The following is a 55489-nucleotide window of genomic DNA, read 5'->3' on the forward strand; positions in this document are numbered from 1 at the left end:
ACCGGCAGGCAGCTGATCGTGAAGCCGGTCGCCGGCAGCGCTTCGAGATTGTGCAGCTTCTCGATCTGGCAGTAGCCGGCCTCGCGCCCGGCCTTATGGCCCTCCCAGATCAGCGAGGCGTCGCCGGTCTCAGCGAAACGGCGGGCAGTGTGGCTGAACGGCGCATCCCAGCTCCAGCCATCGGTGCCAACCACCTTGATGCCCTGCCGCACCAGATGCAGCGTCGCCTCGCGGCCGAAGCCGCAGCCGGAATCGACATAATCGGCTTGGCCATAGCGGGCGCCGGCCCGCGTATTGGCGATGACGATCTCCAGCGGGCTCAAGGTATGGCCGATGCGTGCGAGTTCGGCGTCGATCTCGGCGGACGTGACGACATGGCCATCAGGCAGATGGCGGAAATCCAGCTTCACGCCCGGTTGCAGGAACCAGTCGAGCGGACATTCGTCGATCCGGAGCGCCGGCGCGCCGCCATCCTGCGTCGGGTGGTAATGCCAGGGCGCGTCGACATGGGTGCCGTTATGGGTCGAGATCGTCGCGAGCTCGACCGCCCAGCCCATGCCGTCCGGGAGCTGCTCGGGCTTGAGGCCTGGAAAGGCCGCAGCGATGTCCGTCGCCGTCGCCCGATGCGTGCGATAGTCGATTTTGACCTTCTGGAAGGGCGGATCGGCAGGAACGTCGTTCTCGAGCGGAATCGACAGATCGACGAGGCGGCCTGGCAGCATGCCGGTATGTCCTCCCTGGAGGCTGCGTTCTCTGCGGTTCGAATTTGGACGAACGTCCGACCTATAGCAGGACGCCGTGTTTCTGATAAGAGGGGAATCGCTGGATTCTGGAGGGGCCTGATGTCCGCGATGCCGACGCGCGACCGCATTCTCGACGCTGCCGAGCGGCTCTTCGCCGAGCGCGGCGGCGCCGACGGTGCCTCGATGCGCGATCTCGCAGCCGCGGCCGGGGTGCGGCTCTCGCAGCTCAGCTATCATTTCGGCTCGAAGGAGGCGCTCTACCGCGCCGTCTTCGCCCGCCGGGCCCACGCCTTGGCGCTGGCGCGGGCGCAGGCGCTCGGCGAGGCCATGGCCCGGCCGGCGCTCGATGTCGGCGAGGTCGTCGCCGCTTTGATCGGCCCGTCCGTACGCCAGCGCTTCAGCGAAGGCGTGCAGGGCGCGGCCTTCGCCGTGATGACCGCCCGCGAAGCGGTCGACCCGCGCGAGGCGGCGCGCGGCGTCGTCGCCGAGCATTTCGATCCGACCGCACGGCAGTTCGTCACGGCGCTGGGCAAGGCCTATCCGCAGGCGCCTGAGGGCGCCCTGGTCGACGCCTACCTCTTCATGGTCGGCGCGCTCGTGATGACCATGGCCGCCGGCGACCGCGCCGCCCGGCTCGACCAGCCACGCGAGGCGGTGCCGGTCGTGGAGAATGCCGAGCAATTGCTGCAGCGCCTGACCAGCTTCTGCGCCGCCGGCATCGACGGCCTGCTGCGGGGCCGCTGAGCCGGCTTATCCAAGGGAAAGTGGATCACATCATGCGCCGCGAGATCATCGAAGTCCCCGTCATCTCCGAGGCGATCCGCCGGCTCGGTGCGCCGACCTCGGCGCTGGCGCGCGCCGGCGACCTGCTCTTCACCTGCGGCATGCCGCCAATCGACGTCACCACCGGCGAGATCGTCAGCGGCGATATCGAGACGCAGACCCGTGCCGCGATGGAGGCGCTCGCCGTGACCCTGCGCCACGGCGGCTCCTCGCTCGACGCCGTGATCAAGGCGACGATCTTCGTCACCGATCCCGCGCTGATGGGCGGGGTCAATGCAGTCTACCGGAGCTATTTCACTGACGGCTTCCCGGCCCGGACCAGCGCCGCGATCCGGCCCTGGCCATTGCCCTTCGACATCGAGATCGAATGCGTCGCCGCGATCGGCTGATCCGTCAGTGCCGTGGAGGGGCCACCATCTTCGCCAGGGCCGCATCGAGCAGCTCGGCTGATGGCTCCAGCGGCTTCAGGCTCGCCGTGTAGATCGCGACCGCCCGGACGCGCCGCCCCGGATAGATCTCGCCGACCAGCCGGCGATAGACCGCGAGCTGCGCCAGCGTCGAGACCGGCAGAGCGGCGGCATCCTGCGGCGCCCGGGCAGCCGTCTTGAAATCCGCGATCAGCACCTCGTCGTCGCCGACCGCGAGCCTATCGATCCGGCCCTGTACCGGCCGCCTGCTGCCATCGCCCATGGCGATCTCGCCGGCGAGCGGCACTTCTGCCAAGCTGCCCGGGCCGAACAGCCCACCGAATTCCGGCGCGGCGATCAGCGCGAGCGCATCCTCGACGATCTTGCTGCGACGTTCCTCGGCGAGCGAACCGCCACGCGCCTCGGCGAGCGCGCGGGCCGTGCTGGCACGGCGTTCGGGCAGTACCTCCGGCAGGACCTGCAGCAGGAGATGCGCCAGCCGGCCGGCCGCGGCGGCATTGGCGAGGAAGGGCCCGTCATGCGGGCGCTCCTGCGCATCGGCGGCAGACAGCGCACTCGACGGCCGCAAGGGCGGCGCCGGCTCGGCCTCGGCAGGGGCTGCGCGCGTCAGCCAATCCGGCGGCGGCGCCGCAACCCGTGCTGCAACGCCTTCTTCGACTGCCCCCTCTCCCGGCTGCGAGACCGTGAAGCGGCGGACCTCGCCGTCGCCATCCGGCGCCGGGACATCGCGCAGCCGGGGCTCGGAGCTGGCAAGACCGAGTTCGGTCATGGCGTACCAGGAGCCTTCGGGCGCCTCGCCCTTGGCCTGCACGCCGCATAGGATCAAGCGCTCCTCGGCTCGCGTCAGGGCGACATAGAGCAGACGGCGATGCTCCTCGACCATCTGCGCGACGATCGCGTCCTTGGCGCGCCGCATCGCCGCGGGATCGTCGGCGCGCTTGCTCGGCCAGACCGGCACCTGCGCGCCGCGCGGCGGCTCGACCGCCATCAGCTTCGGCAGGCGGCGCTCGCCAGGCGCGATTCCGAGGTCGGCGAGGACGACGACCGGCGCCTCCAGCCCCTTCGAGCCGTGGACGGTCATCACCCGGACCTCGCCGGCACTGGCCGAGAGGTCACGCTTCACCTGCGTCGCCACCGCGCCGATATGGTGCAGGAAGCCGGCGAGCGAGGGGCCATAGCGCCGCTCATGGTCGAGCGCGGCGGACAAGAAGGCATCGAGCGCATCGCCCGCTTCCGGGCCGAGCCGGGCGAGCGCCAGATTGCGGCCGCCGCCCGGACCGAGCAGGCCGGCGAAGAAGCGGAACGGGCCATGGCGCCCGGCCTCCTCGGCGAGCTCGGTCAAACGCACCTCGATCGCGGCATAGCGCGGCTCTGTCTGCGCAGCCTGGCGGAAGGCGTCGCGCAGCGAGCCCTTCCGCTCCGGCGCGAGGCGCATCAGATCGTCATCGTCGAGGCCGAAGAGCGGCGTCTTCAGCGTGATCGCCAGCGAGAGGTCGTCCTGCGGCAGCAGGATGGCGCGGCCGAGCGCGACGAGATCCTCGACCGCCGGATGGTCGGCGAGCGTGAGGCGGTCGCGGCCGGCGACCGGCACGCCGCGATCCTTCAGCGCCTTGACGATCGCCTCGAACAGCGCGCCGCGCTGGCGCAGCAGGATCATCACGTCGCCCGGCTTGAACGGCCGGCCGATATCGTCGCGGCCGGCCTCGCTCCAGCGCTTCAGCACATCGGCGATGCGGGCGGCGAGCTTGACCAGGCCCGAGCGCCGCTCGGGCGCATCGACCGGCGTGGTCCAGGCGTCGGGCTTCTCGCTGGAGTCATCGGCCGAGACCGGCCAGAGATCGACCGCGCCGATCGAAGCGCGCCTGACCGTATCGTGCCGCTCAGGGCCAGCGCCGCCGTCGAAGACGAGGCCGCGCCAGTGCTCCGGCGGCGCGAACACCGCATCGACCGCACGCATGATGTCGGGCGCCGAGCGGAAGGAGGTGGTGAGGCTGATCGGCTCGAAGCGCTGCCCGGCCTCCTGCAGGCGCCGGCCGAGCAACCGCCGCTCCTCGCTGAAATGGGCGGGCGCGGCGCCCTGGAAGCCGTAGATCGACTGCTTCTCGTCGCCAACGACGAAGACGGTGCGCGGCCGCACAAGTTCGCGCGCGCCCTCGCCGGCCGAAAACTCCTCGGCGAGGCGGCGCAGGATCGCCCATTGGGCCTCGCTGGTGTCCTGGGCTTCGTCGAGCAGGATGTGGTCGATGCCGGCATCGAGCTTGTAGAGCGCCCAGGCCGGATCGACCCGGTCGAGCAGCGAGCGCGTCTTCGCGATCAGGTCGTCATAGTCGAGCAGCGAGCGCTGCGCCTTCAAACGGCGGTAGGCGGCAAGGATATGCGTCACCAGCACGGCGAGCGCGGCGCTGCGCTCGCGCACGATGATGGCGTTGAGCTGGTCGATCGCTCCGGTCAGGCAGGCGGCGAGGGCATCGAGCGCCGCGTCGAGATCGGCCGGCAAAGCGCTGTTGCCCTTGCCACGGACATGCTGGGCGACATTGCCTTCGGCCGTGAGCAGGCCGGCGCGGCAGGCGGCGACCGGATCGATGCCTGGCGCATCCGAGAGCGCGAGCCGGATCGCAGCCGCCGCCTTGGCGCGCGTCGCGCTGCCGGCCTCGAAGGCGGCGACGAGCCGCTCGAGATCGGGCACGCCTGCCAGCTCGCGCTGGAAGCGCTCGCGCACCGTCTCCGCCATCAGTTCCGGCGCGATGCCGAGGAAGGCGCTGAGCCCCGCGACGATCTCCTCCGGCTTGCGCGCCCGGCCTTCCGCATCGCTGAACACGGCGCGCTGATGCAGCGCCTCGCGCATGATCTGGTCGAAGGTGTCCTGCGCCGCATGCTCGGCCATGAAGCGCAGCGCCCGCGCCTGCGGCCCATCCGGATCGGCCTCGGCAGCGGCGAGCAGGTCGCGCCGCGCATCGCGCATCAATTCGTCCTGGGCGAGATCGTCGGCGACCTCGAAGCGCGGCGGGACATTGGCCTCGAAGGGGGCGCTCTGCAGCACGCGGGTGCAGAAGGCGTGGATCGTCTCGATCTTGAGGCCGCCCGGCGTTTCCAGCGCCTGCGCGAACAGGCGACGTGCCCGGCTGATGTCGCTCGCAGCCGGCAGCTGGCCCGTCAGCGCGGACAAGGCTGCCCACAGCACCGAATCGGAAGCCACTGCCCAGACCGAGAGCGCCCGAAACACCCGGTTCGACATGTTGGCGGCGGCGGCCTTGGTATAGGTGATGCAGAGCATCCGGCCGGGCGCGACGCCGTCGAGCAGCAGGCGCAGCACGCGGTTGACCAGCACATGGGTCTTGCCCGAGCCGGCATTGGCGGAGACCCAGGCGCTGAGATCGGGCTCGGCCGCCAGCGCCTGATTGCGCCGCGTCTGCTCGGGAATGGTCCAACCGGCGGGCGTCATGCCTCGTCTCCGGCATCGCCAACGAGATCAGGCGCGGCCGACCACTCCTTGACCCGCGCGAGCTGGTCATAGGGGCTGGCATATTTGATGTAGGCCGGGGCGCGGCGCGACAGCCAAGGCTCGCGGCCGGCGCGCAAAACAGCGAGATGGTCGAGCAATTGCGCAAGGTGGCGGGCGGTGACGTCGGCCTGCGCCTCGTCCTTGAACGACAGCTTCTTGTCCTTCTCCCAGCTCTTGGGATCGTGGTTGAGGCGCAGATAAAGCAGCGCCTCAACCGGGCCGGGCAGGATGTCCGGCGAGAAGCCGTGGCGCTGGGCAAGCTCGGCCTCCAGCGTCAATTGCGGGGCGAAGCCGAGCCGGACCTGCTCCTCGCTCGGCGGCGCGCCGGTCTTGAAGTCGATGATGCGCAGCGTGCCCTCGCGCGTGACCTCGACGCGGTCGGCCCGGCCGGTCAGCAGGATCGAGGAACCGTCGACCAACGGGAACTCGGCCTGCGTGTCGCGCTCGACTGCGACGCGGGCAAGCCCCGGCCGCCGCCTGTCCTCCCATCCGAGGAAGTTCTGCGCGATCAGCAGGAAGCGCGGCCACCAGAAGGCGCGGACCTCCGGCGTCTCGTCATAGGCGCGGAAGAGCCGCTCGCCGATCTCGATCAAGCTGCCATAGGCGCCGGCCGGAACCTGCTCCGGGTAGGTTTCGGCGAAGGTTCCGACGATGTCGTGCAGCAGCGAGCCGCGATCGGTCGCGCCGGGATCCTCGACCAGCTCCGGCAAAGCGTCGAGCCTGAGGATCTTGCGGGCATAGACGGCATAGGGATCGCGATAGAGCGTCTCGACCTCGGTGACGCTGAGCCGCTTCGGCTGCAGATGTGGCGCCGGATAGGGCTTTGGCCGCGGCACCGGCAGGAGGTCGGCTGGTTTGCCGAGCAGCCCGGCCCAGGCGGTCAGCTCGCGCCCGCGCGCCTCGGCCGCCGCCCAAGCCTCGGGCGGCGCCACCGCCTTGAGGCGTTGCCAGAAGCGAGACGGGATCGTCTCGGCCTCGCCGGCCTTGCGGGCGCGGGTCAGCGTCACCTTGCCGGCGAGCGCCGCCGCGACGAAGTCATGCGCGGTCTGGCCGATGCGCCGTTCCGGCGGCGAGAGACCGAGCTCGGCCCGCATCGGCCGGTTGATGAAGGAATCGGTCTCGGTCGCCGGCGGCCAGACGCTCTCGATCAGCCCGCCGAGCACGATATGCTCGGCTTCGAGCAGGCGGGCTTCGAGCAGGCCCCAGATCTTGACGCGGGGATGGCCGGGATCGCGGCGCTGCACGACACGTTCGCCGATCAGGCCTTCAAGGATCGCGATCCAGTCGCGGGCACGGCCCTCACCGGGGGCCTCCGGCAAAGCAGCGTCGAGATCGTCGAAGAGCGCGGCGAGCGCCTCGCCATCCGGGCCGCGCCAGGCGAGGACCGCGCCGGCCTCGTCGCCGCTCAGCTTTTCGACGGCGCGGCGAGCCTGCGCCGCGATCTCGCGCAGTTCGGGGGCAGGACCGGCCAAGGCCGCGACGAGCGGAGCGAGCGCGTCTTCCAGCGCCGCCAGCACCTCTTCGGCCGCGCCGACATCCTCGTCGGTGAGCTTGCGGCGCGGGCGCGGCGCATAGGTCGCCTTGCGCAGCTCCGGCATCGCCTCGAAGGCGCGGCGCAGGCCGGGGAAACCCGGTCCGACAGGCTCGCCGCGCCAGCAGCCGATCTCCAACGCCGCTGCGCCCTGCCGCAGGCGCGGCTCGGGCAGGCCGAGCCGGCAGTGCGGATGCGCCAGCAGCGCCACGAGGCTCGCCGGGGAAAGCTCCGCCTCGACCGCATCGAGCGCCAGGCGAAGCAGGGCACCGGCCGGCCAGCGCCCGAGCGGCATTCCGGCCGAATCGTCGGCCTGGATGCCCCAGCGCCGGAGCTCGACCGCGACGCGCTCGGCGAGGCCGCGATCGGGCGTGATCAGCGCGGCACGGGCGCCGGGCTCTTCCAGGGCCTCACGCAGAGCGAGGGCCGCGACCAGCGCCTCCTCGCGTTCATCCGCCGCCTCGACGATGCGCAGGCCGTCGAGCGTCCCGGCAGCAAGCGGCGCGGCACCGGCCCAGTCATCGGTAATCGAGGCCGGCAGCAAGGCGCGGCGCAGCAGGTCGCGGCGCGCTTCCAGCCTCGGCGACGGGTCGGCGAGCGTGACGACCTCGTCCCGGCTCGCGCCGATCTCGTCGAGCAGGCGATGCAATGCCGCCTGCGGATGCGAGGGCGCCGGCTCCTGGACGATGGCGCGCCAGCCCTGCTCGGAGAGTGCCTCGTCGAGATCGGGCAGCACGACGGCGCCATTCGGGGCGCGGGCGAGCGCGGCGAGCAAGCGCGCCGTCGCCGGTACCGTGCCGGTCGAGCCCGCCGCGATCACCGGCCCGTGGAAATCGCCAGCGAGCAGTCGCTCGCGCTCGGCCGCCAGCATGCGGTTGCGGAACTCGGCCGGGTCGCACTCGCTGCGTTGTTCCAGGATCGCCGGCCAGGCCTCGGCGATGATGTCGAGGAAGCGGGCGTTGAACTGCCAGATCTCGTCGAAGCGGGCGGCGTCGAGTCCCTTCAATCGCGCCGGCGAGACGCCTTCGGTCTGGAGCTGGTCAAGCAGATGGGCGAGGTCGCCGCCGAGCCCCCAGGCCTCGGCCAGGGTTGCCGGCATCAGCGAGGGCTCGGCCGGATCGAGCTTGAGATGCTGGCGATTGGCGGTGCGGCCCCAGGCCGAGATCAGCGTCGTCAGGATGAAGCGACGGCGCAGCGCATCGATCGGCGCGACGCGCTGCAGGCTCAGGGCATCGCCCGCGCCGGCGATCAGCGCCGTCTCGGCCTCGTCGACATCGCCGAGCGGGACGATGCGCGGCAAGAGCAATGGCCGGCCGCCGAGTTTTTCCGAGAGGATCGTGCCGAAGGCCCGCGCTGCGCGCTGCGTCGGCAGGTAGAGCGTCGTGCGCGAGAGCGCGGCGGGATCCCCGGGGTCGAAGGCCCGGCCGAAGCGGCCTGCGATCAGCCGTTCTGCCAGCACGGAGAGGAAGGGCGCGCCGGCCGGGATGCTGAACAGATTGAGCCCGGCCATCGCCGCTCACCCGCTCTGATGGGCGGCGTAGGCCTGCTCCGCCAGCGCAATCGCCTCGGGCGTGCCGACATGCAGCCAGCGGCCATCAAGCAGGTGGCCGAACAGAGTCCCCTTGGCGATGCAACGGTCGAACAGGAGGTTCAGCGAGAACGGCCCGTCAGGCGTATTCGCAAACAGCTCCGGCTTGATGATCGCGACGCCGGCATAGACATAAGGTGCGCTCGCAGCCTGCCCGCGCCGCGCCAGTCGGTCGGCCTCGTCGCGAAAGAAGTCGCCGGCGCCATCGAAGCCGACGCTGCTCTCGCGCTCGGCGAGCAGGAGCAGCATGTCCATGCGCCCGGCATCCCAGGCCGCGGCCATGGCGGAAATGTTTGACGCTCCCCGTTCGCTCCAGAGCGAATCGGAGTTGATGTGGAAGAAGGGCTCGGCGCCGAGCAGCGGCAGCGCCCTCTTCACGCCACCGCCGGTTTCGAGCAGGACATCGCGCTCGTCGGAGATCGTGATCCGCGGAGCGTTGCGGCCGGCGACGCGCGCCTCGATCTGCTCGGCGAGGTAATGGACATTGACCACGGCGTCCGCGACCCCGGCCTCGGCCAGCCGATCGAGCGCATGGTCGAGCATGGTCTTGCCGGCGATCGCGACCAGCGGCTTCGGCATGGTGTCGGTGATCGGGCGCATGCGCTTGCCGAGCCCGGCGGCGAGCACCATGGCCCGACGGATCGGCGGCGAACTGGTCTGCATGACGTGAACGAATCTCCCGCCGGCCAAGACTGTTACATCAGCCATGGCCGGCGCGATTGCTCAAGTGCGGCCGCAGGGCGACAGGCTGATCGCCTACGCTCTCTCTCCCTTCCCCCTTGTGGGGAAGGGCCGGGGATGGGGGTGGTGCCGCATGGTGACCGGCGGCAGAACATAGGCTCTGGCAGCAGCGATGGCGCAATCAGGGCTCGCCGATCGCTTCGACTTTGCGACCCCCACCCCTGCCCCTCCCCACAAGGGGGAGGGGTTCGCGTCGCGCCCTTCGCCAAAGGCTCAGAGGAAGCTGGCGATCTCCTCCAGCGGCTTCTTGCCGATCGCCGGCACGACGCAGCCCTCGGCGGGATAGCCGACGACCAGCAGGATAAGCGCCTTCTCGTTGTCCGGCCGGCCGCAGAGCTCGTTGAGGAAGTTCATCGGCGCCGGCGTGTGCGTCAGCGTGGCGAGGCCCGCCTGATGCAGCGAGGCGATCAGGAAGCCGGCGGCGATGCCAACGGATTCCGGCACGTAATAGTGCTTCACCTTGCGGCCTTCGGCGTCATGGCCCCAGCGCTGGGCGAAGATCGCGATCAGCCAGGGCGCGGTATCGAGGAAAGGCTTATGCTCGTCGGTGCCGAGATGCTCGAGCGCATCGAGCCATTCCTCGCCGGCGCGGCCGGCATAGAAGGCGCGCTCCTCTTCCTCGGCGCCTTCGCGGATCTTCTTTTTGATCTCCGGATCGGAAATGCAGACGAAGGTCCAGGGCTGCTGATTGGCGCCCGACGGCGCAGTGCCGGCGGTCGCGACCGCGGCCTCGATGATCTCGCGCGGCACCTTCCTGTCGGAATAGTCGCGCACCGTGCGGCGCCTGCGCATCGTCTCCATGAACTTGAGCGCCTGCGCCTTCATCTCCTCCTCGGGCAGCCCCTGGAAGGCGAGCGGCATGGTGACATAGGCGTTCATCGATTTCCTCCTGACAGCTTCTTGCGGGCACTGCTGCTTGCACAATAGACCATCCCGGTCCTCCGCCCTATGGTCCCGCCCATGACGAACCCGGCCTCACAGCTCAAGCCCGGCGACCACCTCTTCCTGGTCGATGGCTCGAACTTCATCTTCCGTGCCTATTTCCAGTCGATCAACCAGGACCGGAAATACAATGCCCGCTCCGATGGGCTGCCTTCCGGCGCGGTCCGCCTGTTCGCGACCAAGCTGTTCCAGTTCGTGCGCGAGGGCGTGCTCGGGGTGAAGCCGACCCATCTCGCCATCGTCTTCGACAAGAGCGAGAACTCCTTCCGCAAGGAGATCTACCCGGCCTACAAGGGCAATCGCTCCGACCCGCCGCCGGATTTGATCCCGCAATTCCCGCTGATGCGCGATGCGGTGCGCGCCTTCGGGCTGATCCCGGTCGAGCAGGACGTCTACGAGGCCGACGACCTGATCGCGACCTATGCCAAGCAGGCGCGCGAGGCCGGCGCCGACGTGCTGATCGTCTCGGCCGACAAGGACCTGATGCAGCTCGTGCGGCCGGGCGTCGCCATGTACGACCCGGCCTCCGGCGACGCCAAGAAGGGCGCCGGCTTCCGGCCGGAACGGCGCATCGGCGAGCCCGAGGTCGTCGAATATTTCGGCGTCACCCCGGACAAGGTCACCGATGTCCAGGCGCTTGCCGGCGATGCGACCGATAATGTCCCCGGCGCGCCCGGCATCGGCATCAAGACGGCAGCGCAGCTGATCAGCGAATACGGCGACCTAGAAACGCTGCTGGCCCGCGCCGGCGAGATCAAGCAGCCCAAGCGCCGGGAGACGCTGACCAATCCCGAGGTGATCGAGAAGGTCCGAATCTCGCACAAGCTCGTCACCCTGGTCGACGACGTGAAGGTCGAGACACCGCTCGGCGAACTCACCCTGAACCAGCCCGATCCGGCAAAACTCATCGCCTTCCTCAAGGCGATGGAGTTCACCACCATCACCAAGCGCGCCGCCGAGGCCTATGAGGCCGATGTCGGCGCGATCGACGCGGATCCCGATCTCGCGCCGGGCGGCGCCCGCGCCGCCGAACTCAAGGCGCTCTACGCCGAGACGGATCTGCCTGCCGTAGGAGTAGCCGCCGCTACGGATGGCGCATCGACTACCGTTGCTGCACCGGCCGAAGGCAAGCCCGCCCCCGCCGCCGATGGCTGGCTGCGGCCAGCCGATCTCGCCGCGGCGCGCAAGGACGCGGCGATCGCGGTCAAGATCGACCACGCCGCCTACGAATGCGTGCGCACCATCGCCGATCTCTCGCGCTGGATCGGCTGGGCCTATGAGGCGGGCTTCGTCGCGCTCGACACCGAGACCAACTCGCTCGACGTGATGCAGGCCGACCTGATCGGCATCTCGCTCGCTGTCGCGCCGGGCAAGGCCTGCTACATCCCGCTGCAGCACCGCGCCGGCGACGGCCTGTTCGATTCAGGCCTGCTCGAGGGCCAGATCCCGCTCGACCAGGCGCTGGCCGAACTGAAGCCGCTGCTCGCCGATCCCGGCGTGCTCAAGATCGGCCAGAACCTCAAATACGACATCGCCGTGTTCAACCGGCATGGCGTCGAGGTCGGCCCGATCGACGACACCATGCTGATCTCCTACGCCCTCGATGCCGGCAATGGCGGGCAGGGCATGGACCGGCTTTCGGAGGTTCATCTCGGCCACAAGCCGATCGCCTATTCGGAGGTCGCCGGCACCGGCAAGAGCCAGGTCACCTTCGACAAGGTGCCGCTCGACAAGGCGACGGCCTATGCCGCCGAGGATGCCGACGTCACGCTTCGGCTCTGGCTGGCGCTGAAGCCGCGGCTGCTGCCCGAGCGCAAGACCACGGTCTACGAGACGATGGAACGCCCGCTCGTGCCGGTGCTGGTCAGGATGGAGCGGCGCGGCATCGCGATCGACCGGCAGATCCTGTCACGTCTCTCGGGCGAGTTCGCCCAGTCGCTGGCGCGTCTGGAGGACGAGATCCACACGCTCGCTGGCGAGAAGTTCACGATCGGCAGCCCCAAGCAGCTCGGCGACATCCTGTTCGGCAAGATGGGCCTGCCCGGCGCCAAGAAGACCGCGACCGGGCAATGGGCGACCGGCGCCGGCGTGCTCGAGGACCTCGCCGAGCAGGGCAACGAATTGCCCGCCCGCATCCTCGACTGGCGCCAACTCGCCAAGCTGAAATCGACCTATACCGACTCGCTGCCCACTTACGTGAACCCGCAGACCCACCGGGTCCATACCTCCTACGCCTTGGCTGCGACCACCACCGGCCGGCTCTCCTCCTCCGAGCCCAATCTGCAGAACATCCCGATCCGCACCGAGGCCGGTCGCAAGATCCGCACCGCCTTCGTCGCCGAGAAGGGCCACAAGCTGGTCTCGGCCGACTACAGCCAGATCGAGCTGCGCATCCTCGCCCATATCGCCGATATCCCGCAGCTCAGGCAGGCTTTCGCCGATGGCGTCGACATCCATGCGATGACGGCGTCGGAGATGTTCGGCGTGCCGGTCGAAGGCATGCCGAGTGAGGTGCGCCGGCGCGCCAAGGCGATCAATTTCGGCATCATCTACGGCATCTCGGCCTTCGGCCTTGCCAACCAGCTCGGCATCTCCCGCGAGGAGGCCAGCGCCTATATCCGCAAGTACTTCGAGCGCTTCCCCGGCATCCGCGACTATATGGACCAGGCCCGCACCACGGTGCGCGCCAAGGGCGCGGTCGAGACCATCTTCGGCCGCGTCTGCCATTTCCCGGCCGTCGCCTCGAAGAATCCGTCCGAACGGGCCTTCGTCGAGCGTCAGGCGATCAACGCGCCGATCCAGGGCTCGGCTTCCGACATCATCCGCCGCGCGATGATCCGCATGGAGGACGCGCTCGCCGCTGCCAAGCTCGATGCGCGCATGCTGCTGCAGGTGCATGACGAGCTCGTCTTCGAAGTGCCCGAAGCGCAGGTCGAGGCGGCGTTGCCGGTGATCCGCAAGGTCATGGTCGAGGCGCCGCAGCCGGCAGTCGCGCTCAAGGTGCCGCTGGTCGTCGATGCGCGCGCCGCCGACAACTGGGACGAGGCGCACTAACCTTACGGCCGGGAACCGTCCGATTGCTGAGGCGTTGAGCTTTGCGCCATGCGATCCGCATGGCATCGTTCACTGCCGGCACATAAGGAGGCGTTTGATGGCCGCAACCAGTTCCACCGCAAAGCGACAGGCCGCGGCCTCGGTCAAACGCGCCAAGGACGAAGTCGCTGACGCCGCCGCGGACACGGCCGAGCGCGCCCGCCGCGCCGGACGACGTGTCCAGGACGAGGCCGACGAGATCGAGGCCAGCCTGGCGCGCGGTGCCGAGGACCTTGCCGCGACCGTCAGCGAGAAGCTGAAATCAGTCGGCGTCGACACCGACCGGATGGCCGCGGTCGCGCGCGAACAGGCCAGCGACCTGGAAGAGCTGATCATCCGCGAGATCCGCGAGCGGCCCTTGCGGGCGCTCGGCCTCGCGGCCGCGGTCGGGCTGTTCGTCGGCTTCCTGTCGGCGCGCTGACCATGCTGGGGGGGCTGACCGGTCTGGTCACGCGCGAGGTCGGCGGCGTCGTGCGCCGCAACGTCACGGTCATCGTGCTCTATCTGCTGGCGGGCGTGCTGGCGGCCGGCGCCGTGGGCTATGCGCTCAATGCGCTGCATACGGTGCTGACGCTGCATTACGGGGCGATCACTGCCAGCCTGTCGATCGCCGGAGGATTGCTCCTCGCGTCACTGCTGATGCTCGGCATCGCGCTCTATGTGAAGAGCCGGCCGCGGCCGGATCGGCGCCTAGCCGCTGCTGTCGCCGCCGCGCCGATCGCGGCCTCGCTGGTCGGCAACCGCAAGCTGGGCTGGCGTGCCGGATTGGTCGGCGGCGTCGTGCTGCTCGGGCTCATCCTCGGACGGCAATTCGCGCAAGGCGACGACGACGCTGAAAGCTAGGGCGAATTCACCCTGAACCGGCAGTCTTTCCGCAGCCGGCTCGTGGCGATGTGTCTTTTTACCTTGGGCGATCGGATTTCAGCGTCTATTCAAGGCAGCGATGAATGCCCAGCTGAAGCTCCGTCCACGCTGGCTCTCGCCGGGACTGCCCTTGCTCGGTACGCGCCGCTACACCGCATCCTCGGCTGCGATCGCGATCCTTGTGGTCGCTGCTGCCGTCCTGATCGCCGGCTGGATCAACGTCCAGGCCGACGAGGCCTCGAAGCTGGTCTCGCGTTCGATCGACATTCGCGAACGCAGCGAACGCTTCCTCAGCAACGTCCTCGATACCGAGACGGGGCAGCGCGGATTCCTGCTCACCGGCGACGAGCAATACCTCGAGCCCTATAACGACAGCCATACCAAGCTGCTGCCGAGCCTGGATGAGATCGAAGGCCTCGTCGCCTACAGCTCGACCCAGACCGAACGGGTGAAGCGTGCCCGCGCCGTCACCACCCGCAAGCTCGCCGAGATGACCGAGACCGTCGGGCTGATGCGCACCGGCAAGCGCAGCGAAGCCACCGCCCTGGTGAGCCGCGGCACCGGCAATCGCCTCACCCAGGAGCTGCGCGACATCGTCGGCGAGATCCAGCTTGAGGAGAATCACCGCCTTACCGCCAGCACGCGCCGCGAGGCCCGTCGCCGTGTCCTGGCCAGCGCCGGCATCCTGGTCGCGCTCGCGGGCCTGTGCTTCGCCGCCTGGCTGCAATTGCGGGTGCGGCATCGACGCGCCGTCACGCTGTCGAGTTCGAATGCCGAGCTGGAACGCAAGGTCGGCGAGCGCACGCGCCAGCTCGAGAACGAGCGGCTGCGCATCGAGGCGCTGCTGCGCGACGTCAACCATCGCGTCGGCAACAATCTGGCGATGGTCTCGGCGCTGCTCAACGTCCAGAGCCGGCAGACGCGCGAGCCGGCCGTCAAGCAGGCGCTGGCCCAGGCGCAATCGCGCATCCAGGCGATCGCCGCCGGCCAGCGCCGCCTGCGGCTCGACATCGAGGCCGACGAGATCGAGGCCCGGCCCTATCTGGAGGACCTGCTGGCCGAGATCGGCAAGGCGGCGGAAGGCAAGCCGATCGAGATCGGGCTGGCGATGGACGCGATCCGCCTGCCCGGCCGCGACGCCGTCTCCTTCGTCGTCGTGATCAACGAGCTGGTGACCAACGCGATCAAGCACGCCTTTCCTGACGGCGCGGCCGGCAAGATCACGATCCGGCTGGCGCGCACGCCCGAGGAAGACCTGGTGCTCTGCGTGGAGGATGACGGCGTCGGGATGCCGGAGGATCAGCAGACTGCCGGGCTCGGCAAGTCGGTGATCAACGCCCTGCTGCGCAGCATGCGGGCCGAGATGGAAATCGCGCCGCTGTCGCCCGGCGCCGCGCGCCCCGGCACCCGCGTCGCCGTCACCTTCCCGAAGCGGGAGCAGCCGGCCGAGGACAACACTGGCGAATAGCGACCCTCAGCCCTTGTTCACGGCCTTGGAGACGAAGCGGCCGAGCTCGTCGGCCGAGAAGGGCTTGCGCACGAAGCGCACGTCGCGCAACTCGGGCGGAACCTCGCTCGGGGCGGAGCCGGAGACGAACGCCAGCGGCGTGCCCCTGGCGCGCAGGCTGGCGGCTATGGCGAAGGTCTTGCCACCGACGACGTCGATATCGAGCAAAGCGCAATCGAGCGGCTGATCCGCAGCGCGGCGCGCCTGCGATACCGATTCGACCACGATCAACTCGGCATCGCCACCGAGCTCTTCGCTCACGGCGCTCTCGATATCCATCGCGATAAAGGGATCGTCCTCGACGATGAGGACCCGAATACCGGCCATGAGACCCAGATCACCTTCCAACTTCACGACTAAACCCCAAGCTGCTTCCTGCTTGTGAGCTTCATGAACGCCTGCTTGGTCGGCCTTGTTCCGTTCTGAGCCGGATTGTCCGCCTCGAACCCTTCAAATTCAACTCAAATTGGCTGGATATGGTTAGGAAAGCGTAAGTATCGCCTCTCAGCGCCGGCGCGGCGAGCGGACGAGGCTGAGCTCGAATGCGGTGACGCCGAGGGCGACATTGGCGCCGCGCTGGATGGGCAGGGCCCGCGGCACCAGCCGGACATCGCCGTCATGGCTGCCGGTCAGCGCGACCTCGCCCGGCTTGCGGGCATAGGGGCCGTAGAGGACGCCGAGGGGCGCGCGTGCGTAAGGGCCGTAGACCCGCCAGGCGAGCAGGCTGCGCCCGACCGTCTTGGCGTCGAGCGCGAAGCCGCGAATCACCCCGGTATAGGTCTGCAGCGGCCCACGCCGCGGCCGGAAACGGCATTCGAGCGGCTTCTGCGTGGCGACGGCCTGGGCGAGGCCGGCGCCGATCGTGCAGGTCAGCCGCCCGGCCGGCGCGCCGCTCTGCGCCAGGGCTGGGGCGGCGGACAGGCTGGCGCCGGCGGCCAAAGCGAGCATTGCGATCAGACGTCTCATTCACCTTCTCCTGCGCCCTACTCCGAATGCACCGCGCCGACTTGCAGCCGGCTCCGCCGAATCGCCCACCGCGCCTCGAAACCGCACCAAAGCGCCGCAATCACTCCATAGTTCCCAAATAATCCGGAACCTCAATCCGGTGCTTGCGTTGACGGGAACTGACCAGTGGACGCGCAAATGGAAAAGCAAGGACGGACCGACCCGGTGCAGATCTTCCCCACTCCCAAGCTGGCGCGCGATCTTCCGCCATTCTGGGAGCTCGAACAACTTCTGCGCGAGGGTTTCGACCATGATTCGGCGCTGGCCGAGCTGGCCCGCCGGCGCGAGAGCTGGTCGAGCGGGAGACGCCCGCCACCGGCCACGGCACAGTCCGACACGCCGGACGGCGTCTTCACGATCGCGTCATAGGACTTCGCCGGGCTCATTGGCAGAAGCGGCTCGACGCCGCCCTGCGTTGCTGAATATCGACATGGAGATGGTTGGCGTGGGCCGCATCCGAGCCCGGGCCGAGGACGGTCATGAAGGCGCCGCAGGCCGATTGGCGCACGCCATCCAGGAAGCGGGTCTGCTCCAGGCCCTTCGGCCGTTCGACCAATACAGCCACCCCGCCCTGCTTCTCCTCACCGAGCTGAAAAGCGAAGATGTCGAGGGCTTTTCCCGTGGCATGCTCGCTGAGCTGCCCTTGCGTCTGACGATTGCGCCGCCGGCACTCATGCCCGCCGCCGACACGTAGCGCCGTCAATTCCCGTCCGAACGCTCCCCGCGCCAGAGGCTGCAGGCTGGTGTCGAGCCAGAGCGAGACCGCGCGCGCCAACTCGCAGCTCACTGTCGGAGGCGGCAGCAGACTCACCTGGCCGGGGCCATCGGCCGTCCGGACTGCCAGCGCCTCGACCACGACCGGATCGTCCACGCGGCAGCCCTCCGTTTCCGGCTTCGCGGCCGATGCGGCCGGGCGAATCCTGTTCCCCACCACACCTGCGAGCATCCGCATGCAGGCGCTGTCCTGCGTCGCGACGATGGGCTTGTCCGCCGGCGCCATGGCCGGGGGAGCCGAAACGGGCTTCGGCAAGGACGTGGGGCGCGGCGGAGGCTGCGGCGTGCTCATCGGCTGCGTTTCACGGCTGCGAGCGTGCTCGGTCCCAGCCACTCCGGCGGCGGCGATGACGACCACCCAGCAACCCCACCCTATGAGCCGGCGTCGACGCATGCGCTCAGCCGACAGCCGTGAACAGGACCGTGAGCGAGGCCGCGACGATCAGCGCCGCCAACAGAGCCATGGACATGACCGATCTCCTTCGCATCGCCCGGGTCGGGGCAACGCGAGGGATCGCCGATTTGTTCCCGGTCACCTCGATCCGTGCGTCAGGCAGCCTTGCGGCCGGCGCGACGGTCGAAGAACAGCGCCTGACTGATCGCGGCCTTCACCGCTTCCGGCTGGAACGGCTTGGTGATCAGGAAGGCCGGCTCCGGACGGTCGCCGGTGAGCAGACGCTCCGGATAGGCGGTGATGAAGATCACCGGCACCTCGATCGCACTGAGGATCTCGTTGACCGCCTCGAGGCCGGAGCTGCCGTCGGCCAGCTGGATGTCGGCCAGCACCAGGCCGGGGCGCTTCTTGGCGGCGAGCGCGATCGCCTCGCGATGCGTCCTGGCAACGCCGGTCACTCTATGGCCGAGTTCCTCGACCATGGTCTCGATGTCGAGGGCGATGATCGGCTCGTCCTCGATGATCAGCACGTCGGTGGCGACCTGCTCGGCGATCTCCTGGCCGGCCGTCTGGACGAGAGCGGCTGCGTCGCTGCTGGAGATGTTCATGACCTGCGCGACCTCCTCGATCGGAAAACCTTCGACCGTCCGCAGCAGAAAGGCCTGGCGCGTACGCGGCGTCAGCGCATCGAGATTGCGCTCGGCGGCAGAGCGCTCGGCCTCCGGTGCCGAGGCCTGGGTGTTGAGGCCAACGGACGACCACATCTGCAGGAACAGGCGGTAGAGGCCGACCCGCGAGCCGAGCTCGCGCGGGAAGGTGCCGGGGTCGGCGATGAGCGCCTCCAGCGTCGCAACGACATAGGCGTCGCCGCTCGCCTGGGTTCCGCTCAACGCCCGGGCGAAGCGGCGCAGATACGGCAAATGCGGTGCGATTTCAGTGGCGATCGACATCTTGCTATCCCCCACGAGTCCGGCCCGATCGGCTTTCGATGCAAGCTGATCAGGTCGGGCTCATCCAGAATTGAGAGGCGGGCTCACCGACCGGGCTTCCGATCCAGCGAGATCCGGCTCCAACCAAAGTTGCTGGAGAAGAGCACTCAAGTCCCTGTTATGACAAGAAAATTATTTTTCGTTCGGAATGGAACCTTTTGCTTTCGGCCTCGTTATTGGGCCGAATGAAGGTGCGTTTCGGGGCAGTCGCGCGCAAGCGTGTCAACGAGCGTGCGTGGCGTGGTTGGGTGTGATCGGCGGCACTGTCGGCATGCCAATGGAGCGAGGGATCATGAATCTGATGAATGCCGATCCGCCCGAAGCGGCCCGAGCCGAGCCGGACGACGAGATGATCCTCGATCCGCGGGTGCAGGAATCGATCGGCCGGTCCCTCAAGGCGCATTATGACGACCTGATCAATGCGCCGGTTCCGGACCGGTTTCTGGTGCTGCTGGCCCAGCTCGAGGACACCGAACGGCGCCTGAAGGCCGAGGGTGGCTCAGATGAGCGCAGCTGACTTCAAGGACGGGCTGATCGCCGAGATTCCGAACCTGCGCGCCTTCGCGGCGTCGCTGTCGGGCTCGATGCAGCTCGCCGACGACCTGGTCCAGGACACGCTGCTCAAGGCCTGGGGCAATGCCGAGAAGTTCCAGCCCGGCACCAGCCTGCGGGCCTGGCTCTTCACCATCCTGCGCAACACCTATTACTCGCTCTACCGCAAGCGTGGGCGCGAGGTGCAGGACAGCGAAGGCACCTATGCCGACCGGCTCGCCACCCATGGCAACCAGGAAAGCCATCTCGATCTCGCCGATTTCCGCAAGGCGCTGGCAAAGCTGCCCGAGGAGCAGCGCGAGGTGCTGATCATGGTCGGCGCCACCGGGCTGTCCTATGAGGAGACCGCCGAGATCTGCGGCGTCGCGATCGGCACGATCAAGAGCCGCGTCAACCGGGCTCGTGCCAAACTGGCGGAGCTCCTGTCCATTGGCGGCGTCGACGATCTCGGCCCCGATCGCCGGATCACTGCGGCCGTCCAGCGCGCCGGGCCTGAAACCGTCAGCAGCTGATGGCGCTCTCGCTGTTCAGGACGGTCCGCGGCCGCCTGCTGGCACTGATGGTCGCGATCGTCCTGCCGATCGCCTGCCTGACGGCAGCGGCGGCTGTCGCGACCTATCGGACCGTGTTCGAGGCGATCGAGACCTCGCAACTGCGCGCGGCGGACGACTTCGCCGTGCGCGCCCGCGTCTGGTATCGCGGCGCGCTGCGCTCGCTCGTCGCCAGCGCCGCGACGATCCGGGCGGTCTCGCCACCCGCCGACACCTGCGACCGCATCGCCGAGAAGGCGCTCGCCGCGGTCTCGGGCTATGAGGCCTTGCTGCTGCGGGTGTCCGGCCGGCCGGACTGCATCGGCGGGCTCGACGGCAGCATCCCGCCCAGCGAACTCACAGCCGTGGCCAACCAGCTCGCGGTACGCACGCCCATCAAGCTGTGGGGCGGCACCGAGTTCACCAAGGCCCGCTACGATCAGGTGACGATCGCGGGCCGCTCGTTCCTCGCCATCTACAGCGAGTTCGACGGGGGCGACGCGCTCCTGCTCACCAAGCCCGACCCGCTCGACGACACCTTCGACCTCGGCAGCAGCGACAAGGGCATGATGGCGGCGCTGCTGCGCCGCGGCGGCGACGTCGTGGTCGCGCGCGGCGGCGCTCAGGCAGACGCCTCATGGCTTCCCAGGGCCGAGGCCGTGCCCGATCCGACCGCGCACTGGTCCGCGCCAAGCCGGGCCGGACCGAGCCGGACCTATGCCGCGCGCATGGTGGCGGAGCCGGACCTCTATGTGATCGTGAGTTTCGACGGCACGGCCGAACAGGCCGCGAAGACGCAATTCTATACCTTGCTGCTGGCGCCGCTGCTGACGCTGTTCCTGCTCGGCCTAGTCTACATGAAGGCGATCGACCAGCACTGCGTGCGCTGGCTGCGCGGCATCGAGGCGACGGCCCGGGCCCGCTCCAGCTCGGCCAGCGCCCGCGTACCGCTCTCGGACGAGATGCCGCGCGATATCCGCAGCGTCGCCGAGGCCTTCAATGCTATGGTCGACGAGCAGGAGGTGCGCCAGAGCAAGCTCAGGCTGGCGCTCGACGACAACCGCTTCCTGGTCCGCGAGCTGCACCACCGGGTCAAGAACAGCCTGCAGGTGGTGCAGAGCTATATCGGTCTCGCCAAGCGCAACCATCAGGGCGAGGCGCGGATGGCGCTGTCAGATGCGGAATGCCGCGTCCATGTGCTCTCGGCCGCCTATCGCTTCACCCTCGCCGATGGCGAGATGCAGCCAGTGCGGATCGACCTCTTCCTCGACGATGTCGTGGCGATGGTCTCCAGCCTGATCGTCGCCCGCGGTCAGCGGCTGGAGAGCCGCATCGAGACGCAGGCGGCCCTGCCGATCGACCGGATCATCCCGCTCGGCTTCCTGATCGTCGATGTCGCCAGCCGGGCGCTGCGCGCTGCTCCGGGCATCGGCCTCGAACTCGCCGTGACCGCGGCCGGCGACGGCGTCATCGACGTCGCCATCAGCACCGACCGCGACACCGCCCAGGTCGCGCCGCCGCGCCTGTTCGCTGGTCTGCTGATGCAGATCGAGGCAATCGAGATCAGCCCGCCGCAAGGCCGCAGCCTCGGCGTCTGGCGCCTGAGCCACGGCACTGCGCGCCGGAACGACGCGGTTCAGCCCGGCCCATCCGCCGGCGTGATCGCGACGCCGACGCTGAGCCCGAGGAAGGCGCCGGCCGGCCCGACATAGCTGCCAGCCACCGGCGAAGCGTCCTCCGGCACCCGCGCCACCGCGACCCGCAGCAATTGCCGGTCGGCGACGAGGTCGTTGGTTGGGTCGAACTCGACCCAGCCGTCATTGGGGATGAAGACATCGGCCCAGGCATGGGTCAGCCCGGCCACCGAGGTCATCCCTGCGCTCCCTGGCGAGCGCTCATGGATGTAGCCGGTGACGAAACGGGCGGCGAAGCCGAGCCGGCGCGCCAGTTCGATGAAGAGCCAGGCATAGTCGCGACAGGAGCCCGCCCCCATCCTCAGCGTGTCGAGCGGATGCTGGGTGCCTTCGTCGAAACGCACGGCATAGTGCAGGCTGGCATAGATCTCATGCGCCAAGGCGCGCAGCAGATGACCGCCATTGAGCCTGGCACGAAACGCCTGCAGCCAAGTGTCGAGCGCGCCATCGGGATCGGCGGTGGCGAGATCGAGATAGGGCTGCAGCACGGCACGCTCGGCCGGGGTGTAGCTGATCTCGAAGCTCTCGATGTCGGGCTCGACCCTGGAGCGCGGCAGTGCCGAGCCGAAGCGCTGGATGACGAGCTCGCTGACGATCTCGAGCGTGTCCGACGTGCCTGAAAAGGTCGCCATGGCGACGGGGTTGCCGTAGGCATCGTGCATCCAGCGCAGCCCGGCCGGCGGCGAGATCGCGATCGCGGTATCGATGACGCGCAGATCGAAGGAATCGCGTGGACGCAGCATCAGCCGGTGCGGGCCGAAGACGACCGGCTCGGCATAGCGATAGGTCGTCGCGTGGCGAATACGCAGATGCATCTGATCTCCAGCCTGTCCATCATAGCTCGCCATCACGGCAAAAAGCCGCCTCGCGGCGGCTTTGCTGATCAGGCTGATGAATTACGCGCGAGCGGCGGATCGGTTCCGCCGAAAGCATTGTCGAGCGAAGCCGGACCAGTTCGCGGGAAGACAATGCGATAAGGTGAGGAGCAAAGCTCAGCGCAGGACGGTGTTGCCCTTCAGGCTGGCCTCGCGCTGCGAAGTCGGAACGACGCGATGGGCGAAATCACGGCGCATCTCGGCGGGGTTGACCGCAGCGAACTGGACGTCGGCGGGGGCGCCGCGCTGGAGCTTGGCCTGGGCCACCGCTTCCGAGCTCTGGCCGAAGCCGTTCTGGTACGAAGCGCCCATGGTCAGGGCGGTCACGACCAGCGCCATGCCGCCGAAGAAGGTGGCAGCGCGCTTGAAGGGGGCAAGGCTGGCGGTAGTCATCTTCGCTCTCCCGGTTCGTGTGGTCGCTCTTGAAAGGCGGAACGGCTTCTCAACCCGTCTGGCAGGGAATTGTTCCGCTTTGCCCTGATTTCGCGGCGATCCCGATTCTTTTTCAGCTCGCCGGCTGGTCGTTGGCTGCCTCGCGCCGGCGGAACAGGCGCCAGAGCGACCTGCTCAGGCGCTTCGAGGTCAGATGTGCGCCGGCCTCGCGTTTCTCGAAGGTGATCTTGCGCTCGTGGAAGTCCTCGAGCCCGGGCCGATGTCCGACGCTGATGATCGTCGCATAGGAGAGCTCGCTCTCAATCAGCCCGAGCAGCGAGTCCTGGCTGGCTTCGTCGAGCGCCGAGGTCGCCTCGTCCATTATGATGATGTCGGGCTTCTGGATCAGCAGCCGCGCAAAGGCGACACGCTGGCGCTCGCCGCCGGACAGGGTCTGGTCCCATCGCTCCTCCTCGTCGAGCCGTTGGCCGAGCGAGGCGAGCCCGCAGCGCTTCAATGCGTCCCGGACCGCATCGTCATCGACGCGGCTCTCGGCTTCCGGGTAGAGCAGCACGTCGCGCAGCGTCCCGATCGGCAGATAGGGCTTCTGCGGCACGAAGGCGATGCGCTTGCCCGGCGGCAGCTTGATCGAGCCCGACCCCCAGGGCCAAAGGCCCGCGATCGCCCGGATCAGGGTGCTCTTGCCCGAACCGCTCTCGCCGGCGATCAGCACCTTCTCGCCGGCCGCGATCACCACCGAGGCGTCAGCGATAACGATCCGCCCGTTGCTGTGGGCGATCGAAAGATCGGCGATATGGATGCCGCCATCCTCGCTCTCCCCAAGCTCGATCTGGGTCTCGCCTTCCATGATCGTGCCGACATCAAGCGCCTCCAGCGCTTCGGCCAGCTCGTCGACGCGCCTCACCGAGGCGAACCACTCGGCCAGCCGGACGAAATTGTCGACGAACCAGATCAGGGCGGCCTGCACCGCGCTGAAGGCGGCGACGACCTGCATGACGGCGCCGAGCGTGATCTCGCCTGAGAGATATTTCGGCGCGATCAGAAGCAGCGGCACGATCGGGAACAGCGCGCCGTTAGTGTTGAGCACGATGGCGATGACGCCCTGCTGCCGGATCACCTTCAGCCATGCAGCAACGACGCGGCCATAATTCTCGCCGACCGAGTCGCGCTCGTCGGCATCGCCCTTGATCAGCGCGATGCTCTCGGCGTTCTCGCGCAAGCGCGTCATCTCGGCCCGGAACTGCGCCTCGGCCTCGTTCTTGGCGGCGATGCGCGGCACCAGAGGCCGGCCGGCGAAATAGGCGGCGAACGAGGCGACGACGGCATAGACGATCGCCGCGACCGCCATATAGCTCGGGATGACGATCTGCGTCCCGCCGAGCGTGAAATGCGCCGATCCTGCGACCTGCCAGAGGATCGCGGCGAAGGTCACCGCAGTCACGAAAGCGCTGAGCAGGCCGATGGCGAATTCGACCAGGGGCTCGATGGACAGGCGGACATCCTCGGCGATGCGGTATTCCGGCGCGCTCTGGTCGGGCACGACGAACTGCATCCGGTAATAGCGCTGGTCGGCGATCCACCAGCCGGCAAGGCGATGCGTCAGCCATTCCCGCCAGCGCATCTGCAGCAGCATCCGGCTGATCACCAGGCAGGACAGCGATGCTGCGGACGCCGCGACGATCAGCGGCAGCCAGCCGACAGCCGTCCAGATATTGGCGAGATCGCGTTTCTCCAGCGCATCGAAGAACAACCGGTTCCAGCTGTTGATGCCGACCGCCGCGCCGAGCTGGGCCGCGACGAAGAGCAGCACCGCGAGGGTGAGCACCCAGGCCCGCAGCCTGTTCTCGCCTCGCCAGAAGCCCAGGGCGACACGAAAGAACTGGCGCAGGCGCGAACGCCGCAGCCCGGAGGCATGTGATTTCATGCGGCGGCCTCCTGAGCCGATCTGCTATGCCGGGACGGGCGCGATTGCTAAGCCAAGGCTTTCGCGCCACACAGAAAACGCAAGCGTTCGCCGCGGGTTCCGGCGGATGAAGGAGCCGGGCGTGATCGTTTCATCAAGCAATCACCGAAATCATCGCAGCCCGTCCTGCCTTGCCTGCCCGTTGCGGCTGAAGCCGGCCTTCAAGGATAAGTCCGACGAAGAGATTCGCTTCATCCAGGACATGAAGCTCGATCACCGGCAGTTGCCGGCCGGCGCCGACATCATCCATCCCGGCCAGCAGGATGCCGAGCTCTACACGCTCTTCTCGGGCTGGGCCTTCCGCTACAAATCACTGCCGGACGGGCGCCGGCAGATCCTCAACTTCCTGCTGCCGGGCGACCTCGTCGGCCTGCAGGCCTCGCTGCTCAGCGCTGCCCAGCACGGCATCGAGGCCCTGACCGAGGTCGAGCTCTGCGTGTTCCCGCGCCGGCGCACCTATGAAATGTTCGGGCGGATGCCGGCGCTGGCCTATGAGCTCGCCTGGCTCGGCTCGCGCGAGGAGAGCCTGATCGACGAGAACCTGACCTCGGTCGGCCAGCGCAACGCGCAGGAGCGGATCGCGGCACTGGTGATTTCGCTCTACCGCAGGGCCGAGGCGCTCGGCCTGGTCGCGGAGAACAGTTTCGCCTTCCCGCTGACGCAGCAGCAGCTGGCCGATGCGCTCGGCCTCTCGCTCGTCCACACCAGCAAGACCTGGGCGCGCCTGCGCAAAGCCGGGATGTTCTCGCTGGAACGCGGCCGCCTCACCATCCACAATCCACGCCTGACCGAGCGCATGGCGCTGCTGTTCGAGAGCGAGTTGCATCCACGCCCGCTGATCTGATCGCGCTCGTTGCGGTGGCCGGCCAAGAAATCGCTGGATTCGGCCCGCTCTTGACCCCATATGACAGCGGCGTAACGTCACATCATCGTCATGTCGCTCCGGCGCGGGCCTTTTGCCTAGCCGCATCGAGGTTCTGAATGGCCCATCCCGCTTCCGGTCAGCGCCTGCGCGCCATCCGCTTCGGACGTTCGTCCGTCGCAGCCCGACTGGAGCATGAGGTGCGCCTGACCGCGGCAGATTTCGCCGACAGCGTCGCCGAAGCGCGGCTCAGGGTCGCCGCCGCGCGCTACAAGGTCGAGGACGAGGTCCGCAACACCGCCGGCAAGCTGAAATCGCATGTGCGCAAGGCCGCCGACGAAGCCAAGGCCCGCTTTGGCGACGATGCCCGCTTCCTCAAATCCTGGATCGATTCGCCGGGGCGTACCGGCGCGGTCGCGCCGTCGAGCCCGTTCCTGGCGAAGCGCATGGCGTCCTATGTCGATCCGCAGGCCGAGGGGCCGGTAGTCGAGATCGGCCCTGGCACCGGCCCGGTCACCGAAGCGCTGATCGAGCGCGGCATCGACGAAGCCCGGCTGATTCTGGTCGAATACAGCCCGGAATTCTGCGAATTGCTGCGCCGCCGCTTCCCGCGCGCCACCGTCATCGAGGGCGACGCCTATGCGCTCTCGACCACGCTCTCCGGGCACCTGAGCGAGAAGGCGAGCGCGGTCGTGTCGTCGCTGCCGCTGTTCAACAAGCCGCCGCCGGAACGCACCGCTTTGGTGCAGGACGCCTTCGCCAATGTGCTGAAGGCCGGCGCGCCCTTCATCCAGTTCACCTATGCGGTGATCTCGCCGGTGCCGCGCAAGGGCTCCCACCTTAAAGCACAGGTCTCCGACTGGGTGCTGCGCAACATCCCGCCGGCGCGCGTCTGGGTCTATCGCCGCGCCAAGCCGTGACCCGGGCTTGACGGCGGCCCCGCATCTCTCCGACATCGCAGCATGAGAAGGCCGGGCCGTTCGCTCGGTTGGAGCATTCCCGCGCTTCTCCGAATCGCGGGAATGCTCGAAGGTTTTGTTTTGAGGCATTTTCTTCACGCGAACCGGTGCCCACTTCGCTCGAAAATGCTCTAGTCCGTCGGAGTGACCATGCCAAAAATCCTCGTCTTCGCCGGCTCCTGGCGCCCGGATTCGATGAACACCCGGCTCGCCACCCTGATCGCAGGGAATCTCCAGGCGGCGGGAGCCGAGGTGACGCAGATCTCGCTCGGCGACTATCCACTGCCGCTGATCGACGCCCGCGCCTTCCATGACGAGCAGCCGCAGGAGGCGAAGGCGCTGGCGGCGCTGGTCGATAGCCATGACGGGCTCTTCATCGCCAGCCCGGAATACAATTCCGGCTATCCGCCGGCGCTGAAGAACGCGCTCGACTGGATCAGCATCGTCCGCTCCGGCGGGCCCGGCCTGCGCGAGAAGACCGTCGCCATCGGCGGCGCGTCGGCCGGCAATCTCGGCACCTATCGCTGCCTGACCCAATTGCGGACCGTGCTCGAGCTCGGCTTCGGTGCGCTTCTGGTGCCGGAGATGCTGGCGGTCAGCGGTGCCGACAAGGCCTATGGCGAAGACGGCGACTTCACAGACAAGCGCCTCAAGGGCCTGCGCGACAAGATGGTGACGCGGCTGGTGAAGGTGGCGGCGCTCCACCCCTGAGCGCTATTCCAGCGCACATGGCCCGCTTGCCGGCGACAGGCGCCAGAGCCCGTCGTCCGGCTTCGCCGGGATGCGAACCGCGCCATCGGCGATCTCCTCGGCATCATAGGGATTGGGATTGGCGATGATCCCGGCATTGCGGACGTCCAGCGTCCCGTTCGGGCCGCGCTCGATCCGCCAGTTGCCCGCCTCCCATTCCGGCACGCAACGTAGGCCCTGCCCGGACGCCTTGCAGATGCCGCCGAGCTGGTAGTCGAAACTCTGATCGGGCTTCACGCGCTGGCGCAGGTTGACATAGAGCGCGACGTAGAAGCCGCCCTGCCCGACTTCGGCCCAGCTCTGCGGCAGATGGACCAGCCGGATCCGCGCGACTTTCTGCTGTGGGTGGCTGCCGAGATGGGCGGCATCGTAGACCCGCTCCCAGCAGGCGGCCTTCGCCGGCGGCAGCTCGCGTTCGAGCGGGCGGGCCTGCACGATCGTGGCAAGGCAGCAGATGACGGCAGTCAGAGGCAGGCGCATCATGGCTCTCCTTGCCGGGTTGCCGCAGCGTGAGGCACGCATCACGGCCGATCAAGCAGGCTTGCGCGAACCGGGGATGGAATCGCGCAATGGCTGGCCATCGCCCACCGAATCCGGCACATCCGGCGGATGTCGTCGCCACGCGAATCAGAAGCCCGCGCGATCCTGAAGTCGGTCTTCGGCTATGACGATTTCCGCCCCGGGCAATGGGAGGTGATCGAGGCCGCGCTCGCCGGCCGCGACGTCTTCGCGGTGATGCCGACCGGCTCGGGCAAGTCGATGTGCTACCAGCTGCCGGCCCTCGTGGCCGGAGGGCTGACGCTGGTGGTCTCGCCCCTGATCGCACTGATGCGCGACCAGGTCGGGCAACTGGTGCGCGCAGGCGTCTCCGCCGCCTCGCTCAACTCGATGAACAGCGAGACCGAGGCGGCCCGGGCCTGGGACAAGCTCAATTCCGGCGAGTTGCGGCTGCTCTTCGTCTCGCCGGAGCGTCTCGCCGGCGAAGGCCTCGTCGCGCGCCTGCGCCGGCTCGGCGTCGCCCGGCTCGCGATCGACGAGGCGCATTGCGTCTCGCAATGGGGCCACGACTTCCGCCCGGAATACCGCCTGCTCTCGAAGGTGCGCGAGGCGCTCGGCGACGTGCCGGTGACGGCGCTGACCGCGACGGCCGACCGCCAGACCCAGGCCGACATCGCCCAGCAGCTCTTCCCGCAGCCGCCGAAGCTGGTGATCCACTCCTTCGACCGGCCGAACCTGAAGCTCTCCTTCGCGCCGAAAGAGCAGCCGCGCCGGCAGATAGACGACTTCCTGAAGGTGCATCGCGGCGGCTCCGGCATCGTCTACTGCTCCTCGCGCGGCCGCACCGAGCGACTGGCGCAGGGCCTCAGCGAGAAGGGCTGGAAGGCCTATCCCTACCATGCCGGGCTGGAGCAGACGGAGCGCAACCGCAACCAGGACATCTTCCTGCAGGAGGACGGCGTCGTCGTCTGCGCCACCATCGCTTTCGGCATGGGCATCAACAAGCCGGACGTCCGCTTCGTCGTCCATGCCGACATGCCGGGCTCGATCGAGGGCTATTACCAGGAGATCGGTCGCGCCGGCCGCGACGGGCTGCCGGCGGATACGCTGACCCTCTACGGCGTCGACGACATGGCGCTGCGCCGCCGCCAGATCGACGAAAAGCAGATCGACGACGAGCGCCGCCGGATCGAGCACAAGCGCCTCAACGCGATGATCGACCTGTGCGAATCGGCGCTGTGCCGACGCTCGGCGCTCCTGTCCTATTTCGGCGAGCAGGTACCGCCCTGCCGGCATGGCGAGGCGCCATTTCGCTGCGACCTCTGCGGCCCGGCTGCGCCCGAGCTCTCGGATGCCACACTCGACGCCCGCAAACTGCTCTCCGCGGTGATCCGCTCCGGTCAGCGCTATGGCGCCGGCCATCTCGCCGACATCCTCACCGGCACCGCGACCGAGGCGATCCGGCGCCAGAACCATGATGGTCTGAAGACCTTCGGCGTCGGCAACGACAAGCCCAAGGGCGCCTGGATGGCGATGGCGCGCAAACTCTTCGCCGCCGGCGCGCTCGCCGAGGCCAGCGTCGAGCATGGCGGCTTCTGCCTCACAGAGAAAGGCGAAGACATCCTGTTCGGACGCGAGCCGATCGCGCTGCGGGTCGACCCGCTGGCCGAGCGCCGCTCGCGCCGCGGCCAGCGCGAGGCGGCGCGCGCTGACGGGCTCGACGGCGACACCGCCGCTTTGTTCGAGCATCTGCGCCAGCTCAGGCTGAGCATCGCCCGGGAGGAGGGCGTCGCCGCCTACATCATCTTCACCGACCGGACCCTGATCGCCATGGCGCGCGAGCGCCCGCTCGGCCTCGACCAGATGCGCGGCATCGAGGGCGTCGGCGAACGCAAGCTCGCGCAATATGGCGAGGTTTTCCTGGATGCGATCGCGACATTCTCTGGCTAAATCCACCGCTCTCGCGTACGCGGGCGTGCGCACGTGAAAAAGCCATCCTGAGCGCCTATATTCGTAAGCCGAATCAAGTTGATCAGCGGGCCTCCCGCTCGCCCGCCGAAGGACCCTCGTTCATGACAGACGTCACCAACGGCGCCGAAGACTACGGCGCCGACTCGATCAAGGTGCTCAAGGGCCTCGACGCGGTCCGCAAGCGCCCGGGCATGTATATCGGCGACACCGATGACGGCTCGGGCCTGCACCACATGGTCTACGAGGTCGTCGACAACGCCATCGACGAGGCGCTCGCCGGCCATGCCGACCTCGTCACGGTGACGCTCAACGCCGACGGCTCGGTGACGGTCTCGGACAATGGCCGCGGCATCCCGACCGATATCCACAGCGAGGAAGGCATTTCGGCGGCCGAGGTCATCATGACCCAGCTCCATGCCGGCGGTAAGTTCGACCAGAATTCCTACAAGGTCTCGGGCGGCCTGCACGGCGTCGGCGTCTCCGTCGTCAATGCGCTCTCGGTCTCGCTGAAGCTGCGCATCTGGCGCGCCGGCAACGAGCATTTCATGGAGTTCCGCCATGGCGATGCGGTCGCCCCGCTCGCCGTGGTCGGCCCGGCCGGCGACAGGCGTGGCACCGAGGTGACCTTCCTGCCGTCGCAGGAAACCTTCACCATGGTCGAGTTCGACTACAAGACGCTCGAACATCGCCTGCGCGAGCTCGCCTTCCTGAATTCGGGCGTGCGCATCGTCCTGACCGATGCTCGTCATGCCGAGGTCGTCCGCGAGGAGCTGATGTACGAGGGAGGCGTCGAGGCCTTCGTGCGCTATCTCGACCGCGCCAAGACGCCGATCATCTCCAAGCCGGTGATGCTCTCGAACGAGAAGGACGGCATCACCGTCGACGTCGCGCTCTGGTGGAACGACAGCTACCACGAGAACGTGCTCTGCTTCACCAACAACATCCCGCAGCGTGACGGCGGCACCCATCTCGCCGGCTTCCGCGCCGCGCTGACGCGCCAGGTCACCGGCTATGCCGAGACCTCCGGCATTTCGAAGAAGGAGAAGGTCTCGCTCACCGGCGACGATTGCCGCGAGGGCCTGACCGCGATCGTCTCGGTCAAGGTGCCCGACCCGAAATTCTCCTCGCAGACCAAGGACAAGCTGGTTTCCTCGGAAGTCCGCCCTGTCGTCGAGAACGTCGTCAACCAGGCGCTCTCGACCTGGCTGGAGGAGCATCCGAACGAGGCCAAGACCATCGTCGGCAAGGTGGCGGAAGCCGCCGCCGCCCGCGAGGCGGCGCGCAAGGCGCGCGACCTCACCCGGCGCAAGGGCGCGCTCGACATCGCCTCGCTCCCCGGCAAGCTCGCCGACTGTCAGGAGCGCGATCCCGCCAAGTCCGAGCTCTTCATCGTCGAGGGTGACTCGGCCGGCGGCTCGGCCAAGCAGGGCCGGGCCCGCGAATACCAGGCCGTCCTGCCTCTGCGCGGCAAGATCCTCAATGTCGAGCGGGCACGCTTCGACAAGATGCTGTCCTCCGACCAGGTCGGCACGCTGATCACGGCGCTCGGCACCGGCATCGGCCGCGACGAGAAGGATACCGGCGCCTTCAATGTCGAGAAGCTGCGCTACCACAAGATCATCATCATGACCGACGCGGACGTCGACGGCGCCCATATCCGGACCCTGCTGCTAACCTTCTTCTATCGGCAGATGCCGGAGCTGATCGATCGCGGCCATCTCTTCATCGCCCAGCCGCCGCTCTACAAGGCGGCGCGCGGCAAGTCGCAGACCTATCTCAAGGACGAGCGCGCGCTCGAGGACTATCTCGTCGACAGCGCCCTCGACGGCGCAGTGTTCCGCACCGGCGACGGCGTCGAGCGCGGCGGCACCGATCTGCGCGCCCTGATCGAGGAAGCGCGCAGCGTCCGCCACACGCTGTCCCAGCTGCATTCGCGCTATGACCGGCGCGTCGTCGAGCAGACGGCGATCGCCAGTGCGCTACGCCCGCAGGGCGAGCGCAGCGAGGCCGAGCTCGCCGAGGCCGCCGCCTATGTCGCCCGCCGGCTCGATGCGATCTCCGACGAGATCGAGCGCGGCTGGGAAGGCAAGGCAGCCGATGGCGGCTTCACCTTCTCGCGGCTGGTGCGCGGCGTGAAGCAGGTCGTGGCGCTCGATGCCGGCCTGCTCGCCAGTGCCGAGGCCCGCAAGCTCGACGCCGCCGCCTCGTCGTTGCAGGAAGCCTATGCCAAGCCGGGTGTGCTCAGCCGCAAGGGCGACGACCACATCGTCAACGGCCCGAGCGACCTGTTCGATGCGGTCAATGCGATCGGCAAGAAGGGCGTCTCGCTGCAGCGCTACAAAGGCCTCGGCGAGATGAACCCGGACCAGCTCTGGGAGACGACGCTCGACCGCGACGTGCGCTCGCTGCTGCGCGTCAAGAACGACCAGAACGACGAGGCCGACGACCTCTTCGTCAAGCTGATGGGCGACGTGGTCGAGCCGCGCCGCGAGTTCATCCAGAGCAATGCGCTGAACGCGACGGTCGATACCTGATCCGGGCGAAGGTGTGCCGGATCATCGAGGCTTGGCGGATCGACGACAACACCGTCCGACCCCACGCGAGCCTCGGCGGCCTATCGCGATCGATGTTCGCCAGCCGGTCCCACACGGACCAAAACCCAGCCGGGCCTAACTTATGACCGGCAGGAAAATGGGGAGCACGTCAGAAACCATGAGTGGGTTGTAGACGGGCTCGCCATGTGTGAGGCTGACCGAGCAATGCCTCATCCGAACGCCCATGAACATTACGCTAAAGCAGATCAAGGCGTTTCTTGAGATTGCTAAGCTCAACAGCTTCACGCGCGCCAGCGATCGCCTGAACACGACCCAGTCGTCCCTTTCCGTGCTGATCCGCGAATTGGAGGCCGAGCTCGGAACGCGCCTGCTGGATCGCACCACGCGCAAGGTCGAGATTACCGAGGCCGGACGCGAATTCGCCCCTTTTGCGGAACGCACGCTTCGCGAGCTGGAAAGCGGGCTGACGGCCACCCGCGAGCTTGCCGCGCGCAAGAAGGGGCGGCTGAGCCTCGCGGCATCGCCTTTGGCAGCCGCTGCCCTGTTGCCGAAAGTCATCGCCAGCTTTCGAGCTCTCTATCCGGGAATCAGCGTTGCGCTCGAGGAGGTTTCGCCGGAATTCCTGTCAGCTCGCGTCGCCGGCGGATTGTTCGATTGCGGTGTGGGCGTCTTCGACACACTGGACGATGGGTTGACGGCGATCTCCGCCTTCAGCGAACGCCTGATGCTGCTGTGTCCGTCGGATCATCCCTTGGCAGCGCTGCGGGAGGTCGAGTGGCGACAGCTCGCCGAGCACGATTTCATCGCCGTGGCCGCCGACAACGCGGCCCGCCGCCGCGTCGATCGCTATTTCGCGCTTGCCGGCGTCTCCGTCCAGCCCGCATTCCAAGTCAGGAACATGACCACCATCCTTGGCCTCGTCGCCGCCCGAATGGGTGTAGCAGCCTGGCCATCATGGGCCGCCGGTTTGACGCGAGCCCATGACGTCACCCTGCGCCCGCTCGTGCGGCCCGAGGCTTTTCACACGATCTCGGTCGTCATCTCCAAGGAACGAGCACCTTCGCCAGCGGTCGAGGCCTTCATCGAGGTCATTCGCGATCAAGGAAAAATCCTGATCGAATCGTGAGATCGCACAAGCGTTCGATCGACGATCAGAAGACGTTGGAAAGCAACGCGCCGATATAGAAGCCCACGCCGAGAACGAGGTGGGAGACGGCGCTGACAATGCGGAAGCGGGCGGGATGCGGCAGCCCTTGCCCGGCGATGCCATGGCCGAGGGCGGGCAGCATGACCAGCCAGGCCGGCAACAGAGTCAGCATGCCAGCGATCAACGCAGGCCCAAGGCTCGGTGCGCGCCCCCCTTGCAGGCCGGCCGCCCACAGCAGGGCGAGCGCGAAGCCTATCCCGGTCGCATAATGGGCTATGGAGCCGACGGCCTGCTCAGCCTTCGAGAATGGCGCCACAGGCTCGTCATGCCCACGCATCGCATCGCGGCCGCGCAGAATGAGACGCCCGAGACGGGACCAGACCGGCGGGCGAATACCCCGTAGCCGCCAGAGCAGCAGGGCCCAGGCATCGAAAATCGCGGTCGCAGTCACTCCGATGATGATCGCCCGAACCATGAGTTCCTTCGACAAGGCCATACGCTCCCCTGCAAATGGCAAGACCGGTCGCCTGACTTGCCGCACGCTGCCGCGGCAGGCTCGGATCGACGTATTGGAGCCGTACACCGCAGCCTGTCAGCGCTCCATCCCGTTCGGCGATTGATCGTGAAAGTCGATAAATCGAACTGAAATCCGTATTTCCCTTGGCCATGGGGCGGCGAGCATAATGGCTTCCACAAATCGAAGATCGGCGTTGTCGCTGGTGAGCTTTGGCTGCTGGGGCGTCTTTGCCGCAACCGATACCTGCTCCCGTGATTCAATCACGGAAGTAAAAAAGGGGATGGAGAAGATGAATTTTCCGAAGAAGTCCGCATTGGCGATTGCCATGCTTTCGTCTGGGCTGGCCACAGCTTCGTTCTGTGAGTCCCAGGCGCGTGAATATCTGCAATTACCGAAGGAAATGGCTGGGCGAAGCTACTCCCCCGGCGTCATCACCCGCGGCGGCAAGCAGGTCTGGCTCGCCGGCGTCACCACTTTGCAGGACGAGCAGGGCAAGTCCCTGGCGGGCGATGTCGAAGGCCAGACCCGTTTCATTTTCCGGGAGATCGAGCGTCAGCTTGCGAAGGCGGGCGGCAAGCTCGAGGACATCGTCACCATGACGGTCTACCTAACCGACGCGCGCAACGGAGCCCAGTTCGCGGCCGTCCGGAAGGACATGTTCCCGAAGAACCCGCCGGCAAGCGCCCAAATCACTGTGTCCGCTCTGGCGGTCCCCGGATTCCTGATCGAGATCCAGTGCGTCGCCGTGGTCGGCGACGAAAAATAGGCTGCCCGGCCACCCTGTCGTGGGAGAACGGCAGGATGCAATCGGATACGCGCAATTTTGCGCCTACCGGAACCCTTTCGTTCAGGCCCGGTCGCAGAGCCTGCCGCTCAAACCGTCACGAGCGGTCCGCGCATTCCGGACTGCCGAGGAGAACAGACAATGGGGCATGACGCCGTTCACGAGTTACTTTGCAAGGCCGAGATCACGCGGCTGATCCACACCTACCCGCGCGGCCTCGACCGGCTCGACCGCGAACTCCTGCTGTCGATGGCGCATGAAAGCGCGACGGTGGATTTCCCACCGCTCTTCTCGGGAAGCTGGGCCGACTATGTCGGCTTCCTGATGAAGGCGCATACGAGCATGCTCTACAACCGCCACAGCATGAGCAACATCCTCGTGGCGCTGAAGGACGAAGGGGCCGTCAGCGAGACCTCGGCGACGGCGCATCTGATCGTCAAGCGCGACGACGGCGATATCGAGGAGCGGAGCGTCCATACCCGCTATCTCGATCGCTGGCGCTGCGACGGCGGGCGCTGGTCACTGGCCCACCGCCGCACCATCCGCGACTACCGCCAGATCAGGATCCTCACGGCCGCCGAGCTCGCCGCCACGACCGAGTACGCCAATGCCGGCGCGATCGGCAGGCAGGATCCGTCCTACGCCCATTTCGGCCAATAGCCGGCGCTTCACGCCGAACCCCAAGGACAAGCGGAGCGCCAGCATGGCCAGGAAGCTGATCAGGAACGGGCAGGTCGTCACGATGGATCGCGCCCTTGGCGATTTTGCCTCGGCCGACGTGCTGCTGGAGGACGATCGCATCGTCGCGGTCAGGCCAGGAATCGTCGCGGATGTCGACGAGACGATCGAGGCCGGCGGAATGATCGTGATGCCCGGGCTCGTCAACGCCCATCTCCACACCTGGCAGACCGGACTGCGCTCGATCGGGGCGGACTGGACCGGCCCGGACTACCACCGGATCATGCATGGCAACATGGCCACACGGTTCCGGCCGGAGGACAACTATATCGGCACGCTGGTCGGCGCTCTCGAACAGCTCAATGCCGGCGTCACAACGCTCTTCGACTGGTGCCACAACATCACCTCGATCGAGCATGCCGAGCGTTCGGTCGATGCACTGGAAGAGAGCGGCCTGCGCGCCGTCTTCGGCCATGGCACGGCCAAACCGCTCAAGACCGCGTCCAACATGCCCTTCACCCATGAGCCCCACCCGCGCCAGCGGCTGGAAAGGCTGCGGCGCGAGCGATTCTCCTCCGACGACCGCCGCGTGACGCTGGCGGCCGCGATCCTCGGCCCGCAATTCTCGGTCCCCGAGGTGGTTGAGCAGGACTTCAGGCTGGTTCGGGAGTTGGGCCTGCTGTCGAGCTCGCATGCCGCACGCCGGCCGGCCGATCAGGTCTCGCCGGAAGGCTATCGAATTCCGGCGCGGCTGGGCCTGCTGGACGAAAACCACAACGTCGTCCACGGCAACTACATCGAGGACGAGCAGCTCAAATTGATCGTCGATTCCGGCGCCTCCTTCACCGTGACCTCGATGATCGAGCTGCATGTCCATCCGGCCGATCCAGTGACGGGGCGCATCCGGGCGCTGGGCGCCATGCCCTCGCTCGGCGTCGACAGCATCCCGGCCGCGAACAGCGACATGTTCAACGAGATGCGCTTCGCGATGGTCTATCAGCGGGCGCTGGAACATCGCGCCAACTATGCGCTGGGCTTGCCGCCGCTGGCGCAATTGCCAGTGCAGTCGCGCGCTGCCCTCGAATGGGCGACGATCGGCGGCGCCAGGGCGCTACGGATGGCGGATCGCATCGGCAGCCTGACGCCGGGCAAGAAGGCGGATGTGATCCTGCTCGACGCCACGGATTTCAACCTGTTTCCGGTGCACGACCCGGTCGGGACAATCGTCCAGCAGGGCTGCGCGCACAACGTCGATACAGTCATCGTCGATGGCGAGGTCCTCAAGCGCGGCGGCGTGCTCGGCTATGACGCTGCTTTGCTGCGCCGGAAGGTGGGGGAGCTCGAAGCCTCCGCCGCTCGGATCATCCGAGAATCCGGCTATGTGCAGATGGCCGCATAACAAGAGCAAAAGCTCGCTTTCATAACGGGAGAGGTGAGATGTCGGTGCGTGAGAAATCGCAACGCTCGTCGGTTCGCGTCGTCGTCGCGGCGGCGCTGGGAAACGCCCTGGAATGGTTCGACTTCATCATCTACGGCTATCTGGCCGTCATCCTGTCACGGCTGTTCTTTCCGGCAAGCGACCCGAACGTCGCCCTGATGCTGACCCTGGCAACCTTCGCAGTCGGCTTCGTGATGCGGCCTGTCGGCGCCCTGGTCATGGGCTACTATGCCGACCGGAAGGGGCGCCGCAGCGCGCTGACGATCACGATCTGGATCATGGCACTGGCCACCGCCATGATCGGCTTCGCGCCGACCTATGCCACGGTCGGACTGCTGGCGCCGGTCATCGTGCTGACGGCGCGCTTGATGCAGGGTTTCGCCGCCTCGGGCGAGTACGGCAGCGCGGTGTCGCTATTGGCGGAATCGGCACCGCCGAACCGCAAGGCCACCTTCGTCGCCTGGCAGATGGCGAGCACGCTGCTGGCCGTGGTCTTCGCCGGTTTCGTCGGTTTCCTGCTGTTCAACACCCTGACGCCGCAGCAGATGGGCGATTGGGGCTGGCGCCTGCCCTTCATCTTCGGGCTGCTGATCGCTCCTGTCGGCTACTATATCCGGCGCCATGTCGATGAGACGATCGACGTCGCGAGCGTCGCCCGCACCTCATGGTCCGACGATATCCGCGACGTCTGGACAAAGCAGCGCCGTGCCTTCCTGACGTCCTTCGCCCTGCTCGCCTTCGGCGGCGGCAACTTCTACATCATGTTCATCTATATGCCGACCTTCGCGGTCCGCGAGCTCAATCTCGGCTTGAACGCTCCCTTCATCAGCACGCTGGTGGCGGGCATCCTTTCGGCGGCCGGTGCGATCTTCTGGGCGGGCCGCGTCGATCGCGGCGCCTCGCCGCGGCTGCTCTATGGCTGCGCGACGGTGGCGATCCTGCTGATCGTCTACCCGCTCTATGCCTGGATCATCCAGGCGCCGACCCTCTGGGGGCTCGTCGGCCTGCAGGTCGCGCTGGCCATTCCCGGCAGCGTCATCGTCGGGCTGGGCATCGTCATGAACGCGGCGCTGTTCGCGCCGCGCATCCGGGCCTCGGTGCTGGGTTTCAACTTCAACGTCTCGAACAGCATCTTCGGCGGAGCCGCGCCCCTGATGGTGAGCTATGCGGTCGCCACGACCGGCAACAAGGCGGCCGCGGCCTACTACGTCATCCTCGTCGGCCTGATCGGATTGATCGGCGTCTGCTTCCTGCCCAGCCGGGCACGCTCATCGCAACAGCAGGAACGACTGGGCGAGCCCAATGGCGCCCCCGCCTGAAAATGCGCAGCGTGAAAATCGCTTCGAACTGACTCTTCGAGAAACAAACGACAATACGAACGAGGGGAGATTCCGAAATGTCCAGCCATGACGAAGCCATGTCCCGGCGCGCGATCCTGCTGGGAGGCGTCGCGGCGCTTGCCGCCGCAGCGGCCACCAGTCCCGGGCACGCCCAGGCGCAGCCGGAGGGCCGCTTTCGGATCGATACCCACCACCACATCTTCCCGCCGAAATATCTGGACGAGGTGCGCGAGAAGATCATTGCCCAGGCCCAGGGGTTGCCGACCGAGACCATGACCGGCTGGACGCCGCAGCGTTCGCTCGAAGAGATGGAGCGCAGCCGGGTCGACAAGGCGATCGTCTCCGTGGCGGCGCCCGGCATCTTCTTCGGGGATGTCGAGCAAGGCAGGCGCCTTGCCAGGGCCTGCGTCGATTACGGCGCCGACATGATCCAGAAACACCCGGGCCGCTTCGGCATGTTCGCGCCGATCCCGCTGCCGGACGTCGATGGCAGCCTGAAGGCCATCGAATACGCGCTCGACGTGCTCAAGCTGGACGGCATCGGCATCCTGACGAGCTACGGCTCGCGTTGGCCGGGAGATCCCGCCTTCGCTCCGGTCTTCGACGAATTGAACCGACGCAAGGCTACCGTGTTCGTCCATCCGCTGGCGCCTGATTGCTGCAGCAACCTGCAGGAAGGCGTGTCCTCCGCGCTGATCGAGTTCCCCACGGACACGACGCGCTGCATCACCAGCCTTTTGTTCAGCGGAACCCTGACGCGCTGCCAGGACATCAACTTCATCTTCGCGCAGGGGGGCGGCACACTGCCGTTTCTGGCGGGTCGGCTGAACGCCGCGATGTTCTTCACGCCGGGGCTGAAGGAGAAGCTGCCGAACGGCATGCTCCATGAACTGAAGCGGCTGAACTACGACGTGGTGTCGATGGCGAACCCGATTTCGGTCGCGGCGCTTCTCCAGCTCGTGCCGAGCCAGCAGCTCTTCTTCGGAAGCGACTTCCCATATCTCTCCGGAAGAGTCGTCGCCGATGGGCTCCAGAAGATCAGCCTTCTGTCCCCCGCCGATCTGACGCAGATCGAGCGCGAGAACGCGCTCCGACTGTTCAAGAAAGCGTCGTAGTCGACATGTCGGCAAGGCCGGCGCGGTCGGAAGCGACGAAAGGGTCTGGAGCGCCCTGGGAGGCGTGGACGCCTCTTAGCCAGCTCGTCCAGCGTCCGCCTGGTGCGCGCCATGGCTGCAATGTTCGCTTCCAGATGGTGGTCCAACTTCCGCTTCTGTCGCAGGCTGACCGTTGTTAGCCCTAGTTGATCTGGTCGCTACCACCACCAATGAAGGTGGGCTCACACGAGGACGACGGCGTGCTCGCGATCGTCCCATTCGAGGGGGCGGCCCGAAGCGGGATGCGCGCGACAGGGTGGGTTGACGTCCGTCCCGACCGCCTCGTGATGAGCGAGATGCTGGTTCTCAAGACGGTGCACGGGGCGCCTCCATCGCGATCGGGGCGCGCCCTGGCAGCGAGCGGCAATGCACGTCTCCGCGCGGGGCCATATCGCCCTGCCGCCGCAAGGTTGGCCGTCGGCGAGATGCCACTTTTGGCGGTCGCGACGCTGCGCCTGGTTATCGGGATTTGCCCGCCTTTGGCTTCAGCGGTAAGGAGTTGGCGGAACACAGGAATATCAACAGGCATATCTGCGGCACGGTGAGATGACGGCGAAGAAGGGCGAGAGCGGGCAGAAGCGCCGTCCGGCGCAGCGCGGCAAAGGCAGGAAGGAGTCGCTCCCGCTATCCGAGCAGGCCTATATCGCCATCAAGGACCGCATCATCACCCTGTTCTTCGCGCCCGGGCAGTATCTCAACGAAGCCTCGATCTGCGAGCAACTCGACATGGGCCGCACGCCCGTCCACCAGGCGTTGCAGCGGCTGCAGGCCGAAGGTCTCGTCGATGTCGTGCCGCGCAAGGGCGTGATCATCCAGCCGGACTCCATGGGGCAGGTCGTCGAGATCCTCGATGCGCGCCTGGTCGTCGAGCCCGAGATTGCGGCGCGCGCCGCCATGCACGGCCGGCCCGAGGACATCGCGGACGCCCGCGCCATTCTCGATCACCACCGCGACGACCCCCATGGCGGCGGTCGGATCGACGCCTTCGTCGAATGCGATCGGGCCTTCCATTCCCGAATCAGCGACATGTCCCAGTCGCGCATCCTCGGTGATTTCGCCAAGACCCTGCACGAGCGCTCGACCCGCGCCTGGTATCTCCACCTTTGGCAGACGCTCGACACCGAAGCCTCCGATCGCCAGCATCGTGCCGTGCTCGACGCGATTGCGGCGCGCGACCCGGCGGCGGCGGCCGCGGCGATGCGCGATCATCTCAGCGGCCTGCGCGAACGGGTCGTCCTGCTGCAGCAGCATGCGCCCAGGCGCGCGCCACTGTCGCCTACCCGCTAGGCCCTCGCCGGCGAGGCGCCCGCGCGCGCACCGGCTGTGCGCCGACACCCGGCCAGCCTGAGCCGAGAACCTCCTGTCCCTGACAAATCAGGGTCGATGTCGCTTTCCGGCTTGCATTAGACATCATGTGAAATATCATGACGGACATAAGAGCGGCATTTCGCAAAAGGGTTTATCATGCAGCTTCCTGCCGGCGCCCCGAGCCTCGAGGAAATCCTGATCCAGACCAACGACGTTCCCTGGCGGGAAAAATCGCTGAAAGGCGTGCACGAGAAGATGCTGTGGCGGGACGAGGCGACCGGCGCGTCAGTCGCGCTGATCCGTTTCGAGAAGGGCGCCGGCATTCCCAAGCCGCATTCCCACGCCTCGAACCAGATGATGTTCTGCCTGTCCGGTCATTTTGAATACACCGCGACCGGCGTCACGCTGAAGCCCGGCTGCTTCTACTGCAACCCGAAGGGCAATGTGCACGGCCCGAGCCTCGCGATCGAGGAAACGGTCGTGGTCGAGATCTACGACGGCCCGCACTATCCGGAGGTTCCGTCCTGGTACACCGACGAGCGCGACGCTCACTGATCGCCGCCGAGCCGAGATTCACATCATGACGAACTCTGGTTCCCGTCCGGCTTCCGCACTGGGCGAGCTGGCTGAGGCGCTCCTGGCAAAGGTCGGGGCCCCCACCGAGCATGCGAGCCTGGTCGCTGAGGCTCTGGTCGATGCCGACATCGAAGGCCTCGGCTCGCACGGGCTGATGCTGCTGCCGATGTATCTCGAGCGCATCGAGAAAGGCTCGGTCGATGCGACGGCCAGGGGCGAGATCGTCGTCGACGCCGGTACGCGCGTCACCATCGATGCCGCCAATGCGCTCGGCCAGGTCGCGGCCGAGCAGGCGTCCGAACTCGCGGTCGAGCGTGCCGGGGAGCATGGTCTGGCGGCGATCGCCGTGCGTAATGCCTTCCATTTCGGCGCCGCCGGCCGCTTTGCGCGCAAGATCGCGCTCTCAGGCCAGATCGGCATCGTCATGGCCAATACCCGTCCGTTGCTGCCCGCGCCGGGCGGGGCGGAGCGGGTCGTCGGCAACAACCCGCTCGCGATCGCCGTGCCGACGGGCGGCGAGCCACTCGTGCTCGATCTCGCCATGAGCGCGGGCGCCATGGGCAAGATCAGGTTGGCGGAGAGCCGTGGTGAACCGATCCCCGAGGGCTGGGCTGCGACCACTGAGGGCGTGCCGACCACGAATGCCGCAGAAGCGATCAAGGGCATGCTGCTCCCGGCCGCCGGCGCCAAGGGCTTCGGCCTTGCCGTGATGGTCGACCTGCTCGCGGGTGGGCTCTCGGGTGGCGCCATCGGCGATGCCGTGCGCCCGCTCTATGGCGACCTTTCCGAGCCTTATGCCAGCGCCAATCTCTTCATCGCCATCGACATCGCCGGCTTCCGGCCGCTGGGCGAGTTCGAGGCGGCTGCCTCCGGCTTCGCCGAGCGCATCCGCGGTTCGAAGCCCGCGCCGGGCGCCTCGCCGATTCGCATGCCCGGTGACCGCGCCGCCAAGGCCCATCGCGATTTCGACGGCAATTGCCGCATCGCGCCGGCGACGCTCTCGGCCCTGCGCGCCGCGGCCGAGCGGCTCGGCGTCCCGTTCCCGTCGTCTCTGTCCTGATCTCAAGGAGTTTTCACAATGGCCAAGCAACAGATCACCAGCGCCAAGCTGCGCCAACCGAACGGCCACTTCTCGCAGGCGACCGCGATCGAGGCGCGCGGCCGCCTCGTCTTCCTCTCCGGCATGACCTCGCGCCGCGCCGACGGCTCGATCGCCGGCATCGGCGACGTCTCGGAGCAGACCCGTCAGGTCTGCGAGAACCTGAAGGCTGCGGTCGAGGAAGCCGGCGGCACGCTCGACGACATCTGCCGCGTCGACGTCTATGTCCGCAACATGGAGCATTTCGACGCAATCCATAAGGTCAGGCGCGAATACTTCACCGGCATCGCGCCCGCCTCGACCATGGTCGAGATCTGCAAGATGACCTCGCCGGACTATCTGATCGAGATCAACGCCATCGCGGTCATTTCGGACTGAGCCGGCGATGCGCTACGTCAATCTGCGCCATGACGGCGGCGAGCGCCTCGGCCTCGTCGTCGATAACGAGGTGGTCATGCTGGGGCCGGGCGCGGGCGACCTCGTCGCCTTCATTGGCCTGGCGCCCAGCGAGCGGCAGGCGCTGATCGTCGCCAGTCTCGACAAGGGCGCGCGCCTGTCGCTGGCAGGGGCATCGCTCGCCGCGCCGGTACGTCGCTTCCGGCGCGATGTGCTCTGCACCGGCTGGAACTACTGGGACCATTTCGAGGAGAGCAAGGGCAAGCGCGAAGGGCAGGATGTCGATCGCCCGAAAGCGCCGACCTTCTTCACGAAATCGCCCGATGTGGTGATCGGTCCGCAGGACGACATCGCCTTCGACGCCCGCATCTCGGCGAAATGGGACTATGAGGCCGAGATCGCGATCGTCATCGGCAAGGCCGGGCGCAGCATCCCGCGTGCGCGGGCGCATGAGCACATCTTCGGTTTCTGCCTCGCCAACGACGTCTCGCAGCGCGACCTGCAGCGCCGCCATGGCGGGCAATGGCTGAAGGGCAAGAGCATCGACGGCACCATGCCGCTCGGCCCCTTCGTGGTGACACCGGACGAGATCGACCTGCCCAAGGTCAGGCTGCAATGCCTGCTCAATGGCGAGGTGATGCAGAATGCCGTGGCGGCGCAGATGGCCTTCCCGATCGACGAGCTCATCGCCGAGCTCTCCTTCGGCATGACCCTGCATCCGGGCGATGTCCTGCTGACGGGCACGCCGAGCGGCATCGGCAATGCGCGCGAGCCGCAAATCTTCCTCAAGGCGGGCGACGAAGTCGTGGTCCGCGCCGAAGGCCTGGGCGAATTGCGCAATCGCCTCGTCGAGCATGACCTCGCCGGAGAGAGCGACGTCACGCCCTGAAGGTGCTTGGATCACGGAAAAGGGCCGGCTCGTGAGAGCCGGCCCTTTTCGTTTCAACCAGCCAGCTTGGCTGGATTATCGCAGAAGATCGCTTGGCGTCGGCTCTCGCTCAGGGCTGCGAGCTGCTCATGCGGCTTGATCACACCCATCGGGAAGGGCCAGTCGGAGCCGAAGACGATCCGCCCCTCGCCGAACACCGAAGCCGCCAGATCGAGCAGCGTGTCGTCATGGGCAATGCAGTCGACGCAGAAGCGGCGCAAAGCCTTCGCCGGCGCCTCGACCTGCGTATCCACGCCCGGTCGTCCCGTGGCGAAGCCGCGCTGCCAGCGCGCTGCCACGGCCGGTACGGTGCCGCCGGCATGGGCGAGGCAGATGGTGATGTGCGGATGCCGTTCCAGCACGCCGGCAAAGACGAGATGGCCGGCCGCGACCGCCGTCTCCGTGGGATTGCCGAGGAGATTGTGCAGATAGAACGGGTCTAGCCGCCCGTCGCAGCCCTCGCCGGGGTGCAGGAAGACGAAGGCCGAAACGTCATCGAGCGCCTGCCAGAGCGGGGCATGGCTGGCATCGGACAGCATCAATCCCGGCTCGCCGGTCGGCATGGAGAAGCGGGCTTCGCCGGCGGCCGCGCGCTCGCGAACGATCCGGACGGCGAGTTCCGGATGGGCCACCGGCAGATGGTAGAGCGGCGCCAGCCTGTCCGGATGCGCTGTGGCGATGGCCGCGAGCCCGTCATTGAGCAATTGCGCCCAGGCTTCGGCCTGCAATGCATCGAGCCCGGGGCGATAGGTCGGCGGCGGCGCCGAGATCCAAGCGCGCTCGACCTGCTGCTCGTCCATCCAGGCGATCAGCGCTTCCGGATGGAACAGCGCCTTGATGCCGATCGCGTGGCCATCGATGACGAGCTTCTCGCTTGCGGCGTCCCAGCTCACGCCCGGGACGCGCGCGAGCGGCGCCTCGACCGGAATGAGATGGGCGTGGACGTCGAGGGCGATACGCTGGGCGCTCATGCTGGAACCATGGCGAAGCGCGAGACATGCGCGGAAAAGCGGGTGAGGAAGCCGTCGAGGAATTGTCGCGTCGCGGGATCGGCGATCTCGCCATCGGCGTCGAACAAGCCCTCGCGCATCGCCATGCAGACCTCCGGCTGTGGCAGCACATGCACCTCCAGATGCGAGAGGATGTTGCGCAGGTGCTGCTGGGCCGGCGCCGTGCCGAGCGCGCCGCTCGCGAGGCCCGCGATCGCCGCCGGCTTGCCGCGCCAGGAGTTGGCGCCATAGGGGCGCGAGCCCCAGTCGATGGCGTTCTTGAGCGCCGAGGGGACCGAGCGATTGTATTCGGGCGAGACGATCAACACGCCGTCCGCGGCTTCGATCTCGTCTTTGAAATGCAGCACCGCTGGCGGCAGCGCACGGTCCATGTCGCGATTATAGAGCGGCAGCCCGGCGAGGTCGCTTTCCCGAACATCGAAGCGATCGGCCCCGAGCCGTATGAGTGCCGACGCCAGCCGGCGATTGATCGAGTCGCGGCTGAGCGAGCCGACCAAGAGGGCGATGCGAGGCTTGGTCATGGCGTATCCCGTCAATGCCTGACTTCGCTGAACCAGGGCTTCAGCGCGATGTCGATGAAGGCGACGGCGGCGTAGAGCACCATCCCGAGCACTGCGAGGGCCAGCAACGCGGCGAAGGCGAGGGGTGTGTTCACTTGCGAGTTGGCGACGAGCAGCAGGTTGCCCAGCCCCTCGTTCGAGCTGATGAACTCGCCGATCACGGCGCCGATCACGGCGAGCGTGATCGCGACCTTCGAGCCGGTGATGACGAAGGGCAAAGCCGCCGGGAACCTGATCTTCCAGAAGGTCTGCCAGCCGCTGGCGCGAACCGAGGCGGCGAGATCGAGCATCTCGGTAGGCGTTGAGCGCAGGCCGGTCGCGGTGTCGACCACGATCGGGAAGAAGGCAACGAGCCAGGCGATGGCGAGCTTGGATTCGATGCCGGTGCCGAGCCAGACCAGGATCAGCGGCGCCAGCGCCACCTTGGGCAGGGCCTGCGTCGCGATCAGCAGCGGATAGAACATCAGGTTGAGCGTGCGCGACGAGGAGATCGCCACCGCGATCGGAATGCCCAGGAAGAAGGCGAGCAGGAAGCCGTAGACGCTTTCGAGCAGCGTCACGCGGCCTTCGGAGAGCAGCAGCGGCAGATTGTTCACGGTCGCGTTCCAGACCGCGAGCGGGCGCGGCAGCACGGCCTGCGGCACGTCGAACAGCACGATGTAGCCCTGCCAGAGCAGGAGGAGCAGCAAGAGGCCGAGCACCGGATAGGCGATCCGCGTGACGGCGTCGGAGGAGATTGGCATGGGTCTGGCCATCACGCGTGATGAAGGACGCCGAGTCCGGCACCTGCGCGGCGCTCGTACTCGCGGAAGCCTGCGGTGTAGCGCAGTGCCGCCTCGCGCGGATAAGGCAGGTCGATCCTGATCCGGTCGGAGACGCGGCCCGGCCGCGCGCTGAAGACCAGGACCTCGTCGGCGAGATAGACCGCCTCGGAGATCGAATGCGTCACGAACATCACCGTCGCGCCGGTCAGGCGCCGGATGTCGAGCAGCAATTCGTGCATCTCCATGCGGGTGAGCTCGTCGAGGGCACCAAAGGGCTCGTCCATCAGGATGAGCGAAGGCGAGTGGATCAGCGCACGGCAGAGCGCGACACGCTGCTTCATGCCGCCGGAGAGTTCGTGCGGGCGGCTCTTCAGGAACTTGCCGAGCCCGACATGTTCCAGGAGTTCGACGGCGCGCGCCCTCGCGGCAGCGTCGAGCCGCCCCTTGATCTCCATCGGAAACAGCACGTTCGAGAGCACCGTGCGCCAGGGCAGCAGGTTCGGGCTCTGGAAGACGAAGCCGAAATCGTCCTGCGGCTCGGTGACCTCACGGCCTCGGATGACGATGCTGCCACCACTCGGCTTGGTCAGCCCGGCCACCATCCGCAGCAAGGTGGTCTTGCCGCAGCCGCTGGGGCCGAGCAGGGCGACGAGCTCGCCCTTCCGGAGCTCGTAGTCGACATCGGAGAGCGCTACCATGGCGCCCTCCTGCTTGCCGAAGACCTTACGGACACCGGTGAAGCGGCCATAGATCTCGCCCGCTTCCAGGGGCGCGCCCTGCGGTTCTACGATGGCTGGGATCACGGAAGAACCGGCGTCGCGGGGAGCAGGGTCGCGTCGTAGACATCGCCAGCGGCCAGCTTGGCGCCTGGAAGGGTCTGGAGGATGAGCGATACGGAGGAGGCCATCGCCTCGGGGTCGATCGCGCCGAGCCCTTTCTTGGCGGTGACGTCAGTCTTGACCAGCTCGCTCACGATCTCGATCTCTTCTAGGACGACGTCCTTCTCCAGACCCTTGTTGAGCTTGACGACGATATCGGCCGCTTCTTCCGGCTTGGCGATCGTGTCCTTCCAGCCCTTCAACGAGGCCGCGATGAAGGCCTTGATCAGGTCGGGCTTCGACTTGATGAGGTCATCGCGCACGACGATGCCGTTCGAGTAGAGCACCAGCCCGTCATTGGCGAGGAGATAGGTGCGGGCATTCGACGAGCCGACCGCCTTGGCGACGCCAGGGCGTGTCATCACGAAGGTCTCGATCGACGGGATCTTCTTGGCAGCGAGCATGCCGACACGGGCGGACGGGTCGATATTGGTGAACTTGGCTGGCGTCGTGATGCCCTTCTGCGCCATGAAGGCTTCGATGACCTTCTGGGTGAAGCTACCGGCGCCACTGCCGATCTCGAGCCCGGCGAGCTGGTCGGCCGAGCGGACATTGGCGCCGTCGCGCAGCGAGAAGATCGCATAGGGCGCCTTCTGGTAGATGACCGAGACCATCCTGGCGGTCGAGCCGCCATTGGCCCGCGCAGCGACGACGCCGGCGACGTCGGAGAAGGCGATCTGCGCGGTTCCGGCCTCGATCGCCTGGATTGCCTGTGCCGTTCCCTGGCCGGCGATGATGCTGACGTCGAGCCCGGCCTGCTTATAATAGCCCTTGTCCAGCGCGACGAACCAGGCGGCGTGACGGCCGAGCGCGCGGAAATCGAGCGAGAAAGTGATCGGCGTCTGCGCCTGAGCCGGGGCGCTGGCAAGGCCGAGCGCAGCGGCGAACGCCCCCGCAAGGCTGGCGATGGCGGTCTTCCTCATCCAGTGCATCGGCATTCCCCTCTTCCAGCGAGCATTAGCCCTTGGTCTGGAAGATGTCCGATCCACTGATATTTCTCAAGAGATATCTTTTGCACTTCACTCAACGGCGATGCCGGCCCTGGCGATGACCTCGCTCCAGATTCTGCGATCGCGCTCGATACGCCCCGCGAGCTCCGCCGAGCCTGCCGCGGTGACCGTGACGCCGGCAGCTGCGAGCTTGGCGGAGGTTGCAGGCTGCATCAGGACACCGGTCACAGCTTGCTCGAGCCGAGCCAGCAGTTCGGGCGGTGTCGCCTTCGGCGCGAGCACGGCGAACCAGGCCGAGGTGTCGAAGCCGGGGATTGTCGCCTCCGCCACGGTCGGCACGTCAGGCAGCAGGGGCGAGCGGTCGGCCGAGGTCACGGCAAGGGCCCTGAGCTGGCCGCCGCGAATATGTTCGAGCACCGTGGGCAGGTTGTCGAACATCAGGTCGACCTGCCCGCCGACGAGGTCAGTCACCGCCTGGGCGCTGCCCTTGTAGGGGACGTGGACGAGAGAGATGCCGGTAGCGAGCCGGAACATCTCGGCGTTCATCTGGCCGTTCGAGCCGACCCCCTGCGAGGCATAGGTGAGGCCGCCCGGTTTCGCCTTGGCGAGCGCGATCAGCTCGGCGAGGTCGCGCGGCGGCAACCTGGGATTGACGACGACGACATTGGGGACCTGCCCGGTGACGCTGACGGGAACGAGATCGCGCTCCACGTCATAGGACAGCTTCTTGTAGAGTAGCGGGTTGAGCGTCAGCGCGCTCGACGCGACGGCGAGCAGGGTATGCCCGTCGGGAGCTGATCTCGCCACAGCCGAAACCCCGATCGAACCGTTCGCGCCAGGCCGATTCTCGATCAGCACCGGCTGCTTCCAGAGCTCGCTCAGCCCCTCGCCGAGCACGCGGGCGATGATGTCGCTGGTGCCGCCCGCCATATAGGGCGAGACGATCGTCACGGGACGATTGGAAAGCCCCTGGGCTCGCGCGGCCGTTGTCACGAGCGGCGCGAGGAGCGGCAGGGCGAGGAAGCTCCTGCGCTCGATCATGGCGCGGGAGGCGTTACAGCGGCTGGGGACTTCAGCTCGACGAGCACGTTGCGATACTGCCAGGAGCTGACGTTCTCGAGCTCATGCGGAACACCGGGCATCCGCCAGAGGCAGGCGCCGGGCTTCTCGTCTGTCGCGACCTCGCGTCCATCATCGAAGCGCATGATGTTCTTGCCGTCGGTCAGCGGCACGATCAGATATGGCAATTCGTGAACATGGCGCGACTGAATCTGGCCGGGGTCGAGCTCGACGAGCCATACCCTGACATGCTCGTTCTCCAGGATGATCCTGTCGCCGATCGTCCCGATGCCACTGGTTTTCACGTCGGATTCCTCCATCTCAGCCGGCGCGTACAAGAGCCCGTCGGCACAATGGAGTTATAAAATCTCTTGTGAAATATTTGCAACGTGATTGCCGGATAACGGAGGCGGGCATCGCCGCCTAACTCCGCGAAAGCTCGACGACTGCGTCAAGACAGAGCGCGTACGACCAGACCCCCATTGTCTCCGCGCCGATCGGGATGTCCCTCGACGTCGCAAGATCGCGCGTGCGGTCGCCGGCGGCCAGCGTCTTCCGAACGGCGGCCTCCACCGCCGAGGCCGAAGCCGAGCCGAGCCGAGCTGCAGTATCGTCGCGACCGAGAGAATTGAAACGATCGGATTGGCGATGTCCTTGCCGGCGATGTCAGGAGCGCAGCTGTGCACAGGCTCGCGTAGAGGCCGGAGAGGAGGCAGGATCAGCCAAATGGGTCGGCCGAAAAGCTGTGTACGGCGCCATCAGATTCGGCCACCTGTTCGCATTCTAGATCGATCGACAGCAGCCGCCCTGGGGAAGTCGTCAGGCGCGCGCGTAAAGAACCTGCCATTTGCATAACAGTGCGATTTTTTGGTCGAACGAAGCGATCCGGAAAAGTCGAGGACCGATGCCGGAGGCCGACCTGCAACGTCCGGATGCTAGTCGGATCTCAAGGTCTGTTCCTGGCGCTTGTCATGCGTTGTCGAGTTGGAGCGCAAAACGGTTCCTCACCTCGGCCAACACGCCTAGGAAGTCGCGGACGAGCTGTGGCCGCGGGCGCCCTGGCGGAAAGATCAGATGCTTGCGGAAATGCAAGGCGGGCTCGAAGCGCAATACCTTGAATTCTGACCGGTCGAGCCCAGCGATGGCAGCAGGGTTGACCAGACCGATCCCCGCACCTTCTGATGCGAGCGCGCAAACGGTGACGGAGTATTCGACGTCGACGACAACGCGCGGCTTCGCCTGCGCGGCGGCCAAGGCATCATGGAGGCTGCGCACCAGACGTTCGTCGAAGTCGAGCTGCAGGAATGGCTGATCGTGCAGATCCTCCGGCCGGATCATCGCCCGCCCCGCGAGAGGATGGTCGCGTGGAACGACCGCGACCATCCGGTAGTCGGAGAAATGCTGATGCTCGATGCCAGCGAGGTCGACCTCCTCCGAGCATAGCCCGACGTCGAATTGCCCGGATGCCACGAGATCCCTGACCTGACTGGATGATTGCACCTGCAAGGTCACGTTGATCCTTGGGAACTCCCTTTGAAACAGGGCCAGGGCCTTGGGCACCAGCCGGGCTCCAAGCGAATGCAGGCTCGCGATCTTGAGTGCGCCGGCGCCGAAATCGCGAATGCGGGCGGCGGCGGCCTCCAGTTTCGCCATTGCAAGGAAGTGGCTGTCCACCTCGCGAAAGAACATCCGTCCCTCGAAGGTCGGGACCATGCGGCCGCGAATCCTGTCGAACAGGGCGAAGCTGAGCTCGCGTTCCAGCTCAGCGATGCAGCGGCTGATCGCCGGCTGGGTCACGCCCAACAGATCAGCCGCGCGCGAGGCGCTGCCGCTGGTCATGACAGCGGCGAAAGCTTCAATCTGCCGATGCTGCACAGCTATCAGTTTTCGTTATCAAGTTGGCGCAAGTGGATATTGGACGCATAGCGTTGTGCTGCCTAGCCTCAGCCAAACAAATATGGGGAGGCCGATGATCGCAGATTTCCTCAAGACGACGGCGCTCGCAGCCGGGCTGCTGTGGTTGTCGATTCCATCGGCTGCGGCCGGACCGCATATCGATGCGCTGAAGCAGCGCGGGGTGCTCAAATGTGGCACCTCCGAGGGCACTCCCGGTATCACCATGCCGGATCGCGAGGGCAAGTGGACCGGCATCTATGCCGATCTCTGCCGGGCCATAGCGGCGGCCGTGCTGGGCGATGCGAGCAAGGTCGATTTCGTGCCGACCACCACGGTCACGCGCTTCACCGCCTTGCAGAGCGGCGAGATCGATGTGCTCTCGCGAACGGCGACCGTGACTTTGACCCGCGAGGCTCAGCTCGGCCTGCGCTTCGCGCCCATCTGGTTCTATGATGGCCAGGCGATCATCGTCGCACGCAAGCTCGGCGTCACCAGCGCAAAGCAGCTCAGTGGCGCCACAATCTGCGTCCAGCAGGGCAGCACCTCCGAGCTCAACCTCTCCGAATATTTCCGCACGAATGGCATGACCTTCTCGCCGGTAACGGTCGCGACGCTCGATGCGGTCGAGGACGCCTTCTTCTCCGGCCGCTGCGACGCCTACAGCAACGACTCGACGCCGCTCATCGGCATGCGGCTCAAGGCCGAGCGGCCCGATGACTACGTCCTGCTCCCGGAACGCCTGTCGAAGGAGCCGACCGCACTCGCGATCCGCAAGGGCGACGAGCAGTTCTACGACGTCGTCCGCTGGGCGGTCCTCGCGCTGATGGAGGCCGAGGAGATGGGTGTCACCTCCGCCAATGCAGCCGAGCTCGCGGCAAAGGGCCCGCCGCCGGTCAAGCGTCTGCTCGGCAGCGAGCCGGGCCTTGGCAAGGCGCTGGGCCTCGACGAGCGCTGGGTCGCCCGGATGATCGCGGCGGTGGGCAATTATGGCGAGATCTTCGAACGAAATCTCGGCAAAGGCTCCCGCATCGGCCTCGAGCGCGGCCAGAACGATCTCTGGACGCGCGGCGGCCAGATCTATGCCTTGCCGTTGCGCTGAGGGGAGGATGGGCGATTTTGCCGATCGCCGGCCAGCTACGACGCCCAGCCCTGCAGGCCAAACGGCCCTGCCTTCCTGGGTCGGCGCGTCTTCCTCGCTGGCCACCTCTCTGATCTCGATGTTCGACGGAGAGCGGCAGCCGCTCTATCCGCAAACTGCACCGTTCGTCGCCCATGTCGATAGCGTCTGCGACGAGCCGTTCCACTATCCATACGAGGTCGGCTACGCCTATGAGCGGCTTCCCGGCGATTTGTTCACGTCAGGCTTCGGCAGCGGTCTCGAACGCTGGGCGCCATTGCTGCCGCCGCTCCTGCCGGGCCTGTCCTGTGGCGAAGGCGCGACGCCGCTGGTTCCGGCTCCAAGGGCAGCCGCCTGGGCCGGTTTGCCCGAGCTCTTCATCAAGAACGAGAGCGCCAATCCAAGTTGGAGTCACAAGGATCGTCTGAGCCTGTGCACCGTCAGCGCCGCCGCGGCGGCGGGGGCAACAGGTACGGTGATTTCGTCGTCGGGCAACCATGGCGCTTCGGCCGCGGCCTATTCTGCCCGAGCCGGGCTGCGCTGCATCGTGCTTTGCGACGACCGCGTGTCGGAGGCACATGCACAGCAAATGCGCGCCCATGGCGCCGCAGTTGTCGCGATGCCGCGCGCAGCGCGGTGGCCGCTCCTCGATGTTCTTTCGTCCCGGTCCGGCTGGTATCTGATCGGCAACACGGCGCCGACCCATACCGGCCACCCGTTCGGTCCAGAGGGCTACAAGACCATCGCCTACGAAATATTCCTGGAGCTTGGACGGGTGCCGGCTGCAGTGTCCGTGCCGACGAGCTACGGCGAGCTGTTGTTCGGGATCGGCAAGGGTTTTTCCGAACTCAAGGCACTGGGCCTGGCGAAGGAGGAGCCCGTCTTGATCGCTGCCGAACCCGAGGGCTCGGATGCCCTCGGCCGGTTATACGCCAGCGGCTCGTCCAGCACCCTGAAACCAACCGAAACCATTGCTCACGGTATCGGCTCTGCCCGCGGCGGTTTCCGCGGAATAACCGCACTGCGTCGGTCGAGGGGGCTCGCCGTTGCGGTTCATGATCGGAGTATTGCCGATGCCCAGGCTGCTCTCGCGCTCGACGGTCTATGGAGCGAGCCGGCTTCGGCCGCGGGCCTGGCAGCATTGCGCATCGCTGCCAAGAAGGCGCTGCTGTCGCCCGGTCCTCTTGTGCACATCTCCACGTCAACGGGGCTGAAGGCGCCCCATCATGCGGCTGGTGAGATTCCACACCTCGCTCACGCCGATTGGGACCAACTGCGCAGAGCCCTGGCTGCCAGCTACAACCTGTTTCTCGACTGATCCAACCACGGCCAGGCGGGAGTAAGGACAGGCATAAGTCGCAATTGCTTGCGGCCAGCCAAATAAAGCGCTGTTGCGGAGGCAAACGTCTGCTTTCGGGCGGGTGCCCGATGTCCGCTTTGCGCCACAACCAGACGTTCGATCCTTGCCTGGAAGCGGACATTCTGTGCGCCTGACGGGACCGACGTTGGCCCGCAACCGTCAAGTCTGCGTTACGCGAAGTGGAGCCTTCGAACCCCAGCGATGTGAGGCTGCGATGGGCTGACTCCACTTCAGGATGCGTCGCGCGTGGTCTCGGCACTGCGCGAGGTCCAGCCGCCAGCTGCCCTCCGATGATCTCGGTCAACAGGCTGCCGCAGCTCGCCGACCGCGTGGCGCCGGGACCTGACGTTGGCATGCTGCCCGAGACCGGACATTGGCACCAGCCGATCCGGATGAGCTTCAGTTCAAAAAACCGACAAGCGATGTGGGCTTCCCACGGCCAAATCGGCTGAAGCAGTCACGGTGCCTTTGGCAACCGCAGGCCCGGCGCGAGGCTGCCGACCTGCTTGAGATCGGCGATGAAGCGCCTGGTTTCGCTCTCTTTCGCCCCCTCGTCCGACAGGCGCAGCAGATAGGAGGGATGGCCGGTCGCCAGCAGCGGCGTACCGTCCGGCAAGGCGAGTTCACGCCCGCGCGCTGCCGTCAGCGGGCCGGCGTGGCCGGTCAGCGCCTTGAGCGCGGTCGCTCCCAGCGCCACCACTAGCTGTGGCTTGACGAAGCCGAGCTCGAGGCCGAGCCAGAAGCGGCAGGCCTTGACCTCGCCGGCGTTCGGCTTCTCGTGAATGCGCCTTTTGCCGCGCAACTGGAATTTGAAGTGCTTCACCGCATTGGTGACATAGGCTTTGGCGCGGTCGAGCCCGGCATCGGCCATCGCGCGGTCGAAGACCTTGCCGGCCGGACCAACGAAAGGCTTGCCGGCGAGATCCTCCTGGTCGCCGGGCTGCTCGCCGACGAAGATCACCGGTGCGCTGCGCGGCCCCTCGCCGAAGACCGTCTGCGTAGCGTCGCACCAGAGATCGCAGCGCCGGCAGGAACGCGCGGCGGCGGCGGCCTCCTCCCAGCTTTCTATCGCAGAAAGATCGGAAGTGGCCGGGTCGGGGGTAACGGCCGCGGCCCATCGCTTCTGCGATGAGGTCGGAGCGCTCATGATCATCTCCTGCGTTCGCCGTGCGGCATCGGCGATCAGGGGGGGAATCAGCTCGGCCTCGGGCAGGTTCCGCCAGTATTTCACCGGCATCTCCGCCTTCATCGCCTTCGGCTTCAGCCGGGCCGGATTGAAGATGCTGGCATAATAGGTCCGCCACCACTCCTCCATCGCGTCGCTGGTCGGCGCTTGTGCGCGCGTCGCGGCCTCGCCGAGCTTGAGCTCGCGCCCGCCCCAAAGCAGCGTTCCCCTCGGGGTCAGGATCGTCCAGCGCATCGTGGTGAAGCGCTCGACGAAGAAGGGCGCGACCTTCTCCAGGATGTAGTGCTCGGGTTCGAACCAGGCGACGAAAGCTTCGCCGCCCTCCCCGTCATCGACCTCGCGGAAGCGCACGAAGGCGGTCATCTTGTGCATGTCGCGCCGGACCGAGCGTGCCAGCGCCTCGGCGCGGTGAACATCGTGGTCGGAGGCGATCTGGAGCAGTTCGCGCTCCTCCTGCAGGCGCCAGAGCAGGCGATAGAGCAGGTCGAAGCGTGCAGGATCGCTGTGGCAGATCACCTCCTGCGCCAAGGCGATGAAGGCGCGCGGCACGCTCAAGGCCCTGCCCTCGCCGCCCTCGACCACGTCCTCGCCGAACAGGCCGATATCGTGGTCGCCGACGCGCCAGTCGATCGCCGACGGCGCCACCAGCGCCTGTGCGAAGCGTCGGGCGAAGCCGCGCCAGCCCTCGAAGTCGGCGGGATGGGACAGACGCGCGACAAACATCAGAGCAGCGCCAGTTGCTGCGGCTTCGGCGCCAGCTGTGCCTTCAGCCTCTCGCCATCGAGCGCCGCACCCGGCCGCCAGTCGGCAGTGACGATGAACTGCCGGAGCACGCGCAGGGAGCGCACCAGCCGCCCG

55 protein-coding genes (2 of these 55 running past the window's edge) are annotated in these 55489 nt (G+C 67.1%); 28 read left to right on the top strand and 27 right to left on the bottom strand.

The genetic code is table 11. From position 1 onward, the window contains the following. Positions 1-722: the 5' portion of a cyclase family protein gene (locus AC3WLC_RS23885; protein ID WP_493686400.1), read on the bottom strand. 58 nt of this gene lie to the left of the window's left edge; the window shows 722 of its 780 coding nt (coding positions 1-722); the start codon lies at positions 720-722; the stop codon falls past the left edge of the window. A gap of 120 nt (positions 723-842) precedes the next feature. Here AC3WLC_RS23885 and AC3WLC_RS23890 point away from each other — a divergent pair, with 120 nt between their 5' ends. Both AC3WLC_RS23890 and AC3WLC_RS23895 read left to right on the top strand, forming a co-directional pair. After that, positions 843-1487: a TetR/AcrR family transcriptional regulator gene (locus AC3WLC_RS23890; protein WP_493686402.1), complete on the top strand. Its 645-nt coding sequence runs from the start codon at positions 843-845 to the stop codon at positions 1485-1487. A gap of 32 nt (positions 1488-1519) precedes the next feature. Then, entirely contained in the window at positions 1520-1915 is a 396-nt protein-coding gene (locus AC3WLC_RS23895) for a RidA family protein (RefSeq protein ID WP_493686403.1), read from the top strand. A gap of 4 nt (positions 1916-1919) precedes the next feature. On the opposite strand, the gene addA is transcribed toward AC3WLC_RS23895, so the two are convergent. From addA to AC3WLC_RS23915, 4 genes are all read right to left on the bottom strand, one after another. Next, positions 1920-5396: a double-strand break repair helicase AddA gene (gene addA, locus AC3WLC_RS23900; RefSeq protein ID WP_493686404.1), complete on the bottom strand. Its 3477-nt coding sequence runs from the start codon at positions 5394-5396 to the stop codon at positions 1920-1922. After that, positions 5393-8497 (bottom strand): double-strand break repair protein AddB, encoded by a 3105-nt coding sequence (gene addB / locus AC3WLC_RS23905; RefSeq protein ID WP_493686405.1) that lies wholly within the window; start codon positions 8495-8497, stop codon positions 5393-5395. The genes addA and addB overlap by 4 nt, the downstream gene beginning before the upstream one ends. Positions 8498-8503: 6 nt before the next feature. Further along, positions 8504-9238: a nucleotidyltransferase family protein gene (locus tag AC3WLC_RS23910; protein ID WP_493686406.1), complete on the bottom strand. Its 735-nt coding sequence runs from the start codon at positions 9236-9238 to the stop codon at positions 8504-8506. Positions 9239-9529: 291 nt separating this feature from the next. Then, on the bottom strand, positions 9530-10195 hold the full coding sequence (locus tag AC3WLC_RS23915; RefSeq protein WP_493686408.1) for a nitroreductase family protein: 666 nt from the start codon (positions 10193-10195) through the stop codon (positions 9530-9532). 81 nt (positions 10196-10276) lie between these two features. Between AC3WLC_RS23915 and polA the strand changes: the two genes are divergently transcribed. The 4 genes from polA (at position 10277) to AC3WLC_RS23935 (ending at position 15683) form a co-directional block, all read left to right on the top strand. Further along, on the top strand, positions 10277-13312 hold the full coding sequence (polA, locus tag AC3WLC_RS23920) for a DNA polymerase I (protein ID WP_493686409.1): 3036 nt from the start codon (positions 10277-10279) through the stop codon (positions 13310-13312). A 97-nt stretch (positions 13313-13409) separates the two neighbouring features. After that, positions 13410-13772, top strand: coding sequence for a glycine zipper domain-containing protein (locus AC3WLC_RS23925; protein ID WP_493686410.1), 363 nt, complete (start codon positions 13410-13412; stop codon positions 13770-13772). Positions 13773-13774: 2 nt separating this feature from the next. Then, a complete protein-coding gene (locus AC3WLC_RS23930) occupies positions 13775-14194 on the top strand; it encodes a hypothetical protein (protein WP_493686411.1) in 420 nt (139 codons plus the stop codon). A gap of 100 nt (positions 14195-14294) precedes the next feature. Continuing rightward, positions 14295-15683 carry a sensor histidine kinase gene (locus AC3WLC_RS23935; RefSeq protein ID WP_493686412.1) on the top strand — a complete coding sequence of 463 codons (1389 nt, stop codon included), beginning with the start codon at positions 14295-14297 and terminating at the stop codon, positions 15681-15683. Between the two features lie 6 nt (positions 15684-15689). Here AC3WLC_RS23935 and AC3WLC_RS23940 read toward each other — a convergent pair whose 3' ends face one another. Both AC3WLC_RS23940 and AC3WLC_RS23945 read right to left on the bottom strand, forming a co-directional pair. Further along, positions 15690-16049 (bottom strand): response regulator, encoded by a 360-nt coding sequence (locus AC3WLC_RS23940; protein WP_493686413.1) that lies wholly within the window; start codon positions 16047-16049, stop codon positions 15690-15692. Positions 16050-16226: 177 nt separating this feature from the next. Further along, positions 16227-16688, bottom strand: a complete 462-nt coding sequence (locus AC3WLC_RS23945; protein ID WP_493686414.1) for a DUF992 domain-containing protein — start codon at positions 16686-16688, stop codon at positions 16227-16229. Positions 16689-16865: 177 nt separating this feature from the next. Here AC3WLC_RS23945 and AC3WLC_RS23950 point away from each other — a divergent pair, with 177 nt between their 5' ends. Further along, positions 16866-17096: a hypothetical protein gene (locus AC3WLC_RS23950; protein ID WP_493686415.1), complete on the top strand. Its 231-nt coding sequence runs from the start codon at positions 16866-16868 to the stop codon at positions 17094-17096. 13 nt (positions 17097-17109) lie between these two features. Here the strand turns inward: AC3WLC_RS23950 and AC3WLC_RS23955 are convergent, their stop codons facing one another. Beyond that, positions 17110-17859, bottom strand: a complete 750-nt coding sequence (locus AC3WLC_RS23955) for an extensin-like domain-containing protein (protein WP_493686416.1) — start codon at positions 17857-17859, stop codon at positions 17110-17112. Positions 17860-18050: 191 nt separating this feature from the next. Further along, on the bottom strand, positions 18051-18845 hold the full coding sequence (locus AC3WLC_RS23960; RefSeq protein WP_493686417.1) for a response regulator: 795 nt from the start codon (positions 18843-18845) through the stop codon (positions 18051-18053). 340 nt (positions 18846-19185) lie between these two features. Between AC3WLC_RS23960 and AC3WLC_RS23965 the strand changes: the two genes are divergently transcribed. From AC3WLC_RS23965 to AC3WLC_RS23975, 3 genes are read left to right on the top strand one after another with little or no spacing between them, the layout of a single operon-like run. Beyond that, entirely contained in the window at positions 19186-19401 is a 216-nt protein-coding gene (locus AC3WLC_RS23965; RefSeq protein WP_493686418.1) for a NepR family anti-sigma factor, read from the top strand. After that, positions 19388-19948 (top strand): sigma-70 family RNA polymerase sigma factor, encoded by a 561-nt coding sequence (locus AC3WLC_RS23970; protein ID WP_493686419.1) that lies wholly within the window; start codon positions 19388-19390, stop codon positions 19946-19948. Before AC3WLC_RS23965 ends, AC3WLC_RS23970 begins: the two co-directional genes overlap by 14 nt. Beyond that, positions 19948-21678, top strand: coding sequence for a sensor histidine kinase (locus AC3WLC_RS23975; RefSeq protein ID WP_493686420.1), 1731 nt, complete (start codon positions 19948-19950; stop codon positions 21676-21678). Before AC3WLC_RS23970 ends, AC3WLC_RS23975 begins: the two co-directional genes overlap by 1 nt. On the opposite strand, the gene AC3WLC_RS23980 is transcribed toward AC3WLC_RS23975, so the two are convergent. From AC3WLC_RS23980 to AC3WLC_RS23990, 3 genes are all read right to left on the bottom strand, one after another. Then, positions 21603-22475: a transglutaminase family protein gene (locus tag AC3WLC_RS23980; RefSeq protein ID WP_493686421.1), complete on the bottom strand. Its 873-nt coding sequence runs from the start codon at positions 22473-22475 to the stop codon at positions 21603-21605. The genes AC3WLC_RS23975 and AC3WLC_RS23980 overlap by 76 nt on opposite strands. Positions 22476-22652: 177 nt before the next feature. After that, a complete protein-coding gene (locus AC3WLC_RS23985; protein ID WP_493686422.1) occupies positions 22653-22928 on the bottom strand; it encodes a hypothetical protein in 276 nt (91 codons plus the stop codon). Between the two features lie 112 nt (positions 22929-23040). Further along, a complete protein-coding gene (locus tag AC3WLC_RS23990; protein WP_493686423.1) occupies positions 23041-24852 on the bottom strand; it encodes an ABC transporter ATP-binding protein/permease in 1812 nt (603 codons plus the stop codon). 121 nt (positions 24853-24973) lie between these two features. On the opposite strand from AC3WLC_RS23990, the gene AC3WLC_RS23995 reads away from it, so the two are divergent. The 3 genes from AC3WLC_RS23995 to AC3WLC_RS24005 all read left to right on the top strand — a co-directional run bounded on the left by AC3WLC_RS23995 (position 24974) and on the right by AC3WLC_RS24005 (position 27423). Continuing rightward, complete coding sequence (locus AC3WLC_RS23995; protein ID WP_493686424.1) at positions 24974-25735, top strand: Crp/Fnr family transcriptional regulator; 762 nt, start codon at positions 24974-24976, stop codon at positions 25733-25735. A gap of 137 nt (positions 25736-25872) precedes the next feature. Next, the gene (locus AC3WLC_RS24000) at positions 25873-26673 is read left to right on the top strand and encodes a class I SAM-dependent methyltransferase (protein WP_493686425.1); all 801 of its coding nucleotides are present in this window, start codon (positions 25873-25875) and stop codon (positions 26671-26673) included. 189 nt (positions 26674-26862) lie between these two features. Next, complete coding sequence (locus AC3WLC_RS24005) at positions 26863-27423, top strand: NADPH-dependent FMN reductase (RefSeq protein ID WP_493686426.1); 561 nt, start codon at positions 26863-26865, stop codon at positions 27421-27423. Between the two features lie 3 nt (positions 27424-27426). Here the strand turns inward: AC3WLC_RS24005 and AC3WLC_RS24010 are convergent, their stop codons facing one another. Further along, complete coding sequence (locus tag AC3WLC_RS24010) at positions 27427-27942, bottom strand: hypothetical protein (protein ID WP_493686427.1); 516 nt, start codon at positions 27940-27942, stop codon at positions 27427-27429. A gap of 129 nt (positions 27943-28071) precedes the next feature. On the opposite strand from AC3WLC_RS24010, the gene recQ reads away from it, so the two are divergent. The 3 genes from recQ to AC3WLC_RS24025 all read left to right on the top strand — a co-directional run bounded on the left by recQ (position 28072) and on the right by AC3WLC_RS24025 (position 33612). Then, positions 28072-29910: a DNA helicase RecQ gene (gene recQ, locus AC3WLC_RS24015; protein WP_493686428.1), complete on the top strand. Its 1839-nt coding sequence runs from the start codon at positions 28072-28074 to the stop codon at positions 29908-29910. Positions 29911-30032: 122 nt separating this feature from the next. Then, positions 30033-32465, top strand: coding sequence for a DNA topoisomerase (ATP-hydrolyzing) subunit B (gyrB, locus tag AC3WLC_RS24020; RefSeq protein ID WP_493686429.1), 2433 nt, complete (start codon positions 30033-30035; stop codon positions 32463-32465). A gap of 244 nt (positions 32466-32709) precedes the next feature. Beyond that, positions 32710-33612 (top strand): LysR family transcriptional regulator, encoded by a 903-nt coding sequence (locus tag AC3WLC_RS24025; RefSeq protein WP_493686430.1) that lies wholly within the window; start codon positions 32710-32712, stop codon positions 33610-33612. 25 nt (positions 33613-33637) lie between these two features. Here the strand turns inward: AC3WLC_RS24025 and AC3WLC_RS24030 are convergent, their stop codons facing one another. Together AC3WLC_RS24030 and AC3WLC_RS24035 are read right to left on the bottom strand one after the other, a co-directional pair. After that, positions 33638-34129 (bottom strand): DUF2938 family protein, encoded by a 492-nt coding sequence (locus tag AC3WLC_RS24030; RefSeq protein ID WP_493686431.1) that lies wholly within the window; start codon positions 34127-34129, stop codon positions 33638-33640. Between the two features lie 96 nt (positions 34130-34225). After that, complete coding sequence (locus AC3WLC_RS24035) at positions 34226-34477, bottom strand: hypothetical protein (RefSeq protein ID WP_493686432.1); 252 nt, start codon at positions 34475-34477, stop codon at positions 34226-34228. Between AC3WLC_RS24035 and AC3WLC_RS24040 the strand changes: the two genes are divergently transcribed. From AC3WLC_RS24040 to AC3WLC_RS24060, 5 genes are all read left to right on the top strand, one after another. Next, positions 34464-34916, top strand: coding sequence for a RidA family protein (locus tag AC3WLC_RS24040; protein ID WP_493686433.1), 453 nt, complete (start codon positions 34464-34466; stop codon positions 34914-34916). The two genes, AC3WLC_RS24035 and AC3WLC_RS24040, sit on opposite strands and share 14 nt — an antisense overlap. 159 nt (positions 34917-35075) lie before the next feature. Then, entirely contained in the window at positions 35076-35594 is a 519-nt protein-coding gene (locus AC3WLC_RS24045; protein WP_493686434.1) for a nuclear transport factor 2 family protein, read from the top strand. A gap of 43 nt (positions 35595-35637) precedes the next feature. Further along, on the top strand, positions 35638-37011 hold the full coding sequence (locus AC3WLC_RS24050) for an amidohydrolase family protein (protein ID WP_493686435.1): 1374 nt from the start codon (positions 35638-35640) through the stop codon (positions 37009-37011). A 38-nt stretch (positions 37012-37049) separates the two neighbouring features. Continuing rightward, a complete protein-coding gene (locus tag AC3WLC_RS24055; protein WP_493686436.1) occupies positions 37050-38369 on the top strand; it encodes an MFS transporter in 1320 nt (439 codons plus the stop codon). A 77-nt stretch (positions 38370-38446) separates the two neighbouring features. Continuing rightward, positions 38447-39505 (top strand): amidohydrolase family protein, encoded by a 1059-nt coding sequence (locus tag AC3WLC_RS24060; RefSeq protein ID WP_493686437.1) that lies wholly within the window; start codon positions 38447-38449, stop codon positions 39503-39505. Between the two features lie 221 nt (positions 39506-39726). Here AC3WLC_RS24060 and AC3WLC_RS24065 read toward each other — a convergent pair whose 3' ends face one another. Beyond that, the gene (locus tag AC3WLC_RS24065) at positions 39727-39864 is read right to left on the bottom strand and encodes a hypothetical protein (protein ID WP_493686438.1); all 138 of its coding nucleotides are present in this window, start codon (positions 39862-39864) and stop codon (positions 39727-39729) included. A gap of 226 nt (positions 39865-40090) precedes the next feature. Here AC3WLC_RS24065 and AC3WLC_RS24070 point away from each other — a divergent pair, with 226 nt between their 5' ends. From AC3WLC_RS24070 to AC3WLC_RS24090, 5 genes are all read left to right on the top strand, one after another. Beyond that, positions 40091-40831 carry a GntR family transcriptional regulator gene (locus tag AC3WLC_RS24070; protein ID WP_493686439.1) on the top strand — a complete coding sequence of 247 codons (741 nt, stop codon included), beginning with the start codon at positions 40091-40093 and terminating at the stop codon, positions 40829-40831. A 177-nt stretch (positions 40832-41008) separates the two neighbouring features. Further along, complete coding sequence (locus tag AC3WLC_RS24075; RefSeq protein ID WP_493686440.1) at positions 41009-41407, top strand: cupin domain-containing protein; 399 nt, start codon at positions 41009-41011, stop codon at positions 41405-41407. 25 nt (positions 41408-41432) lie between these two features. Next, complete coding sequence (locus AC3WLC_RS24080; RefSeq protein ID WP_493686441.1) at positions 41433-42488, top strand: Ldh family oxidoreductase; 1056 nt, start codon at positions 41433-41435, stop codon at positions 42486-42488. Positions 42489-42506: 18 nt separating this feature from the next. Then, positions 42507-42905 carry a RidA family protein gene (locus tag AC3WLC_RS24085; protein WP_493686442.1) on the top strand — a complete coding sequence of 133 codons (399 nt, stop codon included), beginning with the start codon at positions 42507-42509 and terminating at the stop codon, positions 42903-42905. Positions 42906-42912: 7 nt separating this feature from the next. Beyond that, a complete protein-coding gene (locus AC3WLC_RS24090) occupies positions 42913-43812 on the top strand; it encodes a fumarylacetoacetate hydrolase family protein (RefSeq protein WP_493686443.1) in 900 nt (299 codons plus the stop codon). A 53-nt stretch (positions 43813-43865) separates the two neighbouring features. Here AC3WLC_RS24090 and AC3WLC_RS24095 read toward each other — a convergent pair whose 3' ends face one another. The 9 genes from AC3WLC_RS24095 to AC3WLC_RS24135 form a co-directional block, all read right to left on the bottom strand. Continuing rightward, complete coding sequence (locus AC3WLC_RS24095; protein WP_493686444.1) at positions 43866-44822, bottom strand: amidohydrolase family protein; 957 nt, start codon at positions 44820-44822, stop codon at positions 43866-43868. Beyond that, positions 44819-45382 (bottom strand): NADPH-dependent FMN reductase, encoded by a 564-nt coding sequence (locus tag AC3WLC_RS24100; protein WP_493686445.1) that lies wholly within the window; start codon positions 45380-45382, stop codon positions 44819-44821. Before AC3WLC_RS24100 ends, AC3WLC_RS24095 begins: the two co-directional genes overlap by 4 nt. Positions 45383-45393: 11 nt before the next feature. Further along, positions 45394-46164, bottom strand: coding sequence for an ABC transporter permease (locus AC3WLC_RS24105; protein ID WP_493686446.1), 771 nt, complete (start codon positions 46162-46164; stop codon positions 45394-45396). 11 nt (positions 46165-46175) lie between these two features. Further along, the gene (locus tag AC3WLC_RS24110) at positions 46176-46988 is read right to left on the bottom strand and encodes an ABC transporter ATP-binding protein (RefSeq protein WP_493686447.1); all 813 of its coding nucleotides are present in this window, start codon (positions 46986-46988) and stop codon (positions 46176-46178) included. Further along, entirely contained in the window at positions 46985-47995 is a 1011-nt protein-coding gene (locus AC3WLC_RS24115) for an ABC transporter substrate-binding protein (protein ID WP_493686448.1), read from the bottom strand. Before AC3WLC_RS24115 ends, AC3WLC_RS24110 begins: the two co-directional genes overlap by 4 nt. 87 nt (positions 47996-48082) lie before the next feature. Beyond that, positions 48083-49054 carry a Bug family tripartite tricarboxylate transporter substrate binding protein gene (locus AC3WLC_RS24120; RefSeq protein ID WP_493686449.1) on the bottom strand — a complete coding sequence of 324 codons (972 nt, stop codon included), beginning with the start codon at positions 49052-49054 and terminating at the stop codon, positions 48083-48085. Continuing rightward, the gene (locus AC3WLC_RS24125) at positions 49051-49377 is read right to left on the bottom strand and encodes an AraC family ligand binding domain-containing protein (protein ID WP_493686450.1); all 327 of its coding nucleotides are present in this window, start codon (positions 49375-49377) and stop codon (positions 49051-49053) included. The genes AC3WLC_RS24120 and AC3WLC_RS24125 overlap by 4 nt, the downstream gene beginning before the upstream one ends. A gap of 54 nt (positions 49378-49431) precedes the next feature. Continuing rightward, positions 49432-49758: a hypothetical protein gene (locus AC3WLC_RS24130; RefSeq protein WP_493686451.1), complete on the bottom strand. Its 327-nt coding sequence runs from the start codon at positions 49756-49758 to the stop codon at positions 49432-49434. A 283-nt stretch (positions 49759-50041) separates the two neighbouring features. Next, positions 50042-50947: a LysR family transcriptional regulator gene (locus AC3WLC_RS24135; protein WP_493686452.1), complete on the bottom strand. Its 906-nt coding sequence runs from the start codon at positions 50945-50947 to the stop codon at positions 50042-50044. A 94-nt stretch (positions 50948-51041) separates the two neighbouring features. Here AC3WLC_RS24135 and AC3WLC_RS24140 point away from each other — a divergent pair, with 94 nt between their 5' ends. Then, complete coding sequence (locus AC3WLC_RS24140) at positions 51042-52067, top strand: amino acid ABC transporter substrate-binding protein (RefSeq protein ID WP_493686453.1); 1026 nt, start codon at positions 51042-51044, stop codon at positions 52065-52067. A gap of 7 nt (positions 52068-52074) precedes the next feature. Further along, positions 52075-53403, top strand: coding sequence for a threonine synthase (locus tag AC3WLC_RS24145; RefSeq protein WP_493686454.1), 1329 nt, complete (start codon positions 52075-52077; stop codon positions 53401-53403). 499 nt (positions 53404-53902) lie between these two features. On the opposite strand, the gene AC3WLC_RS24150 is transcribed toward AC3WLC_RS24145, so the two are convergent. Continuing rightward, the gene (locus tag AC3WLC_RS24150) at positions 53903-55354 is read right to left on the bottom strand and encodes a UdgX family uracil-DNA binding protein (protein WP_493686455.1); all 1452 of its coding nucleotides are present in this window, start codon (positions 55352-55354) and stop codon (positions 53903-53905) included. Further along, positions 55354-55489 carry the end of a putative DNA modification/repair radical SAM protein gene (locus tag AC3WLC_RS24155; RefSeq protein WP_493686456.1) on the bottom strand. The gene runs 1118 nt beyond the window's last position, so the window shows 136 of its 1254 coding nt (coding positions 1119-1254); its start codon lies beyond the right edge, outside the window; its stop codon occupies positions 55354-55356. The genes AC3WLC_RS24150 and AC3WLC_RS24155 overlap by 1 nt, the downstream gene beginning before the upstream one ends.

The organism is Allobosea sp. GW821-FHT03A12 (assembly GCF_058986765.1).

Coding starts and splice junctions, on each gene's coding strand:
- AC3WLC_RS23965 (WP_493686418.1), top strand. CDS start 19,186: ATGAATGCCGATCCGCCCGAAGCGGCCCGAGCCGAGCCGGACGACGAG.
- AC3WLC_RS24145 (WP_493686454.1), top strand. CDS start 52,075: ATGGGCGATTTTGCCGATCGCCGGCCAGCTACGACGCCCAGCCCTGCA.
- AC3WLC_RS24025 (WP_493686430.1), top strand. CDS start 32,710: ATGAACATTACGCTAAAGCAGATCAAGGCGTTTCTTGAGATTGCTAAG.
- AC3WLC_RS24035 (WP_493686432.1), bottom strand. CDS start 34,477: ATGGCAATCGCCAATGCGGACTTCTTCGGAAAATTCATCTTCTCCATC.
- AC3WLC_RS24080 (WP_493686441.1), top strand. CDS start 41,433: ATGACGAACTCTGGTTCCCGTCCGGCTTCCGCACTGGGCGAGCTGGCT.
- AC3WLC_RS23990 (WP_493686423.1), bottom strand. CDS start 24,852: ATGAAATCACATGCCTCCGGGCTGCGGCGTTCGCGCCTGCGCCAGTTC.
- AC3WLC_RS24115 (WP_493686448.1), bottom strand. CDS start 47,995: ATGCACTGGATGAGGAAGACCGCCATCGCCAGCCTTGCGGGGGCGTTC.
- AC3WLC_RS23890 (WP_493686402.1), top strand. CDS start 843: ATGTCCGCGATGCCGACGCGCGACCGCATTCTCGACGCTGCCGAGCGG.
- AC3WLC_RS23985 (WP_493686422.1), bottom strand. CDS start 22,928: ATGACTACCGCCAGCCTTGCCCCCTTCAAGCGCGCTGCCACCTTCTTC.
- recQ (WP_493686428.1), top strand. CDS start 28,072: ATGTCGTCGCCACGCGAATCAGAAGCCCGCGCGATCCTGAAGTCGGTC.
- AC3WLC_RS23930 (WP_493686411.1), top strand. CDS start 13,775: ATGCTGGGGGGGCTGACCGGTCTGGTCACGCGCGAGGTCGGCGGCGTC.
- AC3WLC_RS24090 (WP_493686443.1), top strand. CDS start 42,913: ATGCGCTACGTCAATCTGCGCCATGACGGCGGCGAGCGCCTCGGCCTC.
- AC3WLC_RS23980 (WP_493686421.1), bottom strand. CDS start 22,475: ATGCATCTGCGTATTCGCCACGCGACGACCTATCGCTATGCCGAGCCG.
- AC3WLC_RS24100 (WP_493686445.1), bottom strand. CDS start 45,382: ATGACCAAGCCTCGCATCGCCCTCTTGGTCGGCTCGCTCAGCCGCGAC.
- AC3WLC_RS23970 (WP_493686419.1), top strand. CDS start 19,388: ATGAGCGCAGCTGACTTCAAGGACGGGCTGATCGCCGAGATTCCGAAC.
- AC3WLC_RS24150 (WP_493686455.1), bottom strand. CDS start 55,354: ATGTTTGTCGCGCGTCTGTCCCATCCCGCCGACTTCGAGGGCTGGCGC.
- AC3WLC_RS24055 (WP_493686436.1), top strand. CDS start 37,050: ATGTCGGTGCGTGAGAAATCGCAACGCTCGTCGGTTCGCGTCGTCGTC.
- AC3WLC_RS24085 (WP_493686442.1), top strand. CDS start 42,507: ATGGCCAAGCAACAGATCACCAGCGCCAAGCTGCGCCAACCGAACGGC.
- addA (WP_493686404.1), bottom strand. CDS start 5,396: ATGACGCCCGCCGGTTGGACCATTCCCGAGCAGACGCGGCGCAATCAG.
- AC3WLC_RS23945 (WP_493686414.1), bottom strand. CDS start 16,688: ATGAGACGTCTGATCGCAATGCTCGCTTTGGCCGCCGGCGCCAGCCTG.
- AC3WLC_RS24005 (WP_493686426.1), top strand. CDS start 26,863: ATGCCAAAAATCCTCGTCTTCGCCGGCTCCTGGCGCCCGGATTCGATG.
- AC3WLC_RS24105 (WP_493686446.1), bottom strand. CDS start 46,164: ATGCCAATCTCCTCCGACGCCGTCACGCGGATCGCCTATCCGGTGCTC.
- addB (WP_493686405.1), bottom strand. CDS start 8,497: ATGGCCGGGCTCAATCTGTTCAGCATCCCGGCCGGCGCGCCCTTCCTC.
- AC3WLC_RS23950 (WP_493686415.1), top strand. CDS start 16,866: ATGGAAAAGCAAGGACGGACCGACCCGGTGCAGATCTTCCCCACTCCC.
- AC3WLC_RS24060 (WP_493686437.1), top strand. CDS start 38,447: ATGTCCAGCCATGACGAAGCCATGTCCCGGCGCGCGATCCTGCTGGGA.
- AC3WLC_RS24070 (WP_493686439.1), top strand. CDS start 40,091: ATGACGGCGAAGAAGGGCGAGAGCGGGCAGAAGCGCCGTCCGGCGCAG.
- gyrB (WP_493686429.1), top strand. CDS start 30,033: ATGACAGACGTCACCAACGGCGCCGAAGACTACGGCGCCGACTCGATC.
- polA (WP_493686409.1), top strand. CDS start 10,277: ATGACGAACCCGGCCTCACAGCTCAAGCCCGGCGACCACCTCTTCCTG.
- AC3WLC_RS24010 (WP_493686427.1), bottom strand. CDS start 27,942: ATGCGCCTGCCTCTGACTGCCGTCATCTGCTGCCTTGCCACGATCGTG.
- AC3WLC_RS24095 (WP_493686444.1), bottom strand. CDS start 44,822: ATGAGCGCCCAGCGTATCGCCCTCGACGTCCACGCCCATCTCATTCCG.
- AC3WLC_RS23940 (WP_493686413.1), bottom strand. CDS start 16,049: ATGGCCGGTATTCGGGTCCTCATCGTCGAGGACGATCCCTTTATCGCG.
- AC3WLC_RS24140 (WP_493686453.1), top strand. CDS start 51,042: ATGATCGCAGATTTCCTCAAGACGACGGCGCTCGCAGCCGGGCTGCTG.
- AC3WLC_RS23915 (WP_493686408.1), bottom strand. CDS start 10,195: ATGAACGCCTATGTCACCATGCCGCTCGCCTTCCAGGGGCTGCCCGAG.
- AC3WLC_RS23975 (WP_493686420.1), top strand. CDS start 19,948: ATGGCGCTCTCGCTGTTCAGGACGGTCCGCGGCCGCCTGCTGGCACTG.
- AC3WLC_RS24000 (WP_493686425.1), top strand. CDS start 25,873: ATGGCCCATCCCGCTTCCGGTCAGCGCCTGCGCGCCATCCGCTTCGGA.
- AC3WLC_RS23925 (WP_493686410.1), top strand. CDS start 13,410: ATGGCCGCAACCAGTTCCACCGCAAAGCGACAGGCCGCGGCCTCGGTC.
- AC3WLC_RS24030 (WP_493686431.1), bottom strand. CDS start 34,129: ATGGCCTTGTCGAAGGAACTCATGGTTCGGGCGATCATCATCGGAGTG.
- AC3WLC_RS23910 (WP_493686406.1), bottom strand. CDS start 9,238: ATGCAGACCAGTTCGCCGCCGATCCGTCGGGCCATGGTGCTCGCCGCC.
- AC3WLC_RS24045 (WP_493686434.1), top strand. CDS start 35,076: ATGGGGCATGACGCCGTTCACGAGTTACTTTGCAAGGCCGAGATCACG.
- AC3WLC_RS23935 (WP_493686412.1), top strand. CDS start 14,295: ATGAATGCCCAGCTGAAGCTCCGTCCACGCTGGCTCTCGCCGGGACTG.
- AC3WLC_RS24075 (WP_493686440.1), top strand. CDS start 41,009: ATGCAGCTTCCTGCCGGCGCCCCGAGCCTCGAGGAAATCCTGATCCAG.
- AC3WLC_RS24050 (WP_493686435.1), top strand. CDS start 35,638: ATGGCCAGGAAGCTGATCAGGAACGGGCAGGTCGTCACGATGGATCGC.
- AC3WLC_RS23895 (WP_493686403.1), top strand. CDS start 1,520: ATGCGCCGCGAGATCATCGAAGTCCCCGTCATCTCCGAGGCGATCCGC.
- AC3WLC_RS23960 (WP_493686417.1), bottom strand. CDS start 18,845: ATGTCGATCGCCACTGAAATCGCACCGCATTTGCCGTATCTGCGCCGC.
- AC3WLC_RS24120 (WP_493686449.1), bottom strand. CDS start 49,054: ATGATCGAGCGCAGGAGCTTCCTCGCCCTGCCGCTCCTCGCGCCGCTC.